We start from the raw sequence: 57,671 nt of genomic DNA on the forward strand, positions 1-57,671 counted from the left end.
TCACCCACACCATCACCGCCTGCCAACAAAAAGGCCACCGCGCCCGACTCATCGACGTGAACTACGCCTCCCACAGCGCCCAAATCGACGAAATCACACAGGAGTTGAACGAACTCCTCGCCGGGGTCAAGCCGGTCCCGGGCAAGGTGGCGTTCTACTCGACCGTCACCGGAACCCGCATGGACACCAGCGCACTCGACACCGCCTACTGGGTCAGGAACCTCCGCGAACAAGTACGCTTCGCCGACGCCGTACGAGCACTCCTCGACGACGGCCACCGCGTATTCATCGAAGCCAGCACACACCCCGTCCTCACCATCGGCATGCAGGAGAGCATCGAGGAGGCGGGGGTCGACGCGGTCACCATCCCGACCCTGCGGCGCGACCACGGTGGCGCGGCCCAGCTGGCGCGGTCGGTGGCACAGGCGTTCACCGCCGGAGTCAGCGTCGACTGGACCCGCTGGTTCCGCACCGACCCCGCACCCCGCACCATCGACCTGCCCACCTACGCCTTCCAGCGTGAGCGGTACTGGCTGGACGGAGAGGGCGGGCCGGGTGGCGACCCGGCCGATCTGGGGCTGACGGCCGCCGGGCATCCGCTGCTCGGCGCCGCCGTGGAACTCGCCGACGGCACCACTCACGTGCTCACCGGCCGGATCTCCACGCGGTCCCATCCATGGCTCGCCGAGCATGTGGTGGCGGGTACGGTGCTGGCGCCGGGCGCGATGCTGGTGGAGTGGGCGCTGCGAGCGGCCGACGAGGCCGGCTGCGGCGGTGTGGAGGAACTGGCGCTCCAAGTGCCGCTGGCGCTGCCCGAGTCCGGTGGGCTGCGGGTGCAGGTGGTGGTGGGTGCCGCGGCGGAGGACGGGCGGCGTGAGGTGCGGATGTACTCGCGTCCCGACCGGCCCGACCGGCCCTACCGACCCGACCGGCCCGACCGTCCCCAACGGCCCGACGCCCCCAACGGCACAGACCACGCCCCGGCCCTCGATTCCGGCCCGGACGCGGGGTGGGTGTGTCATGCGGTGGGCGTGCTCGCGCCCGCCGCCGACGCCCCCGCACCGGTGGAGGGCCTGGGCGGGGCATGGCCGCCGCCGGGCGCGGAGCCGCTGGACGTCGGTGCCTTCTACGAGCAGGTGATGGCGGCGGGGTACGGCTACGGCCCGGCGTACCAGGGCCTGACGGCCGCGTGGCGCCAGGGCGGGGATGTCCTCGCCGAGGTGGCACTGCCCGATGCCGCGGGAGGCCGGGACGGATTCGGCATCCATCCGGTGCTGCTGGACGCGGCGCTGCATCCGTCGCTGCTGATGGACCGGCCCGAGGGCCAGGAGGACGACGGCCAGGTGTGGTTGCCGTTCGCCTGGAACGGCGTGTCACTGTGGGCCACCGAGGCGGCCACGGTACGGGTCCGGCTGTCGCGGGACGAGGAGCGGCAGTCGCTGCGGCTGACGGTGGCGGACACGGTGGGTGCGCCGGTGCTGACGGTCGACTCGCTGGTGACCCGCCCTGCCGCGACGGACCGGTCGCGCACGGCCGCCCGTGCCGTGGACGGGCTGTTCACCCTGGACTGGACGCCGCTGCCCGCTCCGGCCACCGCACCGTCCCCCACCTCGGTGGTCGGCGACGGCGGTTGGGTGGTGCTGGGCGAGGACCGGCTGGGGCTGGCGGAGCCGGTCCGGGCGGGCACGAGCGACGCAGTGGCATGCCATCCGGACCTGGAGGCGCTGATCGCGGCCGTCGACGCGGGCGAGCCCGCCCCTGCCGTCGTCCTGGCCCATCCGTACGCCGCCGAGGGCGGCCACGGGGACGGACTGGAGGCGGACGGACTGGAGGCGACCGAGGAGCTGCTGGGGCTGGTGCAGTCCTGGCTGCGGCGCCCGGCGCTGGCCGACACGCGGCTGGTGGTCGTCACACGGGGCGCGGTGGCGGCGGCCCGTCCCCGCAAGGACACCGATGACACCGATAGCGCCGATCGCGCCGACGACACCGACGCCACCGCACTGGATCCGTCCGGTGCCGGGGCGTGGGGGCTGATCCGCAGCGCCCAGTCGGAGAACCCGGGCCGGTTTGTGCTGCTCGACCTCGCTGAGGGCCGCGAGGGCCGCGAGGACCGCGAAGGACTCGTGGAGGCCGTGGTGCGCGCGATCGAGGCGCATGAGCCCCAGATGGCGCTGCGGGACGGACGGGTGCTGGTGCCCCGGATGGTCCGCGCGACGGTCGCGACCGGCCCGGCCATCGACGGCCAGGACGAGGAGGAGACCGCCGGGCTCGACACCGAGGGCACCGTGCTGATCACGGGTGGCACCGGCACCCTGGGCGCTCTGGTCGCCGAACACCTGGTGCGCGCATGGGGCGTCAGGCATCTGCTGCTGGTGAGCCGGAGCGGCCCGGAGGCCATCGGCGCAGATGAACTCACCGATCGGCTGACCGAGTTGGGGGCGCGGGTACACATCACCGCGGCCGATGTCACCGACCCGGACGCGGTGGCCGATCTGGTGGCCGGGGTCGATCCCGCGCATCCGCTGACCGGTGTGGTCCACGCGGCCGGGGTGCTGGACGACGCCGTCCTCACCACCCAGACCCCGGAGCGGCTGGCCCGGGTGTGGCGTCCGAAGGCCACGGCCGCGGCCCATCTGCACGCCGCGACCGCGGAACTGCCGCTGTCCCTGTTCGTGATGTTCTCCTCCACGGCGGGCACGCTGGGCGCCTCCGGGCAATCCAACTACGCTGCGGCGAACGCCTATTGCGACGCGCTGGCCGCCCGCCGCCGCGCCCTCGGCCTGCCGGGGCTTTCCGTGGCGTGGGGCCTGTGGGCCGACGCCAGCGCGATGACCGGGCATCTGGCGGAGACGGACCGGGCCAGGATGAGCCGGTCGGGTATCGGAGCGATGTCCAGCGAGCGGGCGCTGGGGCTCCTGGACGCCGCCGTGCGCCACGGCCACCACCATCTGATCGCCATCGACCTGGACGTACGGGCGCTGGCGGGCCGGCCGGCGCTCACCCTGCCCGCTCCCCTGCGGGCGCTCACCGGTGGCGGTACGGCCCGGCGCACCGCGGCCACGGCCCGGCCGCACACCGACTGGGCCGGTCATCTGGCCGCGCTGCCGCTGGAGGAGCAGCGCCGTACGCTGCTCAATCTGGTCCTCACCCATGCCGCGGCGGCGCTGGGCCACTCCGACCCGGGGCGGATCCAGACCGAGCGCGGCTTCCTGGAGCTCGGCTTCGACTCGCTCACCGCGATCGAGCTGCGCAACAGGCTGACGGCCGTGACCGGGCTGCGGCTGGCCACCACCCTCATTTTCGACCACCCGAATCCGGCCGCGCTCGCCGTCCATCTGCATGCGGAATTGGCGCCCGAGGACGTGGATCCGCTCGCCCCGATGCTGGGCGAAATCGACAGGCTGGAAAGCGCGCTGCTTTCCGTCGCCCAGGACGGGGCGGCACATGAGGCGCTGTTGAAACGCCTTCAGTCCACGCTGTCGAAACTGGGCGCCTTGCACGGCGGTGGGACGGAGGAAGGCCAGGCGGCCGGCCGTATTCGGGACGCCACGGCCGACGAGATCTTCCAGTTCATCGACCAGGACCTGGGCCGAAGCGAAAGCGACGGAGAGCATGCACATGGGGGCACACGGTGATTGATGAGCGAAGCCGGAAGAAGCTCATTCTCGAGCACAGCCGCCGGATGAACGCCGCGGATATCGACGGGCTTCTCGAACTCTACGCGCACGAGGTCACGTTCGAGGATCCGGTCGGATCGGGGCGCAGGACCGGACGGGACGCCCTCCGTGCGCATTTCGAGGAGCTCGCCGCGGCGGGTATCACCGAGATTCCCGGTGAGCCGGTCGCGGGGCAGGACGGGGTGCATGTCCTGGTGCCGGTGACGGCCACCATGGACTATCTGCCCAAAGGCCCCGGCTTCACCGAGCGCGGCTGGCTGGCGGCTCCGGACGCCCCGGAGAACTCCCGCATCACCTGGGAGTACGTCCTGATGATGCGCGCGGGGGCCGGTGGCCTCATTCAGGAACTGCAGATGTTCTGGGGGAGGTCGGACATTGGTATCGCCGACTGATCCCCCACGACCCCGGCACCGCACAGGAGGCGTTCATGGCCGATGAGGCGACCCTCAAGAGGATGGCTCTGGAATACGCGCGGCGCATGAACGAGGGTGATGTCGCGGCCGTATTGGAGCTGTTCTCGGACGACATCGTCTTCGAGGACCCAGTCGGCGCGCCCCCGCTCATCGGAAAGGACGCCCTTCGCGGACACATCGCCTGGTCCATCGAATGCCAGGTGCACGAGACCCCGGGCCGTCCGGTCACTTCCATGGACGGCCGCAGGGTGGCGGTGCCGACCACGGTCACGGTGTACGCGCCGACCAAACTCACCTTCAGCATCATCGGCGTGATCGAACTCGGTGATGACGGTCTGGTCCATCACGCCCAGGCGTTCTGGGGCATCACGGATACGAAAGTGGGCGACGGCCCCGAACTCACCGGTGTCGCGCATTTCATGGCGGTCACCCAGAACCTCGCCAAGATGGTCCAGGCCAAGGGCAGCCCCAGTCCGACGGGAAAGCCGTAAGCGGTGAAGGGAGGGGAGCGAAAACCATGACCGAACCCACACACGGAATCGTTCTGGGCGGGGGCTGGGCGGGAATGCTGGCCGCCCATGTGCTGGCCCGCCATCTGGAACGTGTCACCGTCGTGGAGCGCGATGTGCTGCCGGACGGCCCCCGGCACCGCAAGGGATCGCCGCAGGGACGCCATGTCCATGTGTTGTGGTCCAGCGGTGCGCGCATCGTGGACACGCTGCTGCCGGGCATGATCGACCAACTGCTCGACGCGGGCGCCCGCCGGATCGGATTCCATCAGGATCTGGTGACCTTGACTTCCCACGGCTGGCAGCACCGCTTTCCGCCGCGGCAGTACGCCCTGATGTGCACCCGTCCGTTCCTGGACTGGAAGGTCCGCGACCGCGTACTCGCCACCGGGCGGATCACCGTGCGCCGGCGCACCGAGATCCTCGATCTGGTCGGCGACGCCAAACGGGTCACCGGGGTCCGGGTGCGCGACGTGGACACCGGGGCGGGCGAAACCCTGGAGGCCGATCTGGTGGTCGACGCCTCCGGGCGAGGTTCCCGGCTCCGGCACTGGCTGTCGGCGCTGGAGGTGCCGCCGCTGGAGGAGGACATCGTCGACGCGGGCATCGCCTACGCCACCCGTGTGTACCAGGGCCCGCCGGGCGCCGCGGCCGGATTCCCCGCCGTCAACGTGGCCGCCGACCACCGGCTGCGCGAGCCGGGCCGGTTCGGGGTGGTGTATCCGCAGGAGGACGGCACCTGGATGGTGACCCTGTCGTGCACCCGGGGCGCCGGACTGCCCACCCGTGACGACGAGTTCCTGCCCTACGCGCGGACACTGCGTCATCCGCTGGTCGCCGATCTCATCGCGCTCGCCAAGCCGCTGACCTCGGTGGCCGTCTCGCGGGTCGGTGCCAACCGGCGGCTGTATCCGGAGCGCCTGGACATCTGGCCGGAGGGGCTGCTGGTGCTCGGGGACGCGCTGGCCGCGTTCAACCCGATCTACGGCCATGGCATGAGCTCGGCGGCTCGCGCGGCCGCCGCACTGGACACCGAGCTCCAGCGGTCCGGGATCGCCGGGGGAACGACGCACCGGGCCCAGCAGGCGATCAGCGCCACCGTGGACGACCCCTGGATCATGGCCGCGTCCAAGGACGTGGAGTACGTCAACTGCCGGATGAACACGACGGATTCACGGCTGACGGGCGGGGCCGTGGCGCGGCAGCGCTTCTCCGATCTGATCGCCGACCGGTCGATTCGGTCCTCGGCGGTGTGTGACGTGGTGACCGACGTCATCAGCCTCACCGCCCCGCAGGCCGAGCTGGCGTCCAGCCGCTTCCTGTCGCTGATGCAGAAGGACCGGGTCCTCCCGGAGCTCACCGAGCCGCCGCTGACCGCCGATGAGCTCGCGCTGGTGGGTCTGAGCCCGCGCAGCGCAGTGGGTGCGGGCGGCTCATGAGCACCGAGGAAAAGCTCGTCGACTATCTCAAGTGGACCACCGCCGAGCTCCATGAGACCCGGCAGCGGCTGCGGGAGGTCCAGGAGGAGCTGGAGGAGCCGATCGCCATCGTGGGCATGGCCTGCCGGTTCCCCGGCGGTGTGCGCACCCCGGCCCAGCTGTGGGACCTGGTGGCCGACGGGCGGGACGCCGTCTCCAGCTTCCCCACCGACCGGGGCTGGGACCTGGAGAACCTCTACCACCCCGATCCGGAAAACCACGGCACCTCGTATGTGCGGGCCGGCGGTTTCATCTATGACGCGGCCGACTTCGACGCCGAGTTCTTCGACATCGGCGCCCGGGAGGCGGCGGCCATCGAACCGCAGCAGCGGATGCTGCTGGAGCTGGCGTGGGAGGCGACGGAGAGCGCGGGCATCGATCCGCACACCCTGCGGGGCAGCCGGACCGGTGTCTACACGGGGGTGATGTACCACGACTACGCCTCGCGTCTGGACGAGATCCCCGAGGGTCTGCTGGGCCATGTGGGCAACGGCAACGCGGGCAGTGTGTCCTCGGGCCGGGTGGCGTTCACCCTCGGTCTGCAGGGCGCGGCGGTCAGCCTGGACACCGCCTGTTCGTCGTCGCTGGTGGCGATGCATCTGGCGGCCGGGGCACTGAGGCGGCGCGAGTGCACGCTGGCGCTGGCCGGTGGCGCCGCCATCATGTACACCGCGAGCGTGTTCCAAGTGGCCTCCAGTCAGCGCCAGTTGTCACCCGACGTCCGGTGCCGGTCGTTCGCGGACGCCGCCGACGGCATGGTGTACGGGGAGGGCGCCGGTCTGCTGCTGCTGGAGCGGCTGTCGGACGCACGGCGCAACGGCCATCCGGTGCTGTCCGTGATCCGCGGCTCGGCCATCAACCAGGACGGTGCCAGTACGGGCATGGCCGCGCCCAACGGCCCGGCCCAGCAGCAGCTGATCCGCGACGCCCTGGCGAACGCCCTGCTGTCCACGGGGGACGTGGACGCGGTGGAGGCGCATGGCACGGGCACCGCGTTCGGCGACTCCATCGAGCTCCAGGCGCTGCTCGCCACGTACGGACAAGACCGTCCGGACGACCGGCCGCTGCTGCTGGGATCCATCAAGTCGAACATCGGTCATACGCAGGCCGCCGCCGGCATGGCCGGTGTGATCAAGATGGTGATGGCGATGCGCCGGGGCGTACTGCCGCGTTCGCTCCACATCGACCGGCCGACCCGGCTGGTGCACTGGCGCAAGGGCGCGGTGCGGCTGCTGACCGAGCGGGTTGACTGGCCGCGGGTGGACCGGCCACGGCGGGCCGGTGTGTCCTCGTTCAGCGCCAGCGGCACCAACGCCCATGTGATTCTCGAGGAGTTCACCGAATCGGTGGAGGGCACCGCCGACGAGGGTGGCGTCCGCGACCCGGGGGTGGTGCCGTGGGTGCTGTCCGCGCGGGGTGCGGCGGCGCTGCGCGGCCAGGCCCGTGCGCTGGCCGCATATGTGGCCGCTCCCAGGCTGTCCCCCACAGACGTCGGTTGGTCGCTGGTGACCACGCGATCGGTGTTCGACCACCGGGCGGTCGTGGTCGGCCGCGGGCCGGACGAGCTGAGGGCGGGACTGGCCGCGCTGGCGGCCGGTGAGCCGCACCCCTCGGTGGTGGGGCCCGATGTGGCCCGTACCAGCGCGGCGGCTTCGGCGGGCGGGACGGTGTTCGCCTTCGGCGGCGAGGGCGGTCATCCGCCGGGGACGGGCCGCGAGCTGTACGACCGGTTCCCCGTCTTCGCCACGGCCTTCGACGAGGTCGGTGGGCTGCTCGGGGCGGAGGGGGAGCACGACGCGTCCTCCCGGGCCGGGCTGTTCGCCCTCTACGTGGCGCTGGCCCGGCTGCTGGCCTCGGTGGGGGTGCGGCCCGCCGCGGTGGTGGGCTGTGGGGTCGGTGAGATCGCCGCGGCCCACATCACCGGTGCTCTGGACCTCGCCGACGCCTGCCGACTGGTGGCCGCCGACGCCGGTCCGGGCCCGGTGGAGTACGAGCGGCCGCCCATGCCCTCGTTCGACGGGGCCGGTGCGGTGTGGGAGCTGGGGCCCGGGGTGATGCTGCCTTCCGCCCCGGCGGCGCTGGTGCTGGCGCCCTTCCGTGGCGAGGCCGAGGTGCGGGCGCTGATGTGCGGCCTGGCCCGTATGCACACCATGGGCGCCACCGTGGACTGGGCCACCCTGTTCGACGGCGATCCGGCTCCCCGCGCCGTCCCACTGCCCACCTACGCCTTTCAGCGACAGCGCTTCTGGCTGGAGAACGAGGCGCCGACGGAGGCCGTGCCCACGGTGGAGACCTGGGCGGAGGCCGAGTTCTGGGACGCCGTGGAACGTACGGACGCGGCGGCCCTGACCCGGGCGCTCGAGGTGCCCGCCGAGCGGCGGGAGGTGCTCGCGGAGATTCTGCCCGCCCTGGCCACCTGGCGGCGGCAGCGGGAGTGGCGCCACCGCATCGTCTGGAAGCCCCTCCCCGACCCGCCGACACCACGGCTGACCGGCACCTGGCTGATCGTGACGTCCGGCGACGGCGGGGACGGCGCCACGGTGGCCGCCGTGACCACCGCGCTGCGCGAACATGGCGCGGAGACCGCCATGTTCGCTCCGAACACCACGCCGCCGGACGACGCGGCGCCGGTCCGGCGGATGGCCGAGGCCACCGCCGGACGGTCGGTCGCGGGGGTGCTCTCCCTGCTGGCGCTGGAAGGCGCCCGGCCACCGGCCGGCGACGGGCGGAGCCCGGCGCTCGCCCCGACCGTGGAGTTGTTCGAGACGCTACGGCGGGCCGGGGTCGAGGCTCCGGTGTGGCTGGCCACCCGTGGTGGCGTCAGCGTCGACGTGGGCGATCCGATGTCCCGTCCGGAGCAGGCCGGGTTCCGGGGCCTGGGCGGCGCACTGGCGATGGAGCGTCCACGCCGGTGGGGCGGGCTGGTCGACCTGCCGGACAGGTTCGACGACCGCGCGCGGCGGCGGCTCGCGGGCGTGCTGGCCGGGGCGTACGGCGAAGTGGAGGTGGCCGTACGAGGCGACAGCTGCTTCACCCGGCGCCTGGTGCGCGATGTCCCCACGGCCCTCGCCACCCCCGCGCGACGGCTCCGGGGAACGGTCCTCATCACGGGTGCCGCCACCGCCCTGGGCGCCCACACCGCCCGCTGGGCGGCCGGGGACGGCGCCGAACACCTGCTGCTCATCGATACCGCGCCACCGTCCGCCGATCTGGTGGCCGAGCTCCGCGCCTCGGGCGTACGGACGTCCGTGGCCACCGTCGACGTGGCGGACCCGGAAGCGGTGGCCACGGCCGTCGCGGGAATTCCCGCGGAGTTCCCGCTGACGGCCGTCCTGCATCTCACGGCGCCCCTGGCCGCGGAGGCGGGGCGGCTGGAGGTGGCGCGGATCGAGCGCGAGTGGGCGGCCACGGTGGCGGGCGCGGTGAACCTCTGCGCCCTCGGCAGCGACCATGAGCTGTCGGCTTTGGTGCTCGGGTGCTCGGTCGTGGGCGTCCTGCCCAGCCCGGGTCTGGGCAACCAGGCGCCGGCGCACGCCTATCTGGGCGCGCTCGCCCAGGAGTGCCGGGCTCGGGGCGTTCGGGCGACCTCGGTGTGCTGGGGCTCGATCGACGACCCCGACACGGGCGTCGGCGCCGCCAAGCAGCTGCGCGCCAACGGGCTGCCCGCGCTGCCCCAGCGCTCGGCCGCCGCTCTGCTCCGGCAGGCGGTCATGGCGGACACGGCTTCCGTGGTCATCGCGGACATCGACTGGGCCTGGATGACCGCACACGCCTCCGAGCTGGGAACACATCGGCTCTTCGATGACGTCTCCGGCCCTTCGAGCACGCCGCATACGCACCGCGGTCGGTGACCGACGCCGACCGGCCCCAACCAGGCGGGAGTACCCATGAACACACACACCAAAGTCAACGACCACACCCCCGGCGACGGCACCGAAGCTCAAGGAGACGGATCAGCGATGCAGACGGAGAAGAGCGAGACCGCACTCGACGGGGCGGCGCTGCACCAGGCGCTCGCCATCGCCACGGCCGAGGAGCGCGAGGACATCATGCGGGAGACCGTACGGACACAGCTGGCCGACATCCTGGCACCCACCGTGGTGGAAGACGACAGCAACTTCCTGGAGAACGGGCTCACTTCGCTGACCGCTCTCGAACTCACCCGCAATCTGATGACGCTCACCGACGTGGAGATCCCCCTCGTCGCCATCCTGGAGTACCCCACCCCCGCCCAGCTCGGCCACTACCTGGCCGAGGCGTACGCCGCGGTGAACTCCGGTGACGGCGCCACGGCCTAGTCCGGCCCGCGGGGCACAACGCCGCGCGGGAGGGGATCAGCCCCCTCCCGCGCGGCGTTTTCGGTGCTGCGGGGCAAGTGCGTCAGAAGGCGCACTCCACATGCTTGATGGCCTCGACAAAGCTGGCCACCAGCCGCCGGGGCTTCCCCACCGTGCGGATCTCCGGCAGCCGGCCGAACAGCTCGCGGAAGAGCACCGTGACCTCCATCCGGGCGAGATGGGCACCCAGGCAGAAATGCGGTCCGACCGACCCGAAGGTCATATGCGGATTGGGGTCCCGGGTGATGTCGAACTCGTAGGGGTCGGGGAAGACGTCCTCGTCCCGGTTGGCCGACCAGTAGAAGAGCAGCAGCTTGTCGCCCTCCTCGAAGCGGTGGCCGTTCACCTCGCAGTCGCGCCGGACGGTGCGCCGCATCCAGTTGATGGGGGTGGCGACCCGCAGGATCTCCTCGACCGCGCCCGGCGCGTAGGCCTCGAAGTCGGAGAGCAGCAGCTTCCGCTGCTCCGGATGCTCGCTGAGCAGCACCAGACCGCGCGAGATGGCGTTGCGGGTCGTCTCCATTCCGGCGACGACGAGCAGGATGAAGAAGGACGAGAGCTCTTCGGGGCTGAGCCGCTCACCGTCGATCTGCGCCTGCACCAGCCGGGTGATCAGATCGCCCGTGGGGTTGCGGATGCGGTCGGCGGCGAGCCGTGCGATGTAGTCGGCGAGTTCATGGGAGGTCTTCAGCAGGGCGGCGGTGGCCTGATCGGCCCGGGGAACATATTCGGGGTCGAAGGTGCCGACGATGATATTGGACCGGTCGTAAATGAACTCGTAGTCGTCGTCGGGAATCCCCATCATGCCGCTGAGCACCGCGATCGGCATGATCGCCGCGACCTTCCGGACGAAGTCTCCCGGCCCTTCCGCGATGAGGTCGTCGACAATCTTCCGGGCCGCCTTGTGGGATGCCACCTCGAACTCGGCGGCCATTCCCCGGCCGAACGCGCGGGAGACCAGCCGGCGCATCCGGGCGTGCTGGGGATTGTCCATGTTGATCATCGATCCGAAGAAGTCGTTGAACTCCTCCGGCAGATCGATGATGCTGATCGCGGTGGGCACGGAGCCGAAGTCCTGCGGACGCCGGCTCACCTCGGCGATATCGGCATGCCGGACCATCGCGTAATAGCCGGACCCCTGCCCGAACCCGGGCATGACCGGCTCGCGGAAGAGAACGGGCTCCGGCCGTCCGCGCAGCGCCGCGAAGGCGGCATCGCGGTCGCCGTAGGGCTGTGCCCAGAAGGACAAGTCGGTGAGGTCGATGTTGTCGATATGGGCGAACCTGGATTCCGGGGGATACACGGCGCCTCACTTCGGCTCGGAGTCTACGGTCGGCAAGGGAGGTGGGTCGGCATGAGAGTATGAATCGCCCGGCCATCCAGCATCTCGCCTCCCGCTAAAGCGCCGCTAATTCGCGCATACCTCACATCCGCAGCGGTCGAATCGGATTGGGCGGTCCGGCTAGAATTCCGCCATGGATCTTTCCGTGCCCGTAACCGACGATGTGAAATTGCATTTCCGGCACCGGCCGGGAACGGCGTCGCCTCCCTTTCTCCTGGTCCATGGCATGGCGTCGAGCGCCCGGCTGTGGGACGAGGTCGCCGACCATCTGGCCGCCGCGGGCCATGCGGTGTACGCGGTGGATCTGCGCGGCCACGGGGACTCCGACACCCCGGAGACCGGATACGACATCCCGACCGCGGTCGCGGATCTGGTGGCGGCGTCCGCCGCCCTCGGGCTGGACCGGGTGGTGGTGGCCGGTCACTCCTGGGGCGGCAATATCTCGGTGCGGCTGACGGCGGAGCACCCCGAGCTGGTCGCCGCGCTGGCCCTGGTGGACGGCGGCTGGCTGGAGCCGGCCAAGGCGTTCTCCTCCTGGGACGCGTTCGTCGGGGCGCTGCGCCCGGCGTCCCTGGAGGGCGCCACCGTGCGGAGTGTGAGCGACTACTTCCGCGCCATCCACCCGGACTGGTCCCCGGCGGCGATCGAGGCCGCGGTGGCCACGATGCGGGAGAACCCGGACGGGTCGCTGTCCCGGCGCATGTCCACCGAGCAGCACATGTCGATCCTGTACAGCATCTGGAACGAGCCGCCGCGGCCGTGGTACGCGGCCGTCGACGTGCCCACCCTGCTCATGCCCGCCATCCCCAAGGGCGCGGACGCGAAGTGGGCAGACCGCATCCGCTCCCGCATCAGGGAGACCACGGCCGATCTGCGCCATGCGACGATGCGCGAATATCTCGACTCCGAGCACGATCTGCACGCCCAGCACCCCCGGCGGGTGGCCGACGATCTGCTCGACCTGGCTCGCGGCCTCCGGCCGACCGGCGACGCTCGCTGACGGCACGGCACCCCCGCCACCGACGGCTGAGCGCTCCGCGGGAAGTGTCGCGAGGTGCGATCGTTCATCCGCGGCCGCGTCGTGGCTGGTCGCGCCCGCGCGGCGGAGCCGCACATCGACACAGCCCCGCGCCCCTTCGGGACGCACCCGCACCGCACCGGACTTCAGCGAGGCCGCTTCGGCCCCCGCAGGGTCTCGGCCCGCTTCTCGATCGCCGAGATCAGCGCCCCGACCGTGGCCTCGAAGATCTGCTCGTCCGTCACCTCGGCGAGTTCGGCGCTCAGACGGGTGATGTTCGGGAGTGCCCGCGGGTCGACCAGCCGGTACTCGCGGGTCCAGGCGGACTCGTCGGCCGCGCGGGCCTCCGCGTCGAACAGGAAATAGGCGGCCTGCTGACCGACATAGGCGAGGAGTGAGTCCGCGACCATACGGTAGTGGAGGGCCGCCTCGGCGCCCTCGAGTCCGGCCTCCATGACGGCGCCGAGGATGAGTTCGACGACCCGGAACTCGTTGGGCCGCCGGGTGGTCCGGCTTGCCATGGCCGAGCCCACCACCGGGTATTTGAGGGCGACCGCCAGCGAGCCGTCGGCGAGCGCCCGGATGCGCCCCTTCCAGTCGAGGCCCTCGGGGATGCTGTCGAGCACCTCGCCGAGCGTGCGGTCCGCGACGGACAGCAGCAGCTCGTCCTTGTCGCGAAAGTGCCGGTAGATCGCGGTCGGGTCGGCACCGAGCTCCTCGCCGAGGCGCCGGACGGTGAAGGCGTCCTCGCTGCCGCGAGCCGCGATGCGCAGGCTCGCGTCGATGATCGCGTCGGGCGTCAGTTGACTGCCTGCGCGCTTGCTCCGGGCCGTGTTGGCGGGTGACTTCGGCATGGTGCGGCCAGTGTATCGATCCAGGAAACGATCAGCGCAATACCGTTGACAACAGCATTGCGCTGCCGTTCACTCCTCCACAACGACAAGCCAGCGGGTCAGCCCGCCGAGCCGGAGGTTGCTTCGATGGCACACCGCAGCCAACAGGCCGACACCGTTTTCATGGGTGGCCGGGTCTTCACCGGAGCCGGAAGAAGGCCCACCCCGGTGGACGCCGCCGTCGCCGTAGGGGGAGGCCGGATCCTGGCCGTCGCCGACGCGAGCGCGGTGTGGTCGCTCGCCGGCGCCGCCACGGAGGTCGTCGACCTGGAGGGCGGACTGCTCGTCCCCGGGTTCCAGGACGCCCATGTCCATCCCGTGGTGGGCGGAGCCCTGATGCTCGGCTGCGACCTGGGTGGGCGGAGCACCGCCGAGGGCTGTCTCGCGGTGGTGGCCCAGTACGCCAGGGACCATCCGGACGCGGCCTGGATCCGCGGCGGCGGCTGGTCCATGGACAGCTTCCCCGGGGGTACGCCGACGCGCGGCATGCTCGACGCGGCGGTGCCGGACCGGCCCGTCCTGCTCACCAACCGCGACGGCCACGGCGCCTGGGCCAACACCCGCGCACTCGACCTCGCGGGGGTCGACCGGCACACCCCCGACCCGGCGGACGGCCGGATCGAGCGGGAGCCGGACGGGACCCCGGCGGGCACCCTGCACGAGAGCGCCGTGGAACTGGTGGCCCGCCATATGCCGATCGCGACCCCGGACGAGGCGTACGCCGGTCTGCTCGCCGCGCAGGAGTACCTCTTCTCGCTGGGAGTGACCGGCTGGCAGGACGCCATGATCGGCGCTTTCCCCGGCAACCCCGACAACTTCGAGGTCTATCTGCGCGCGGCCCGTGAAGGCTTGCTGCTCGCCCGCGTCGTGGGCGCCCTGTGGTGGGACCGCGAACGCGGCCTGGAACAACTTCCCGAGCTGGCGGAGCGCCGCCGCACCGGACGGGTGGGCCGCTTCAACGCCACCAGCGTGAAGATCATGCAGGACGGCGTGGCGGAGAACTTCACCGCGGGAATGCTGGAGCCCTACCTCGACGGCTGTGGCTGCCCCACCGCCAACTCCGGGCTCAGTTTCGTCGACCCCGCCCTGCTCATCGAGGCGGTGTGCGCACTCGACCGCTCCGGCTTCCAAGTGCACTTCCACGCGCTCGGCGACCGCGCGGTCCGTGAGGCCCTCGACGCGCTCGCCGCGGCCCGCGCCGCCAATGGCGTCAATGACAACCGGCACCACATGGCCCACCTCCAGGTCGTCCATCCCGACGACATCGGACGCTTCGCGAGCCTGGACGTGGCCGCGAACATCCAGGCGCTGTGGGCAACGCATGAACCGCAGATGGACGAGTTGACGATCCCGTTCCTGGGCCCCGAACGGGCCGCCCTGCAGTACCCGTTCGAGGATCTGCGGCGCGCCGGGGCCCGCCTGGTCGCGGGCAGCGACTGGTCGGTGAGCAGCCCCAATCCGCTGTGGGGCATCCATGTCGCGGTCAACCGCACCGTACCCCCGGAGGAGACCCCCGGCGCACCGTACCCGCCGTTCCACCCCGAGCAGGCGCTGTCCCTGGCCGAGGCGCTCACCGCGTACACCGCGGGCAGCGCCTGGGTGAACCACCTCGACGACGTGACCGGCACGATCGAGGAGGGCAAGTACGCGGATCTCGTGGTACTCGACCGCGACCCGTTCGCGGGCCCCTCCCAGGAGATCGCCGACGCCCGGGTGCGCCGGACCTATATCGACGGTCGGCCCGTCTTCGCCGCGACCGACTGACGTATCCCCTCCACTTCACCGAGCCCACCCCGGACGGAGCCAGCCGATGCCCATAGGGAGCGCAGGAACGAGACGACGGACACGACCATCGCGGCGCACCGCGGGGACGTTCCTCACCGTGGCCGCGGTGCTCACCGCCGGTGCGTGCAGCGGCACCGCGCACTCGGACAAGGGCGGCAGTACGAGCGCCGCGTACCACCTCACGGACCGAACTCCCGCCGCCACAGGGCAACTTGACTCCTTCACCTGGTCGATCTTCGCCGAGCCCACCTCGATCGACTACGCCTACGCCTTCGACTACCCGCCCAGCCAGATCCTCTCCAACGTCTGCGAGAGCCTGCTGCGCTGGAACCCGGATCTGACGACGTCGCCGAACCTCGCGTCCTCGTACCGCAATCCGACGCCCACCACCTGGGTCTACAAGATCCGCCCCCATGTGCGCTTCCACGACGGGACGGTGCTCACCGCGCACGACGTCGTCGCCTCGCTGCGCCGCCACCTCGACCCCGCCGTGGGCAGCGCCTGGGCCAACTCGTTCCGCAATGTGAAGTCGATCGACCAGTCCGGTGAGCTGGAAGTCACCGTCAGGCTGAAGAAGCCGGACTCGACCTTCAACCAGGAGATGGCGGCCGGCCCCGGCACCGTCGAGTCCGCCGCCACCCTCGCCGAGGAGGGCAAGGACTACGGCAGTCCCAAGGGCGGTGTGAACTGCACCGGGCCGTTCTCGTTCGGGTCCTGGAACCCGGGCCAGTCGCTTGTGCTCAAGAGGTTCGACGGCTACTGGAATCCCAAGCTCAAGGCGAAGGCGGGCCAGGTCAAGTTCGTGTTCCTGAGCGATGCGACGACCCGCGTCAGCGCCTTCCAGAGCGGTGAGGTGGACGGCGGCTGGATGGTCCCCACCGATTCCTACGCCCAACTCCGCTCGTCCCGGGTGGGAAAGCTCTACTTCGGCCGCAACACCACCGTCGCCGACGAGGTGGTCGGCGATCTCAAGGGCCCGCTGGGCGACGCCCGGGTGCGCAGGGCCCTGCTCATGGCCATCGACCGCGAGGGCATCGTCAAGGCGGGCGCCGGCGGAGTCGGCGAGGTCGCCGACTCGCTGGTCACCGACAACGTGTGGAACAGCGCACCCGCCGCGACCCGCAAGGCCCTCCTCGAGAACCTGCCGCGCTACCCGTACGACCCGGCCAAGGCCAAGAAGCTCGCGAAACAGGCCGGAGTGCGGGGCCGCCGGATCACCATCGCGACCAGCCCGCTCGACTCGCAGTCGACGATCACCACACAGGCCGTCGCCCAGGCGGCCAAGGACATCGGGCTCGACCCCGAGATCGACACGCTCCCCCCGGAGAAGTACTCGACGCTCTTCACCGACCCCGCCGCCCGCAAGGGCATCGACCTCTTCCTCACCTTCTGGTACACGTCGATCACCGACCCGCTGGACATGTACACCTCCCTGGAGACCGGCGCGTCCACCAACTACGGGGGCTGGTCGAACAAGGACTTCGACAAGGCCGTCGAGCGGGCCATCGGCACCTACGAACCGGCCGCGCACGCGGAGGCCAACGCGAGGGCGCAGCGGATCGCCCTGCGGGAACTGCCCTGGCTGCCCCTGCACACACAGCCCGTGAGCGTCTTCCTCGGCAACCGGATCACCGGCGTCCGGCCGTCGATCGCCTACCTCTACTACCCGTGGGCGGCCGAGATCGGAGCCAAGGGATGAATCGCACGGCGACACGGGCACTCGACGGTCTGCGCAGACTGGCCGGGATGGCCACGACCCTCCTGGTCACCTCGTTCCTGGTGTTCTCCTCGCTGTACCTGGCGCCCGGCGACCCGGCGAGCTTCCTGGTGCGCGGCCGCAGCGCGAGCCCGCAGGAACTCGCCGAGATCCGGCGCCAGTACGGGTTCGACCAGCCGTTCCTGGTCCGGTACGGGCACTGGCTGGACCAGGTGCTGCACGGCGACTTCGGCCGGTCCTACATCTTCCACCAGGACGTCAGCTCGGTCATCTGGTCGCGCCTGCCGGCCACACTGCTGTTGGTCGGGGTGTCGGCACTGCTGATCGCGGTGGTCGGCATCGCGGCGGGCATGGTCGGCGCGCTGCGCCGCGGCAAGCGGACCGACTCCGTGCTGATGCTTCTGGTGACGGTGGGGGCCGCCGCCCCCGCCTTCGTCGTCGCGGTGCTGTTGAGGTCGCAGTTCGGGGTGCGGCTCGGCTGGTTCCCGACCATCGGCAACGGCACCGGCGTACTCGACCGACTGCATCATGTCGTGCTTCCGGCGGTGGCCCTGTCGGTGACGTTCATGGCGCTGGTGGCCCGGGTGACCCGCTCGGCGATGCTGGAGGAGCTGGGCCGTGAGCACGTCGAGGTCTCGGTGAGCCGTGGTACACCACGGTGGACCGTGATCCGGTGTCATGTGCTGCGCAACGCGCTCGGGCCGATCGTCACCGTCTCCGCGCTCCTGATCTCGGGAATGCTGGTGAGCACCTCGATCGTGGAGACCGCGTTCGGGATGTCGGGCGTGGGATCGCTGCTCGTGCAGTCGGTCAACCAGATGGACTTCCAGGTGGTACAGGCGATCGTGCTGCTCGTGGTGGCCGCGTTCGTCGTGGTCAACGCCCTGGTGGACGTGGCACATCCGCTGATCGATCCACGGGTGGCGGCAGCGGGGAGCGCACGATGAGCGTACGGATCCCAGGCGTGACGCACGGTCCGGTCGCCCGGCTGCGGTCCTTGGGCGGCGGGTGGTCGCAGAACCTGTGCCTGCTGTTTCTGGTCCTGTTCGTCCTGGTCTCGGTGTTCGCACCGTGGCTCGCGCCGCAGGATCCGACCTACGGCGACCTCGGCTCGGGGCTCGTGGGCCCGAGCGCCGAGCACTGGCTGGGCACGGACCAGGGTGGGCACGACACGTTTTCGGCCCTCGTCGAGGGGAGTCGTACGAGCCTGGTCGGGCCGCTCACGGTGGTGCTGTTCTCCACCGTTACGGGCATCGCCGTCGGCCTGTTCACGGCCTGGCGGGGCGGCTGGGCCGACACCGTGATCGGGCGGCTGATCGACGTCCTGTTCGCCTTCCCCGCACTGCTCGTCGCGATCCTCGCGGTGGCGGTCTTCGGCAAGGGGATGACGGCACCGGTGATCGCCATGTCCCTCGCGTACATGCCGTACACCGCCCGGCTGGTGCGCGGCCTCGCCCTGCAGGAGCAGGCCAGGCCCTATATCGCCGCCTACCGTGTGCAAGGGCACTCCGGGATGTTCGTCGCGGTCCGCCGGCTGCTGCCGAACATCGGTCCCACCGTGCTCGCCCAGTCGACCGTCAACTTCGGCTACGCGCTGCTCGACCTCGCCGCCCTGTCCTTCCTGGGCCTTGGCGTTCAGCCGCCGACACCCGACTGGGGCGCGATGATCAACCAGAGTCAGGCCGCGGTGCTGCAGGGGCAGCCGCTGTCGTCGATCGTGCCCGCTGTCGCGGTCGTACTGGTCGTCGTCGCCTTCAACGTGGTCGGAGAGAACGTCGGCGACCGGCTCGCGGGGAGGAATTCCTGATGGCACTGCTCGAGTACGAGGCCCTGGGCATCGCCCTGCCCGGCATGGCCCGCCCGGTCCTCGACGGCATCGATCTGACCGTGGCCGCCGGTGAGGTCGTCGCCCTGGTCGGTGAATCCGGCTCCGGGAAGTCGGTCACCGCCCGCGCCGCCCTCGGCCTGTTCCCCATGGAGGCCGAAGTCGAAGGCCGGGTCCGGGTCGATGGAACGGACCTGGTGAGTGCCGACGCCACCGGCCTGCGGACCATCCGTACGGCCAAGGCGTCGATGATCTTCCAGGACCCGCGGGCGGGCATCAACCCGGTGCGCCGCATCGGGGACTTCCTCACCGAATCGCTGCGCGTCAGCCACGGCTGGACCAAGGACCGAGCCAACGTCCGGGCCGCCGAACTGCTCGCCGCGGTCGGCCTCCCGGACCCCGGTCGGCACCTGAGGCAGTATCCGCACCAGCTCTCCGGCGGCATGCTCCAACGCGTCATGATCGCCGGAGCGCTCACCACCGAACCCCGGCTGCTGCTGTGCGACGAACCGACCACCGCCCTCGACGTCAGCACCCAGGCCGAGATCATGGCCATCCTGGGACGGCTGCAACGCGAACGCGACCTGGGCCTGCTCCTCATCACCCACGACATCGAACTCGCGGCCGCCGCCTGCGACCGCGTCTACGTGATGTACGCCGGGCGGATCGTGGAGACGGCGCCCACCGCCGACCTCTTCGCAGCGCCTCGCCACCCCTACACCGCGGGCCTGCTCGGCTCGTCCCCTCCCCTGTCTGCGCCGAGCGGCCCGCCCGTCCGGCTGACTCCGATCCCCGGGGCCCCGATGGGTCTGCTCGACTCCGTCCCCGGCTGCTCCTTCGCGGCCCGCTGCCGCTTCGCCCGGCCCGGCGTCTGCGACCAGTCACCACCACCCCTGGAGCCGCACGGCACGGCTCTGGTCGCCTGCCACCGCGCCGACGACCTCACCCCCGTGCCCGACGCGCTCGCCGCGACGGCTCCCAACTCAGCGCGGCTGGAGGACGGTTGACCAGCGAGACGGACACGCTGCTCCAAGTGAGCGGTCTGCGCAAGACCTACCGGACGGGAAAGGCGGAGGTCGTCGCGGTCGACGACCTGTCGTTCTCCGTACGGGCCGGCGGCGCGCTCGGCATCGTAGGAGAGTCGGGCTCCGGCAAGACGACCACGGCCCGGATGCTGATCGGCCTCGAACGCCCCGACGCCGGACGGATCCTGGTCCAGGGCGAGCCACTGACCGCGACCGTACGCGGCAAGGCGCCCCGCCTCTCCCGGGCCAAGGCGGTCCAGATCGTCTTCCAGGACCCGTATCTCTCGCTGGACGCGCGCATCAGCATCGGCGCGACCATCGACGGGGTGCTGCGCCTGCACGGCCTGACGGACCGGGCGGGCCGGGCCACCCGCACCAGGGAGCTGCTCGCCCAGGTCGGCCTCGGCGAGCGCGAGGCGGCCGCGCTCCCCCGCAAGCTCTCCGGCGGCCAGCGCCAACGCGCGGCGATCGCGAGGGCGTTGGCCATCGAACCCGCCGTGCTCGTGCTCGACGAGGCGGTGTCGGCGCTCGACGTATCCGTACAGGCACAGGTGCTCAACCTCCTCTGGGACATTCGCCGCGACACCGGCATCGGCCTGGTCTTCGTCAGCCACGATCTGGCCGTCGTGCGATACGTGTGCGACGAGGCGCTCGTTCTGTACCGGGGCCGAACGATGGAACACCGCCCCGTCGCGGACCTCCTCACCGACCCCGGACACCCCTACACACAGCTTCTGCTGGCGTCCGTTCCCCGACCGGGCTGGGACCCCGACTCGATCAGCAGCCGACGCCGGGAGCACACCAGCTGACGCATCGGCGGTCGCGGGCCGGGCCCGCGATCGCCGGTCAGACCCCGAGCTCGCGGTCGATGAGGGCGAACACCTCATCGGCGGTGGCCGCCGCCAGGTCCTGCTCGCCCGCGGGCGCATCGGCCTCCTCGGCGGTGGCGGTGTACTTCCACACCAGGGCCTGCAACCGGTTCACCAGACCGGCCCGGCGCGGGTCGCCGGCCGGCAGCCCGGCCAGTGCGGCCTCGAGTTCGTCGAGGTGTCCGGACACCGGATGTGCCGCGCCGGCCTCCCCCGGGTCCACCTCGGCCAGCAGCTGGCCCGCCAGTGTGCGAGGTGTCGGATAGTCGAAGACCACCGTGGTCGGCAGGCTCAGGCCCGTGGCGGCACGCAGCCGGTTCCTGAGCTCCACGGCCGCGATGGAGTCGAACCCCAGCTCCTTGAACGGGCGGTCCGGCTCGACCGCCTCCGGCGCCGGATAGTGCAGTACGGCCGCCACATGGGCGCGTACCAGCGCCAGCAGACACTCGGCCCGCTCGTCCCCGGGCAGGGCGGCCAGCTCCCGCCGCAGCGCCGACGCCTCGTCGGTGCCGGTGTCCGCCGCGGGTCCCCGCGCGGCCTCGATGGCCTGGCGGGCGGCCGGGACACCGTCGAAGAGCCTGCTGGGACGGGCGAGGGTGAACAGCGGCGCGAAGCGCTCCCATGCCACATCGGCGAGGGTGACGCCCGGATCGTCGTGGTCGAGCACCTGGCGCAGCGCGGTCAGCGCCGGCCGGGAGTCCAGCGGGGACAGGCCCTGCCGCCGGGAGCGCTCGGTGTGCGAGGTCGTCGTCGCGTCCGCTGTCTCACCGCCGTACGGCAGGTCCCACAGCCCCCACGCGATCGAGACGGTGGACCGGCCGTCGGCCCGGTCGTGCCGGGCCAGCGCGTCGAGGCAGGCGGCGGCGGCCGCGTACGAGCCGTGGTCCTTGCTGCCCCAGGACGCGGCGACGGTGGAGAAGTACACCACGGTGTCCCCGGCGCCCATGCCGCAAAGTTCGTCCAAGTGGCGCCCGGTGTCGTCCAGATGGGCGCGGACCTCCTCGGCCAGCCGTCGCGGGGTGAGCTCCATCAGCGGGGCCAGCTCACCGGAGGCCGAGGTGTGGACGATGGTCCCGATCCGTCCGCTCGCCTCCGCCACGCGCCCGACGAGGCGCGCGGTGCCTTCGCGGTCGGCGGGCGCGTGGTCGGCCACGGTGAGTCCGGTGCCGAGCGCGTCCAGTTCGGCCTTCAGCTCCACGGCGCCGGGGGCATCGCCGCCTCCCGGGCACAGCATCACGATGTGTTCCGCCCCGTCTGCGGCCAGGTGGCGGGCGACCTGGGCGGCGGGCCCGTCGGCGGTTCCGGTGATGAGCACGGTGCCCCGGGGCCTCCAGGTGCGCCGCGGGGCACGGCCGCCGATCGGGTCGGGGACCAGCCGACGTACGTACGCACCGGCCTGGCGCAGCGCCACTTCGTCCTCGCCCGAGGCACCGGTGAGCAGGGCGCGCAGCCGCTCCGCGTCGAGGGTGTCCGGGCTCGTGGGCAGGTCCACCAACCCGCCCCACCGGTCGGGGTGTTCGAGGGCGGCCACCCGGCCGAGCCCCCACAGCTGGGCCTGGTGGGGAGCGTCCAGGGGGTCGGAGTCGTCGACGGAGACCGCGCCGCGGGTGGCGCACCACAGGGGCGCGGTGACGGCGGCGTCCACCAGCGCCTGGAGCAGGGTGAGCGTGCCGGTGAGGCCGGGCGCCACGCCGGGGAGTGGCGGCGCGTCGTCGTCCAGGGCCAGCAGCGACAGGACGCCCGTCGGTGGCGGCTCCTCGGCGCACCGGGAGCGCAGCAGCTCGGCCAGCCCCTCGCGGTCGATGTCCTCGGCCAATTCCAGCCGCCGCACCTGGCCGCCGTCCGCGCCCAGCGCCCGTACGCAGGCGTCGGTCCAGGCGTCGGAGGCGCCCTTCGGGTGGACCACGAGCCAGGAGCCCACGGCAGCGGGAGCGGCATCGGTGACGGGCCGCCTGTCGTCGGCGACGGGCCGCCACTCGACGCGGTAGCGCCAGGTGTCCACGGCGGAGCGCTCACGCCGGGCGCGGCGCCATGTCGAGAGCGCGGGGAGCACGGTGCCCAGCGAGGTCCGGTGGCCGGCGTCGTCCGGGAGGCTCAGCGTCTCGGAGAGCGCGTTCAGGTCCTCGCCCTCCACCGCGGCCCAGAACCGGGACTCCTCCTCGTCCGCCGCGGGCCGGGTGTCGAAGGACACCGAGTCGGCCAGCCAGTACCGCTCCCGCTGGAAGGCGTAGGTGGGCAGCTCGACGGTGCGCGGGGCGATGGGGCCGGTGGGGTGGAGGGTGGTCCAGTCGACCGCGACGCCCGCAGTGAAGGCCAGCGCGAGGGACTCGATCAGCCGCGCCGGGCCACCGTGGTCGCGCCGGAGCGTGGGCACGGTGACCGCCTCGACCCCGGCTTCCTCGAAGCTCTCCTGCATGCCGACGGTCAGTACGGGATGGGTGCTGCTCTCGATGAAGACGCGGTGGCCATCGGCAAGCAGCGCCCGGACGGTGTCGGCGAACCGCACCGGTTCGCGGAGGTTGGTCACCCAGTACCCGGTGTCCAGCGCGGTGGTGTCGATCCGGCCGGCGGTGACCGTGGAGTAGAACGCCACCGTGGACGCGACCGGCCGGACACCGGCCAGGGCCTCCGCCAGCTCGTCGGCGATCTCGTCCACCTGGGGGCTGTGCGAGGCGTAGTCCACCTCGATCGGCCGCGCCCGGTCGCCCGCCTCCTGACACGCCGCCACGGCGTGCGCCACCTGCTCGGGCGGCCCGGAAATCACCGTGGACGAGGGGCCGTTGACGGCCGCCACGCCCACGGCCGCCGTCTGGTCGCCCAGCCCGGCCAGCAGCTTCTCGGCCCGCTCACGGCTCACTCCCAGGGAGGCCATCGCCCCGCCACCGGCCAGCCGCCGCAACGCCTTGCTGCGCAGTGCCACGACCTTGGCACCGTCCTCCAGCGACAGGGCCCCAGCCACCACGGCCGCCGCGATCTCGCCCTGGCTGTGCCCGATCACCGCCGCTGGACGTACGCCGTGGCCTGTCCACACCGCGGCGAGCGACACCATCACGGCCCACAGGACGGGCTGCACCACATCGACACGGCCCAGGTGGCCCGCCCCCTCGGCACCGCGCAACACATCGGTGAGGGACCAGTCGACGTACGGCGCCAGGGCACGCTCACACTCCGCCACGCGGGCGGCGAACACATGTGAGGCATCGAGCAGTTCGGCGCCCATGCCCACCCACTGCGAGCCCTGACCGGGGAACACCAGCACCGGGCCCAGGTCCCCGGCCACGGCGGCGCCACCGGGGTGGACCAGGGCCGGGTGCGTCCCGCCGGTGGCCAGTGCCTCCACGGCCGCCATCAGCTCCTCGCGGGTCTCGCCCACGGCCACGGCCCGGTGGTCGAACACCGAGCGGGTGGTGACCAGCGACCAGCTCACCTCGGCGATGGACGGCCCTGGGTCGGCGGCCATTCGCCGGGCGAGGGCGGCGGCCTGCCCCCGCAGGGCCTGGCCGCTACGGGCGGACAGCACCCAGGGCACCACCGCCGTCGCCACCGCCGTCGCCACCGCCGCCCTCGCCATGGAATCGCGGTCGGCGGGCTCTTCCTGCCCGGCAGGGTTACTCGGCTCGGGAGCCTGCTCCAGGATCAGATGGGCATTGGTGCCGCTGATCCCGAACGAGGACACCCCGGCCCTGCGGGGGCGCTCACCCCTCGGCCACGCCACCGGTTCCGTCAGCAGCCGTACCCCGCCGCCTTCCCACTCCACATGCGAGGTCGGCTCATCGATGTGCAGGGTCACCGGCAGCGTCTCGTGGCGGAGCGCCATCACCATCTTGATCACACCGGCCACCCCGGCGGCCGCCTGGGCATGGCCGATGTTCGACTTCAACGACCCCAGCCACAGGGGCCGTTCACCGGGCCGGTCCCGCCCGTAGGCGGCCAGCAGCGCGTGTGCCTCGATCGGGTCGCCGAGGGAGGTCCCCGTGCCATGGGCCTCCACCGCGTCGACCTGATCGGCGGTGAGCCGGGCGTTCTCCAGCGCCTGGCGGATCACCCGCTCCTGCGATACGTCGTTGGGCGCGGTGAGGCCATTGCTGGCACCGTCCTGGTTGACGGCCGAGCCCCGGACCAGGGCCAGCACCCGGTGGCCGTTGCGCCGTGCGTCCGACAGCCGCTCCAGCAGCACCAGGCCGACGCCCTCGGAGAAGCCCGTGCCGTCCGCGGCGGCCGCGAAGGACTTGCAGCGGCCGTCCGGGGCCAGCCCGCGCTGCCGGGAGAACTCGGCGAACGCGGTCGGTGTGGTGAGCGCGGTGACCCCGCCCGCGAGCGCCAGATCGCATTCGCCCTGGCGCAGCGCCTGGCTCGCCAGATGCATGGCCACCAGCGATGACGAACACGCCGTGTCCACCGTCACCGCCGGACCCTCAAGACCGAAGGTGTACGCCACCCGTCCGGAGACCACACTGGTGAGGCTGCCGGTCGTGGCATAGCCCTCGAAGCCCTCCGGCACCTGGGGCATCCGGGACAGATAGTCCTGGCTGGACACGCCCGCATACACACCGGTCCGGCTGCCCTTCATCGTCACCGGGTCGACACCCGCGCGCTCGAACAGCTCCCAGGCCACCTCGAGCAGCAGCCGCTGCTGCGGATCCATCGCCAGGGCCTCGCGCGGGCTGATCCCGAAGAACTCCGCGTCGAAGCGGTCGGCGCCGTCCAGGAACCCGCCGTGCCGGACATAGCTGGTGCCGGGGTGGTCGGGGTCCGGGTGATAGAGGCCCGCCAGATCCCAGCCTCGGTCGGTGGGGAACGCGGTGATGCCGTCGCCACCGGAGGCCACCAGCTCCCACAGCTCCTCGGGGCAGCCGACACCACCCGGATAGCGGCAGGCCATGCTCACGATGGCCACCGGCTCCTGGGACCGCTCCTCCATCTCGCGCAGCCGCTGACGGGCCTGCCCGAGATCCACCGTGACCCGCTTCAGATACTGGCGGAGTTTCTCTTCCGTACCCGACATCAGTCCTCACTCACGATCAAGAGGGCAGTTCCCTGTCGATGAACTCGAACAACTCGTCGTCCGACGCGGAGTCGAGGGTGTCGTCGTCCGCGGGGCGGCGGTGCTCGCCGGTGGCCTCGGCCGCTGTCTCGTCGTTGAGCCGCCACAGCAGCGCCTCCAGACGCTTCGCCAGCCGACCGCGGGCCTCGTCGTGGGCACCGAGCCCCGCCATCGCCGCCTCCAGCCGCTCCAGCTCGCCGAAGACGGGCGCCGAAGTGTCCGCCTGTGCGGGGCACAGCCGCTCGCGCAGTTCGGCGGCGATGGCCGAGGGCGTGGGATGCCTGAAGACGACGGTGGCGGGCAGCCGCAGTCCGGTGGCGGCGGCGAGCCGGTTGCGCAGTTCGACGCCGGTCAGCGAGTCGAAGCCCAGATCCTTGAACGGGGTGTCACCGGACACCGCCCCGGCGTCGACGTGGCCCAGGACCGCCGCGGCCTGGGTGCGCACCAGCGTGAGCAGGATCCGGTGCTGCTCCTCGGCGGGCACCCCCGCGAGCTGGGCGACCAGACCGGCGGCGGGCGCCCCGGTGGCGGCGGTACGACGGGTGGTCGTGCCGCTGTCGAGGAGCGTGCGCAGCAGGGCGGGCAGGGTGCCCGCGGGCTGGGCGGCCAGGGTCCGGAGGTCGAGCTGTACGGCCGCGGGCTGCGGGGCGCCGTGCCAGCATGCGGCGTCCATCAGCCCCAGTGCCTGCGCACCGGACATGGCGGCGATGCCGGAGCGGGACATCCTGGCCAGATCCGCCTCGTCCAGATGCCCGGTCATACCGCTGGCATCGGCCCACAGCCCCCAGGCCACCGAGACGGCCGGGAGGCCCATGGCCTGGCGGTGGACGGCCAGGGCGTCGCAATAGGCGTTGGCCGCCGCGTAGTTGGCCTGGGCCGGGCTGCCGAGCACGCCCGCGGCCGAGGAGAACATCACGAACATGCCGAGCCGCAGATGCGCGGTGGCGGCGTGGAGATGGGCCGCGGCCGTGGCCTTGGGCCCCCACACCCGCGCCAGACGCTCCGGGGTCTGGGAGGTGACCACCGCGTCGTCCAGCACACCCGCCGCGTGGACGACACCGGTCAGGGGGTGTGCCGGGTCGATGCCCGCGACGAGGTCGTGCACCGCGGCGCCGTCGGTGACGTCCACCGCCTCGATCCGGGCCTCTGCCCCCAGGTCGGCGAGCTGGGCCGCCAGCTCCTTGGCCCCGGGTGCGTCGGGGCCACCGCGGCTCACCAGCAGCAGATGGCGGATGTTCCAGGCGCGGACGAGATGTTCGGCCACCAGTGCGCCGAGGGTGCCGGTGCCGCCGGTGATGAGCACGGTGCCGTCCGGGTCCACCGGGGCGGGGACGTCCAGGACCAGCTTGCCGGTGTGCTTGGCCTGGCTGAGATACCGCAATGCCTCACGCGCCCGGCTCAGCGGCCACGCGTGTACGGGGGGCGGTTCGAGCGCACCGGATGCGAACAACTCGCCCAGCTCGCCCAGCATTTCGCCGATACGGTCCGGACCGGCGTGGGTGATCAGGTCGTAGGCCCGATAGGTCACCCCGGGATGCCCGGCCGCGATCAGCTCCGGGTCGCGGATGTCGGTCTTGCCCATCTCCAGCAACCGGCCGCCCTCGCGGAGGAGGCGGAGCGAGGCATCCACGAAGGGCCCGGCGAGGCTGTTGAGCACCACGTCCACGCCCCGGCCACCGGTGGCCTCCCGGAGTGCCTCTTCGAAGGCCAGGTCGCGCGACGAGGCCCGGTGGGCCGCATCGATGCCCATCTCCTCCAGGGTCCCGTGCTTCGCCGGGCTCGCCGTCGCGTAGACCTCCGCGCCCAAGTGCCGCGCCATCCGCACCGCGGCCGTTCCCACACCGCCGGTCGCGGCATGGATCAGCACCGACTCTCCGGGACGCAGCCCGGCGAGGTCCGTCAGTCCGTACCAGGCGGTCAGATAGGCCACCGGTACGGCCGCCGCCTGCCGGAAGCTCCAGCCATCCGGGATCGGCGCCAGCAACCGCGTGTCGGTGACCGCGAGCGGTCCGAACGACTGGTCGAGGACGCCCATGACGCGATCGCCCACGGACAGATGGGTCACCGCGGGGCCGATGTCCACCACGACTCCGGCGCCCTCGCCGCCGAGTCCGGTCTGGCCGGGCACCATGCCCAAACCGACCACGACATCACGGAAGTTGACACCGGCGGCGCGTACGGCGATCCGCACCTGGCCCGCGCCCAGGGGCTCCAGCACCTCGGGGCAGGGCACCGGTACGACGTTCTCCAGGGTCGCCGTGCCCGCCGTGTCCAGCCGCCATGCCTCGGGCTGCGCCACGGGGCCCACCAGCCCCGCGCCGCCGGTACCGGCGTGGACCAGACGGGGCACGAGGGCCCGACCGGCGCGAAGGGCCAGCTGGGGCTCGTCCATCTCCACGGCGCGCGCCACGGCGATGCGTACGGCGTCGGTGTGCGGATCGGCTTGGGAGTTGGGCTCATCGTCGCGGTCGAGGAGGACGAAGCGGCCGGGGTTCTCCGACTGTGCGCTGCGTACGAGGCCCCATACGGCGGCCGCGGCCAGGTCCACCCGGGCGGTGCTCTCGGGGCCGTCGGCGGCGACCGCGCCTCGCGTGACCACCACCAACCGGGCATCCGCCAACCGTGGTTCGGCCAGCCAGTCCCGTACCAGCTCCAGCGCCCGTCCGGTCGCCGACAGCGCCACGGCCGACGCCTCCTCGGCGCCCGCACCGTCGGGCCCGGTCAGGTCGGTCATATCGGCGAGAACGACGGACGGGACGGACGGTACGGGCTCGTCGTCATCGAGTGCCGCGTCGAGCGCGGCCGGATCCGGGTGGCCGCCGGCCCCCAGGACCGCCCAGCCATCGTCCCCGGCCACCGCCTCTCCGGCCCCGGCGGCGAGCGGCAGTGGAGTCCACTCGACGGTGAACAGACCGTCCGTGGCATGGCTGCCGGGGGCCACCGCCGCCCGCAGCTGATCGACGCTCGCCGGCCGCATCGCCACGGAGTCGACGGTCAGCACCGGAGCGCCGACGGCATCGGCCACGGTCAGCCGCAGTGCGCGCTCGCCCTCGGCGGTCTTCTGGTGGGGAGAGAGACGTACCCGGACCGTGGTCGCCCCGCCCGCCCACAACGTCACACCGTTCCAGGCGAATGGCAGCCAGACCCGGCCATCGTTGGGTTCGGCACCGGTCGTCTGGGTGTCATCATGCGCGTCGAACCGGTCGAACCGGTCAAGCTGGTCGATCAGCAGTGCGGGATGCAGCGCGGCGTCCAGCAGCGCCGGGTGGATGCCGAATCCGGCCTGCTCCCCGGCGGCCTCGGGCAGGACCACCTCCGCGCACACGTCGGCCCCGTCCCGCCACACGGCCCGCAGCCCCTGGAAGGACGGCCCGTAGGCATAGCCCGAGGCCGCGACCCGGTCGTAGAACCCCTCGACGCCGAGCGGTGCCGCACCGGCCGGAGGCCACGCCCCGCCCAGTCCCGGCGCCTCGTCGGAACGGTCCGAGGGCGGGCTCAGCACACCCTCCGCATGACACACCCACCCCGTGCCGGAGTCTCCCTCACCGGGGGCGGGCCGGGAGTACACCCGCACCTCGCGGCGCCCGTCCTCGGCGGCCTCGCCCACGACGATCTGCACCCGCAGCCCACCCGACGGCGGCAAGACGAGTGGCACCCGCAGCGCCAGCTCGTCCACGCCGCCACAGCCGACCTCATCGGCCGCCCGCAGCACCCACTCGGCCAGCGCCGCCCCCGGGACCAGCACCGCGTCCGCCACCACATGCTCGCCGAGCCATGTGTGCGTACGCGCCGAAATCCGGCCCGTCAGCACATGGCCACGGCCATCGGCGAGTTCCACAGCTGCACCCAGCAGCGGATGTCCGGCGGAGACCAGCCCGAGGTCGGCCGGGTCGCCGGCGCGTCCGCCATGGCCGTCGAGCCAGTAGCGCTCGCGCTGGAACGCGTAGGTGGGCAGAGGTACCACGCGGGGCGTCGGAGCGCTCGGGTACAGGGCGGTCCAGTCGACGTCGACCCCGGCGGTGAACGCCTGGGCGAGCGAGTGGAGGAGCTGCGCCCGGCCACCGTGATCGCGGCGCAGGGTGGGCACGGTGACAGCCGGGATCTCGGCTTCCTCGAAGGTCTCCTGCAAGCCGAGGGTGAGCACCGGGTGAGTGCTGGCCTCGATGAACACCCGATGCCCATCGGACAGCAGCGCCTGAACGGCATCGGTGAACCGCACCCGCTCACGGAGGTTCCGCACCCAGTAGTCCGTGTCCAGGACGGAGCCGTCGGCACGGCCACCGGTCACGGTCGAGTAGAACGCCGTGCCCGAACCGGACGTATCAAGCGGGCGGACGCCAGCCAGGAGCTCGTCCAACTCCTCGCGGATCTCATCCACTTGAGGGCCGTGGGAGGCATAGTCCACCTCGATCAGCCGTGCACGCTCCCCGGCCTCCTGGCACGCGGCCACGACAGCGGCCACCTGCTCCGGCGGACCCGAAACCACCGTGGACGAGGGGCCGTTGACGGCGGCCACACCCACTCCGGCGGCCTGATCGCCCAGCTGGGACAGCAGCTGCCCCGCCCGCTCATGACCCATCCCGAGCGACGCCATCGCCCCGCCACCGGCCAACCTCCGCAACGCCTTGCTCCGCAACGCCACGACCCTGGCGCCATCCTCCAGGGACAGCACCCCCGCGACGACAGCCGCCGCGATCTCACCCTGGCTATGACCCACCACCGCCGCAGGACGTACGCCATGTCCAGCCCACACCGCCGCCAACGACACCATCACCGCCCACAGGACAGGCTGGACCACATCCACCCGGCCCAGATCCGCCGCGTCCTCCACCCCACGCAACACATCCGCGAGCGACCAATCCACATACGGCACCAGCGCCCCCTCACACTCCGCCACCCGAGCCGCGAACACCGGCGACGCTTCCAACAGCTCCGCACCCATCCCCACCCACTGCGAACCCTGACCCGGAAAGACCAGCACCGGACCTACGTCTCCCGCCAGCGCCGCCGCACCCGACCACACCACCCCCGGATGCGACACACCCCCCGCCAACGCCCCCACGGCGGCCAACAACTCCGCACGGTCATCACCCACCACCACCGCTCGATGCTCGAACACCGATCGCGTGGTGACCAACGACCACCCCACATCGACGGGCGAGAGCTCGGACGCACCCCCCACGCGGTCAGCCAGGGCGGCGGCCTGGCCGCGCAGCGCCTCCGCGCTCCGCGCCGAGAGCACCCACGAGACCGTACCCATGTCGGAGGGGACCAGCTCCGTCTCCGGTCCGTCCTCCACAGGCACCTGCTCCAGGATCACATGGGCGTTGGTGCCGGAGGCGCCGAACGAGGACACACCGGCCCGGCGCGGCCGCTCACCGTTCGGCCACTCCGCCGCCTCGGTCAGCAGCCGCACCGCACCGCTCTCCCAGTCCACATGCGGGCTCGGCTCATCGATATGCAGCGAGGCAGGCAGCATTCCATGGCGCATGGCCTGCACCATCTTGATGACACCCGCGACACCCGCCGCCGCCTGCGTATGCCCGATGTTGGACTTGATCGAGCCCAGCAGCAGCGGCCGCTCGGCGGGGCGCTCCTGACCGTAGGTGGCCAGGAGCGCCTGCGCCTCAATGGGGTCGCCGAGTGTGGTACCCGTACCGTGCGCCTCCACCGCATCGACATCCGATGCCGACAGCCCGGCGCTCGCCAGCGCCTGCCGGATCACCCGCTGCTGCGACGGACCGTTCGGCGCCGTCAATCCATTGGACGCGCCGTCCTGGTTGACGGCGGAGCCACGGATCACCGCCAGGACGTCGTGGCCGTTACGCCGGGCGTCCGACAGCCGTTCCAGCAGCAGAACGCCCACACCCTCGCCCCAGCCGGTGCCATCGGCGGCCGCCGCGAAGGGCTTGCAGCGGCCATCAGGGGCCAGGCCGCGCTGACGGGAGAAACCGGTGAACACATCCGGAGTAGCCATCACCGTCACCCCACCGGCCAACGCCAGCGTGCACTCCCCCTGACGCAACGCCTGCGCCGCCAAATGCATCGCCACCAGCGACGACGAACACGCGGTGTCCACCGTCACCGCCGGACCCTCGAAGCCCAGCGTGTACGCCACCCGGCCCGAGACCACACTGCCCGAGCCCGCGAGCATCGCATAGCCCTCGAGCTTCACATCCACGCCGCCGCCGCTGAGCCCGGCGGCGTAGTCGTGGTACATCACGCCCGCGTAGACACCGGTCGGGCTCCCCTTCAACGACACCGGGTCGATCCCCGCCCGCTCCAGCACCTCCCACGACGCCTCCAACAGCAACCGCTGCTGTGGATCCGTCGCCAGCGCCTCCCGCGGATTGATCCCGAAGAACGCCGCATCGAACGCATCGGCGTCATGGAGGAAGGCACCCTCGTTCGCATAGCTGGTGCCCGGGTGATCGGGGTCCGGATGGAACAGTCCATCCAGGTCCCAGCCCCGGCCGGTCGGAAACTCCCCGATCACGTCCTTCCCCGAGGCGACCAGGTCCCACAGTGTTTCGGGGGAGTTCGCACCTCCCGGGAAACGGCAGGTCATGCCGATGATCGCCACGGGCTCGTCCGCGTCGGCCCTCGCGGCGAGGGGAGCACGGGTCCCGGCGGTCTCGCCGGTCAGCCGAGCGCACAGATACTCCGCAAGCACCCTAGGCGTCGGATAGTCGAACACCAACGTCGCAGGCAACCGCAACCCCGTCACCACCGACAACCGATTACGCAACTCCACCGCCGTCAACGAATCAAAACCCAACTCCTTGAACGCCGCATCAACCCGCACCTCACCCAACGAACCAAACCCCAACACCACCGCCACACCACCCCGCACCACATCCACCACCACACCCAACCGACCAGCCGCATCCAACCCCACCAACTGAGCCGCCAACCCCGAGGCCGACGGATCACCCTCGGCGGCCCGCCGCCGGGTACGGCCGGACACCAACCCCCGCAGCACCGCCGGAAGCTCCTCACCGGCCACGTCGGCCGGGTCGAAGTCCACGGCCACCATCAGCGGTTTCGCGAACCGGCATGCGGCGTCCAGCAGGGCCAGCCCGCGCTCGGACGCCAACGGCCTCATTCCGCGCAGTCGCGTCAGATCCGCCCGGCCCACATGCCCGGTCATCTCGCTGGCCCGCGCCCACAGCCCCCAGGCCAGGGAAAGCCCGGGAAGCCCGAGCGCCCGCCGATGGACCACCAGCGCGTCGACAAACGCGTTCGCCGCCGCGTATCCGGCCTGCCCCGCGTTGCCCACGACTCCGGCAGCCGAGGAGAACATCACAAACATGCGGAGCGGAAGATCCGCCGTGACGGTGTGCAGATGGGCGGCCGCCGTGGCCTTCGCCGCCCACACCCGCGCCACCTGTTCCCGCGTCTGCGAGGTGACCACCGCGTCATCCAGCAGCCCTGCCGCATGAATGACACCGGTCAGCGGATGCGCCGGGTCGATACCGGCCACCGCCTCGGCCACCGCGTCCGCGTCCGTGACATCCACAGCGTCGATCCGCACCCGCGCGCCGAGATCGCTCAGCCGCTCGGCCAACTCCGGTGCGCCGGGCGCGTCCGGACCACGTCGGCTGACCAGAACCAGATGCCTGACCTGCCACGTGCGTACGAGATGCTCGGCCACCAGACCGCCCAGCAGACCCGTACCACCGGTGATCAGCACCGTGCCGTCCGGGTCGAGCCCACCAGGGGTCAGCCCGCCGGATTCCGCCTCGTCGACGCCATCGGTGTCACGGCCGGTGTCATATGCGCGCATCAGCCGGGGCACCATCGGCCCCTCGGTGCGCAGCGCCGCCTGTGGCTCATCCGCCCGTACGACACGGACCACGGCATCCGCCACCTCACCCGCGGCCGGATCGATGGCCTGGTGGAGGTCGAGGAGGACGAATCGGTCCGGGTGCTCCGCCTGCGCACTCCGCAGCAGACCCCACAGTCCCGCGGCGGCCACATTCAGCTCTCCGCCGCCGACTCCGCCTTCAGGGTTCCCGATCGACACCGCGCCGCGTGTCACCACCACCAACCGGGTATCGGCCAGCAGTGGTTCGGCCAGCCACCTCTGCACCAACTCCAGGGCATGGCCGACGGCAGCCAAGCCATCAGCCGCCCTGGCTGCGGCTCCGGCCTCCGCCGGACCACCGTCGGTGGGCAGGAAGGTCACGGCGAACGCGGGAGGTGGCGTAGCTTCGTCGAGCGCGGCGACCAGCCCTTCGAGACCCGGATGGCACACCACTCCCCCGCCACCGAGTCCGGGCTCCTCTGCCAGGTGTAGCGCGTCCTCGCCCAGTACGACCCAGTCCATGGCGTCGGAGGCATCCGCGTCCAGCACGTCGGGCATCGGGATCCAGTCCAGCGTGAACAGCCCATCGACGCCGGGTCCGCCCACGGACCGCAGCTGACGGGGGTCGGCGGGGCGCATCGTCAGGGAGTCGACCGTGAGCACCGGGCCGCCCATGCCATCGGCCACGACCACCCGCAACGCGCGCTCACCCGCCGCACCGTCCTGATGGGGCGAGAGCCGGACCCGGACCGTGGTCGCCTCCGTGGCCCACAGGGATACGCCGTTCCAGGCGAACGGCAGCCGCATCCCCCCATCGTCGATCGCCTCGGTGTCGGCGGCGAGCAGCATGGGGTGCAGGGCGGCGTCGAGCAGTGCCGGATGGATGCCGAATCCATCCGCGTCCCCGGCCGCCTCGGGCAATGCCACCTCGGCCAGCAGGTCCGCACCGTCCCGCCACACCGCGCGTACCCCTTGGAACGACGGCCCGTACGCATAACCCGCCGCCGCGGCATGCTCGTAGAAGTCCTCGACGTCCATCGGCTTCGCGCCCTCGGGAGGCCAGACTCCCGCCAGTTCTTCGGCCGTGCTCGGCGCGGTCGGCGCGGCCGACGCGGGCGGCGCGGGCGACGGACTCAGGACGCCCTCCGCATGGGACACCCAGTCCGGATCGGCACCGGGCTCGGCATCGCGGTCGGGCCGGGAGTACACCCGCACATCGCGCCGCCCGTCCTCGGCGGCCTCGCCCACCACGATCTGCACCCGCAGCCCGCCGGAGTCCGGCAGCACCAACGGAACCTGCAGCGCGAGTTCCTCGATGCCGCCACAGCCCGCCTCATCGGCCGCCCGCAACGCCCACTCCACCAGCGCCGCACCCGGCACCAGCGACGCTCCCGCGACCACATGGTCACCGAGCCAGCCGTCGCCGCCGGTGGCCGACACTCGCCCGGTCAGCACCAGCCCGCCCTCGGCAAGGCCCACCGCCGCCCGCAACAGCGGGTGTTCCACCCGCTGCAGCCCCGCGGCACCCACATCACCGGCTCCGCCGGTGGCAGTGGCCCAATAGCGCCGGCGCTGGAAGGCATACGTGGGCAGTTCGACCGTACGAGGGGCGGGGTCACCCTGGAACGCGGCCCTCCAGTCGACATCGACCCCGGCGGTGAACGCCTGGGCGAGCGAGTGGAGGAGCTGGGCCCGGCCACCGTGATCGCGGCGCAGGGTGGGCACCGTGACGGCCGGGATCTCGGCTTCCTCGAAGGTCTCCTGCAAGCCGAGGGTGAGCACGGGGTGAGTGCTGGCCTCGATGAACACCCGATGCCCATCGGACAGCAGGGCCTGAACGGCATCGGTGAACCGCACCCGCTCACGGAGGTTGGTCACCCAGTAGGCGGCGTCCAAGTCGGTGGTGACGGCACGGCCGCCAGCCACGGTCGAGTAGAACGCCGTATCCGAACCGGACGTATCGAGCGGACGGACACCCTCCAGCGCTCGCATCAACTCATCGCGAATCTCCTCCACTTGTGGACCATGCGAGGCATAGTCCACCTCGATCAGTCGTGCACGCTCCCCCGCCTCCTGGCACGCGGCCACGACAGCCGCCACCTGCTCCGGCGGACCCGAAACCACCGTGGACGTGGGGCCGTTGACGGCGGCCACACCCACTCCGGCAGCCTGGTCTCCGAGGCCGGACAACAGCTGCCCCGCCCGCTCCTGACCCATCCCGAGCGACGCCATCGCCCCGCCACCGGCCAACCGCCGCAACGCCTTGCTCCGCAACGCCACGACCCTGGCGCCATCCTCCAGGGACAGCACCCCCGCGACGACAGCCGCCGCGATCTCACCCTGGCTATGACCCACCACCGCCGCAGGACGTACGCCATGTCCAGCCCACACCGCCGCCAACGACACCATCACCGCCCACAACACCGGCTGCACCACATCCACCCGCCCCAGATCGGCTGCGCCCTCCACCCCACGCAACACATCCGCGAGCGACCAATCCACATACGGCGCCAACGCCCCCTCACACTCCGCCACCCGCGCCGCGAACACCGGCGACACCCCAAGCAACTCCGCGCCCATCCCCACCCACTGCGAACCCTGACCCGGAAAGACCAGCACCGGGCCTACGTCTCCCGTCAACGCCGCCGCACCCGACCACACCACCCCCGGATGCGACACACCCCCCGCCAACGCCCCCACGGCGGCCAACAACTCCGCGCGGTCATCACCCACCACCACCGCCCGATGCTCAAACACCGATCGCGTGGTGGCCAACGACCACCCCACATCGACCGACGAAAGCTCGGACGCACCCCCCACCCACCCAGCCAACGCCCCAGCCTGCCCCCGCAACGCCTCCACACTCCGCCCCGACACCACCCACGGCACCACCCCACCCACCTCAGAGGACGCCGCCGACGCATCCTCCTCAGGAGCCTGCTCCACGATCACATGCGCATTGGTGCCGCTGATGCCGAAGGACGACACACCGGCCCGGCGCGGGCGCTCACCGTTCGGCCACTCCACCGGCTCGGTCAGCAGCCGTACGCCGCCGCCGTCCCACTCCACATGGGGCGTCAGCTCCTCGGCATGGAGAGTGGCCGGGAGTACGTCGTGCCGCAGCGCCATCACCATTTTGATGACACCGGCCACACCCGCCGCACCCTGCGTATGGCCGATGTTGGACTTCAACGAGCCGAGCCACAGCGGCCGGTCCTCCGGCCGGTCCCGGCCGTACGTGGCGATCAGCGCGTCGGCCTCGATCGGGTCGCCCAGCTTGGTGCCCGTGCCATGCGCCTCCACCGCGTCCACCTCGGACGGGGCCAGCCGGGCGCTGGCGAGGGCCTGGCGGATCACCCGCTGCTGGGAGGGGCCGTTCGGCGCGGTGAAGCCATTGCTGGCACCGTCCTGGTTGATGGCCGAACCACGGATGACCGCCAGTACCCGATGACCGTTTCGCCGGGCGTCGGACAGCCGTTCCAGCAGCACCAGGCCGACGCCTTCGCCCCATCCCGTTCCGTCGGCGTTCACCGAGAACGCCTTGCACCGTCCGTCCGGGGAGAGCCCGCGCTGCCTGGAGAAGCCGGTGAACACCTCGGGGGTGGTCATCACCGTCACCCCGCCCGCCAGGGCCAGGGCGCACTCCTCCTGCCGCAGCGCCTGGCAGGCGAGATGGATCGCGACCAGCGACGACGAACACGCCGTCTCCACCGTGACGGCCGGTCCCTCCAGGCCGAGGGTGTAGGACACCCGGCCCGAGAGCAGGCTCGGTGCGTTGCCCGCGTATCCCTCCGATCCCTTCTGCGGAAGGTCACCCGATGTGGTGCCGCCGGTGGTGGCCGTACCGGCGTAGACGCCCGTCCGGGACCCCTTGAGGGACACCGGGTCGATTCCGGCCCGTTCGCATGCCTCCCAGGCGGTTTCCAGCAACAGTCGCTGCTGGGGGCTGGTGGCGAGCGCCTCGCGCGGGCTGATGCCGAAGAACTGCGGGTCGAATCGGTCGGCGTCGTAGAGGAATCCGCCCCGGCGGACATATGTGGTGCCGGGGTGGTCCGGGTCCGGGTGATAGAGGCTGTCGAGGTCCCAGCCGCGGTCGGTCGGGAAATCCCCGATGGCGTCCACGCCGTCCGCGACCAGCCGCCACAGGTCCTCGGGTGTGTTCACCCCGCCCGGGAACCGGCAGGCGACGCTCACGACCGCGATCGGCTCCTGGTGTCGCTCCTCCACCTCACGCAAACGCAGGCGCGTATCGTGCAGATCCGCGGAAACGCGCTTGAGATACTCGACCAGCTTCTCTTCATTCACGTTCACCATGAGGTTTCACCCGGCCCTCGGCGGTCGTCGCGCCCGGCACATTCAGGACACGCCCAGTTCGTTGTCGATGAAGTCGAGAACCTGGGCCGCGGACGCGGACTCCAGCCTCTCCGCGGCGGTCATCTCTTCCTCCGCCGACTTTCGTGTCGCCTTCCACTTCGCCAGCAGGCTTTCGAGCCGTGCCGTGACCGCCCCCGAGTCGTCGTCTTCCATCTCGAGGCCGATCAGGGTGGCTTCGAGCCTGGCCAGTTCGTTGAGGACCGGATCGGCGCCTCCCCGGCCCGGTGTGGCGCCGACCGCCGGGGCGATGCGCTCCAGCAGGTAGCCGGCCAGTACGGCGGCGTCCGGATAGTCGAAGACGAGGGCGGCGGGCAGGCGCAGACCGGTGGCGGCGGCGAGCCGGTTGCGCAGTTCTACGGCGGTCAGCGAGTCGAAGCCCAGCTCCTTGAAGTTGGTGTCCGCCTGCACCGCTTCGGCGTCCGCGTGTCCGAGCACGGTGGCCACATGGCCACGGACCAACTGGAGGACGGCGCGGTGCTGTTCCGCGGCGGACAGGCCCACCAGCCGGTCGGCCCAGTCGTCCGGCCGTGCGTCGGCCGCCGCCGTACGTCGTGCCGCCGCGCCACCGGCACCCGCACCGGCACCGGAGGCGGCGAGGGCGCGGAGCGTGGCCGGGAGGCTGTCGGCGGGCTGGGCGGCGAGGACACGGGTGTTCATATCCGCCGCGATCAGCTGGTGGCCGCCGTGCTCGGACGCCGCGTCGAGCAGCCGGAGGGCGTGGTCCGCGGCCATCGCGGTGACACCCGAGCGGGACATCCGGGCCAGGTCCGCGTCGGCGAGGCCGCCGGTCATCTCGCTGGCTTCGGCCCACAGGCCCCACGCCACCGAGACCGTTGGCAGGCCCAGCGCCCGGCGGTGGGCCGCCAGCGCGTCGCAAAACGCGTTGGCCGCCGCATAGTTGGCCTGTCCCGGGCTGCCCATGACCCCGGCCGCCGACGAGAACAGCAAGAACGCGCCCAGGCGCAGATGTGCCGTCGCGGTGTGCAGATGCGCCGCGGCGGTGGCCTTCGCCGCCCAGACCCGCGCCAGCCGCTCGGGAGTCTGCGCGGTGACGACGGCGTCGTCCAGCACACCCGCGGCATGGATGACCGCGGTCAGCGGATGCCCGGGATCGACCCCCGCCACCAGATCGGCCACGGCTGTCGCGTCGGTGACGTCGGCCGCGACGATGTGTACTCGCGCGCCCAGGGCGGTCAGCCGGGCGGCGAGATCCTGGGTGCCCGGCGCGTCCTGGCCCCGGCGGCTCACCAGCAGCAGATGCCCGATCCGCCAGACCCGTACGAGGTGTTCGGCGACCAGCGCGCCCAGCGTGCCGGTGCCACCGGTGATGAGGACGGTGCCATCCGGGTCGACCGGGGCGGGGACGTCCAGGACCAGCTTGCCGGTGTGCTTGGCCTGGCTGAGATGGCGCAACGCCTCACGTGTCCGGCTCAGCGGCCAGGTCCGCACCGGCAGCGGCGGCAGGGCTGCGGTGTATCCGCGCGCTCCGGCGACTTCGGCGGCACCGGTAGGTCCGGTGGCCCCGGCAGCTCCGGCGGCACCGGTGGCCCCGGCAGCCCCGGCGGCCCTGGTAACTCCGGTAACTCCGGCAGCCCCGGTAACTCTGGTGACCTCGGCAGCTCCGGTGGCCCCGGTAGCTCCGATGGCCCCGGTAGCTCCGGTGGCCCCGGCGGCACCGGTGACCTCGGTGGCTCCGGCAGCCCCGGCAGCCCGGGTAACTCCGGCGGCACCGGTGACCTCGGTGGCTCCGGCAGCCCCGGCAGCCCGGGTAACTCCGGCGGCTCCGGTGACCTCGGTGGCACCGGTGGCCCCGGCAGCACCGGCGGCTCCGGCAGTTCCGGCGACACCGGCAGCACCGGCAGCCCCGGCAGCTCCGGTGGCACCGGTGGCACCGGTGGCACCGGTGGCACCCGCAGCACCGGCGGCACTGGCAGCACCGGTGGCCCCGGCCGCTCCGGTAAGTCCGGCGGCACCGGCAGCTCCGGCAGCCCCGGTAACTCCGGCGGCACCGGCAACTCCGGCAGCACCGGCAGCTCCCGCAGCTCCGGCGGCACCGGCGGCTCCGGCAGCTCCCGCAGCACCGGCGGCACCGGCGGCCTCGGCAGCTCCCGCGGCTCCCGCGGCTCCCGCGACTCCGGTGGCCCCAGGGGCTCCGGCGGCCCCGGCAGCTCCGGCGGCCCCGGTAGCTCCGGTAGCTCCGGCGGCTCCGGTAGCTCCGGCGGCTCCGGTGGCCCCGGTAACTCCGGTGGCCCCGGCGGCACCGGCGACCTCGGTGGTTCCGGCAGCCCCGGCGGCACCGGCAGCTCCCGCAGCTCCGGTGACCCCGGTAGCTCCGGTGACCCCGGCGGTGAACAGCTCAGCCAGTTCGCCCAGCATCCGGCCGATGCGTTCCGGTCCGGCGTCGGTGATCAGGTCGTAGATCTGGTACGCCACTCCCGGGTGCTCCTCCGCGACGCGCTCTGGATCACGGAGGTCGGTCTTGCCCATCTCCATCAGCCGACCGCCCTCGTCCAGCAGCCGCAGGGAGGCGTCCACGAACGGCCCGGCGAGGCTGTTGAGCACCACATCGACGCCACGTCCGCCGGTGGCCTCGCGGAACACCTCCTCGAAATCCAGATCGCGCGACGAGGCCCGATGCGCCGCATCGATGCCCATCTCCTCCAGCACACCGTGCTTGCCGGGGCTCGCCGTCGCGTAGACCTCCGCCCCCAGGTGGCGGGCGATCCGTACGGCCGCCATGCCCACACCGCCGGTCGCGGCATGGATCAGGACCGACTCCCCGGCCCGGAGCCCGGCCAGCTCCACGAGCCCGTACCAGGCGGTGAGATACGCCACCGGCACCGAGGCCGCCTGCGGATAGGTCCACCCGGCGGGAATGGGCGCCACCATGCGGGCGTCGGTCACCGCCGTCGGGCCGAACGCGCGGTCGAAGACCCCCATGACCCGGTCGCCCACGGCGAGCCCGGTCACCTCGGAGCCGTGGCCCAGTACCACCCCGGCGCCCTCGCCACCGAGCCCCGTCTGGCCCGGGACCATGCCCAAACTGATGAGTGCGTCGCGGAAGTTGATACCGGCCGCGTGCACCGCCACCCGCACCTGGCGTGGTCCGAGGGGCTCGAGCACCTCCGGGCACGGCACCGGCTTCACGTTCTCCACCGTGGCCGCGCCGGTCAGTTCCAGCCGCCATGCGGGCTGCCCCACCAGTGCGGCCACGCCGCCGCTGCTCACGCCACCGGCACGCATCAGCCGGGGCACCCGAAGCCGCCCCGCCCGCGGTGCGACCTGCGGCTCGTCCAGGTGCGCCGCCCACGCCACCGCGCTGCGCACGTCCTCCGCGAGCGGCTCGGCGTCCGGGTCGAGATCGATCAGAAGGAACCGCCCCGGGTTCTCCGCCTGCGCACTGCGCACCAGCCCGCATACGGCGGCCCCGGCCATGTCCACGCCGCCGTCTCCGGGGGCCTCCGCCTCGGGTGCGTCGATCACGACGGCCCCCCGCGTGACCACCACCAGCCGGGCGTCGGCCAGCCGAGGTTCGGCCAGCCAGCCCCGCACCAGCTCCAGCGCCCACTTAGAGGCCGCCAAACCATCGGCCGCCAAGCCCGCATCCAAGTGCCTCTCGGACGTGTCACCGAGGGCGGGCAGATACGCGATGACCACCGAGGGAACGGGGCCGTCACCGTCGAGCGCGGACACCAACGCCTCCAGATGCCGATGGCGTACCGCGCCCGGCACGGTCGGCCCGCACTCGTCCGGCCCCAGAACCACCCAACCGCCGCCGTCCGCCGGATCCGGCTCCCGGCCTTCCGTATCGGTGTCCTGCGCGGGAACGGGCAGGGGCGTCCACTCCAAGGTGAACAGCCCGTCCATCTGCGGCCCACCGGAGGCCTGCAGCTGGTCGACGGCGGCCGGTCGCATCACCAGCGAGTCGACGGTCAGCACCGGCCCGCCCACGGCGTCGGCCACCTCGACCCGCAGCCCGCGCTCGCCCTCGGCGCCACCCGCCTCCTGCCGCTGGGGCGAGAGCCGCACCCGTACGGTCGTGGCACCGCCCGCCCACAGCGATACGCCGTTCCAGACGAACGGCAGCCACACCCGGCCGTCGTCGTGGTCCTCCTCGGGCCGGTCCAGGAGGAACGCCGGATGCAGCGCGGCATCCAGCAGCGCCGGGTGGATCCCGAACCCCTCCGGGTCCCCAGCGGCCTCGGGCAGCGCCACTTCGGCGAGCAGATCGGCACCGTCCCGCCATACCGCCCGCAGTCCACGGAACGACGGCCCGTACGCGTACCCGGACGCCTCGGCGCGCTCGTAGAACCCGTCCAGCCGTACGGGCTCCGCGCCCACCGGAGGCCACGCCGGACCCGGCTCGTCCACCGGGCCCCGCGCGGGGCTCTGCGGGGACGGCGGGCCCAGGATGCCCTCGGCGTGGCATACCCAGCCCGGGTCGGCGCCGGGCTCCACATCGCGGTCGGGCCGGGAGTACACCCGCACATCGCGCCGCCCGTCCTCGGTGGCCACGCCGACCACCACCTGAACGCGCAGCCCACCGGACGCGGGCAGGACGAGCGGGACCTGGAGCGCCAGCTCCTCCACCCCGCCGCAGCCCGCCTCGTCGGCGGCCCGTAGTGCCCACTCCACCAGCGCCGCGCCCGGCGCCAGCACGGTACCCGCCATCACATGCTCGGCCAGCCAGCCCCCGCCGCCCCCGGCCATGACCCGGCCGGTCAGCACCAGCCCGCCACCGGCGAGCCCGACGGCCGCCGGCAGGTGCGCGTGCTCGACGCGCTGTAGCCCGGCGGCCCCCACGTCCCCGACGCCACCGACGCCACCGCCCGCCGCCAGCCAGTAGCGTTCGCGCTGGAAGGCGTACGTCGGCAGATCGACCGTCCGGAGCGCCGGATCGGCCGGGAACCAGTGGGCCCAGTCGACGTCCGTACCATGGGTGTGCAGTTGGGCGAGGGCGTGACCGAGCGCGTGGGCATCGGGGCGCTTACGGCTCAGGGTGGCCGCCACCAGCGGGCTCGGCCGCCCGGCCACGCCTTCGCCTTCGCCCTCATCAGGGTCGGCCGTCGCCTCGTCGGCGGCGAGGTGCTGAAGGGTGTGCTGGGTCGCGGTGGCCAGGACGGGGTCGGGGCCGAGCTCGAGGAAGACGCCGGTTTCGGGCGCGATATGGGTGACGGCGGAATGGAATCGCACGGGTTGGCGGATGTGCCGCACCCAGTAGCCGGGCGTGGCCATCTCCTCGTCGGCCGGCTCACCGGTGAGGTTGCTGAGCACCGGAAGGGTGGGCCGATGGAAGGTCAGGCCGTCGATGGCCTGCGCGAACGGCTCCAGGATGGGGTCCATCAGCGGGGAGTGGAAGGCGTGGCTGACCGTCAGCGCCCTGGTCTTGCGGCCCCTTGCCGCCCAGATGGCGCGGATGTCGGCGACCAGCTCGATCGGACCGGAGACCACGGTGTTGCCGGGAGTGTTCAGGGCGGCGATGCCCATCTGGCCGTCGTATGCCGCCAGATCCTCGGCGAGTTCCTCGGCGGTGGCGGCGATGGTGGCCATGCCTCCGCCGCTGGGGAGTTGGCCCATGAGGGTGGCGCGGGCGGCCACGAGTCGGCAGGCGTCGGGGAGGTCGAAGACCCCGGCGACATGGGCGGCGGTGATCTCTCCGATGGAGTGACCGATGACAGCGTCGGGTCGTACGCCGACCGAGTCGAGCAGCCGCGCCAGGGCGATGTGCAACGCGAACAGCCCCGCCTGAGCGTAGGTGGTGTGGTCCAGCAGCCCAGGCCGCTCGGCCACACCGTGGAAGACCACATCGCGGAGGGGATGTTCCAGGTGGGGATCGAGCAGCCCGCAGACTTCGTCGAACGCGTCGGCGAACACCGGGAACCGGTCGTACAGCCCGGCCCCCATCCCCTGGCGCTGGCTGCCCTGCCCGCTGAAGAGCCACACCGTCTTGCCCGCCGCCGCCGCTCCACTGCCGGGGAGCACCACACCCGGATGGGGCTCACCGGTGGCCAGCGCCTCCACGGCGACCAGCAGCTCGGCGCGGTCATCGGCCAACGCCACCGCTCGGTGCTCGAAGAGCGACCGGGTGGTCGCGAGCGACCAGCCCACCTCGACCGCCGACATCTCCGGGTGCCCGGCCACCCGTTCGGCCAGCGCGGCGGCCTGGCCACGCAGCGCCTCCGTGCTCCGCGCGGACAGCAGCCATGGAACGGTCCGCAGGCGGTCGGGGGAGGCCACGGGCTCGGTCATGACGCGCTCGACCGGCTCGGGGGCCTGCTCAAGAAGGAGATGGGCGTTGGTGCCGGAGGCGCCGAACGAGGACACACCGGCCCGGCGCGGCCGCTCACCGTTCGGCCACTCCACCGGCTCGGACAGCAGCCGCACCGCACCGCTCTCCCAGTCCACATGGGGAGTGGGTTCGTCAATGTGCAGGGAGGCGGGCATCATTCCGTGCCGGATCGCCTGCACCATCTTGATGACACCCGCGACACCGGCCGCCGCCTGCGTATGCCCGATGTTGGACTTGATCGAGCCCAGCAGCAGCGGCCGCTCGGCGGGCCGCTCCTGACCGTAGGTGGCCAGGAGTGCCTGCGCCTCGATCGGATCGCCCAGCGTCGTACCCGTACCGTGCGCCTCCACCGCATCGACGTCGGACGGCGACAGCCCGGCGCTCGCCAGCGCCTGCCGGATCACCCGCTGCTGTGAGGGGCCGTTCGGCGCCGTCAATCCATTGGACGCGCCGTCCTGGTTGACGGCGGAGCCACGGATCACGGCCAGGACGTCGTGGCCGTTGCGGCGGGCGTCCGACAGCCGTTCCAGCAGCAGAACGCCCACGCCTTCGCTCCAGCCGGTGCCATCGGCCGCAGCGGCGAAGGGCTTGCAGCGGCCATCGGGGGCCAGGCCGCGCTGACGGGAGAAACCGGTGAACACATCCGGAGTGGCCATCACCGTGACGCCACCGGCCAGGGCCAGGGTGCACTCCCCCTGACGCAGGGCCTGCGCCGCCAAATGCATCGCCACCAGCGACGACGAACACGCGGTGTCCACCGTCATCGCCGGACCCTCAAAGCCCAGCGTGTACGCCACCCGGCCCGAGACCACACTGCCCGAACTGGCCAGCATGGCGTAGCCCTCCAGCCGCGCGTCGCCGCCGCTGAGCCCGGCGGCGTAGTCGTGGTACATCACGCCCGCGTAGACACCGGTCGGGCTCCCCTTCAACGACACCGGGTCGATCCCCGCCCGCTCCAGCACCTCCCACGACGCCTCCAACAGCAACCGCTGCTGCGGATCCGTCGCCAGCGCCTCCCGCGGATTGATCCCGAAGAACGCCGCATCGAACGCATCGGCGTCATACAGGAACCCGCCTTTGCGCGCGTACGAGGTGCCGGGGTGGTCGGGGTCGGGGTGGAAGAGCCCGTCCAGGTCCCAGCCCCGGCCGGTCGGAAACTCGCCGATGGCGTCACGGCCCGAGGCGACCAGATCCCAGAGCTCCTCCGGGGAACCGACCCCGCCCGGGAAGCGGCAGGTCATCGCGACGATGGCGATCGGCTCGTCCGTATCGGCCCTCGCGGCGAGGGGAGCACGGCTCCCGGCGGTCTCGCCGGCCAGCCGAGCGCACAGATACTCCGCAAGCACCCTCGGCGTCGGATAGTCGAACACCAACGTCGCAGGCAACCGCAACCCCGTCACCACCGACAACCGATTACGCAACTCCACCGCCGTCAACGAATCAAAACCCAACTCCTTGAACGCCGCATCAACCCGCACCTCACCCAACGAACCAAACCCCAACACCACCGCCACACCACCCCGCACCACATCCACCACCACACCCAACCGACCAGCCGCATCCAACCCCACCAACTGAGCCGCCAACCCCGAAGTCCCCATCTCACCGGCCGCCATCCGGCGCGCGGTCCGGCCGGACACCAACCCCCGCAGCACCGCCGGAAGGTCCTGACGAGCCACCCCGGCCGTGTCGACGGCGGCGGCGACAAAGAGGGGGCTGCCCTGCGCACAGGCGGCATCGAGCAGGCTCAGCGCCTTCTCGCTGGACATCGCGGTGATGCCCGAGCGGGACATCCGGGCCCGGTCCGTCGCGGCGAGCTTTCCGGTCAGCTCGCTTGACCGGGCCCATAGGCCCCAGGCCACCGACAACCCTGGGAGGCCATGGGCCTGTCGGTGGGCGGCGAGGGCGTCACAAAAGGCGTTCGCCGCCGCGTAGTTGGCCTGACCCGGGCTGCCCAGGACACCGGCGGCCGACGAGAACATCGCGAACAGGGACAGCGGAAGATCGGCAGTGGCGGTATGCAGATGTGCCGCACCCATTGCCTTCGCCGCCCACACCCTGGCAAGCCGTTCGGGCGTCTGGGAGGTCACCACCGCGTCGTCGAGCAGCCCCGTGGCATGGATGACACCGGTCAGCGGATGGTCGGCGTCGATCCCCGCCACGAGCTCGGCCACCGCCGACGCGTCCGTGACGTCCACGGCGGCGATCCGCACCCGCGCGCCCAACTCCTCCAGACGCGCTCCCAGTTCGCCGGCTCCCGGGGCGTCCGGCCCGCGGCGGCTCACCAGGAGCAGATGGCCGACCTGCCAGGAGCGCACCAGATGTTCGGCCACCAGACCGCCGAGGGTGCCGGTGCCGCCCGTCACCAGCACGGTGCCGTCGGGATCGAGCGCCACGGGGGCGTCCCGCCCCTCCGGACCGCTGTCGGCGGAGGCACGAATCAGCCGTGGCACCCACGCCTGCCCATCCCGCAAGGCCAACTGCCATTCGTCCAGGTCCACCGCTCGCGCGACGGTGTCCCGTACGTTGTCCGCGCTCGCATCGGCCGCCGGGCCGAGGCCAAGGTCGAGGTCGAGGTCGAGGTCGAGGTCGAGCAGCAGGAATCGCCCCGGGTTCTCCGCCTGAGCGCTCCGCAGAAGCCCCCAGAGCGCGGCGGCGGCCACATCCATACCACCCTCGGCGTCGGTGACGGTGACCGCGCCACGCGTCACCACGACCAACCGGGAATCGGCAAGCCGTGGCTCGGCAAGCCACTTCTGCACCAGCGCCAGAGCCCGTTGCGCCATCGCCAGACCAGCAGTCGCCAGATCAGCAGTCGCCAGGTCGGCCACGACATCGGCATCGGCGTCCGGGCGCGGGATCTCGGCGAGCACCACGGCCGGGACCGGCTCCCCGTCATCGAGCCTCGCGAGCAACGCCTCCAGAGCCGGGTCAGCACCTCCGGCCGCCAGCACCACCCAGCTGTCGCGATCGGCCACCGGCCCGCCGGTCCCCGTCGGCTGCGGCAGTGGGGTCCAGTCCAGGACGAACAGACCGTCCACACCACGCGTTGCCCCAGCCCTCAACCGCTCTACGGCAGCCTGTCGCGTCACCAGGGAGTCGACCGTCAGAACGGGGTCGCCCACGGCATCGGCCACCACCAGCCGCAGCCCGCGCTCGCCCTCGGCACCGTCCCGATGCGGGGACAGCCGAACGCGTACGGTGCTGGCTCCGGCGGCCCACAGCGACACCCCGTTCCAGGCGAACGGCAACCACACCTGGCCGCCGTCCTGCTCCTGGTCAGGCCCGGTGTCGAGCAGGAGGGCCGGGTGCAGGGCCGCGTCGAGCAGCGCCGGGTGGATACCGAACCCGTCCGCGTCGCCCGCCACCTCGGGCAGCGCCACCTCGGCCAGCAGGTCCGCACCGTCCCGCCACACCGCGCGCAACCCCTGGAACGACGGCCCGTACGCATAACCCGTCGCCGCGGAGCGCTCGTAGAACCCCTCCAGATCAACCGGTTGCGCACCCGCCGGAGGCCATGTGCCGCCCAGCCCCTCGGCCGACGGGCCCCCGCCTTCCGGCGCCGGGCTCAGCACCCCCTCGGCATGGCACACCCAGCCCACGTCGGCACCCGGGTCGGCCTCGCCATCCGGACGGGAGTAGATCCGCACATCGCGCCGCCCGTCCTCCGCCCCGGCGCCCACCACCACCTGGACACGCAGCCCGCCCGACTCGGGCAGCACCAACGGGACCTGCAGCGCCAGTTCCTCGACCCCACCACAGCCGACCTCGTCGGCCGCTCGCAACGCCCACTCCACCATGGCCGCGCCCGGGGCCAGGACAGCGTCCGCCACGATGTGCTCGCCGAGCCAGCCATCACCGCCACCGGCCGCAATGCGCCCGGTGAGCAGATGAGTGCTTCCATCGGCCAGCTCCACGGCGGCGCCCAGCAACGGATGGCCCGCGGCGACCAGACCGAGACCGCTGGGGTCACCGGTCGCACCCGAGGCGTTCATCCAGTAACGCTGGTGCTGGAAGGCGTACGTGGGCAGATCGACCGTACGAGGGGTGGGTTCGGCCGGGAACGCCGCCCTCCAATCCACCTCGACCCCGGCGATGAACGCCTGACCGAGGGAGTCAAGGAGCTGAGCCTGACCACCGTGATCGCGACGCAGGGTCGGTACGGCGACCGCGTCCACACCCGCCTGCTCGAACGTCTCCTGCATCCCGATGGTCAGCACAGGGTGGGTACTGGCCTCGATAAACACCCGATGCCCATCCGCCAACAACGCCTCGACGGCATCGGCGAACCGCACCCGCTCCCGCAGATTCCGCACCCAATAGTCCGCATCCAGAACGGACGCATCGACCCGGCCGCCCGTCACCGTCGAATAGAACGCCACCTCACCCACGCCACCGGCGGCGGGGTGGACACCGGCCAGGATTTCGTTCAACTCCTCGCGGATCTTATCCACCTGAGGGCCGTGCGAGGCATAGTCCACCTCGATCAGCCGCGCCCGCTCCCCGGCCTCCTGGCACGCGGCCACGACAGCGGCCACCTGCCCCGGCGGACCCGAAACCACCATCGAGGACGGTCCGTTGGATGCCGCCACACCTACACCAGCAGCCTGATCGCCCAGCTCGGACAGCAGATGCCCCGCCCGCTCCTGACCCACCCCGAGCGAAGCCATCGCCCCACCACCGGCCAACCGCCGCAACGCCTTGCTCCGCAACGCCACGACCCTGGCACCATCCTCCAGAGACAGCACCCCCGCGACAACAGCCGCCGCGATCTCACCCTGACTATGACCCACCACCGCCACAGGACGTACGCCATGTCCAGCCCACACCGCCGCCAACGACACCATCACCGCCCACAGGACAGGCTGAACCACATCCACCCGGCCCAGATCCGCCGCGTCCTCCACCCCACGCAACACGTCCGCGAGCGACCAGTCCACATACGGCGCCAGCGCCCCCTCACACTCCGCCACCCGAGCCGCGAACACCGGCGACGCTTCCAACAGCTCCGCGCCCATCCCCACCCACTGCGAACCCTGACCCGGAAACACCAACACCGGGCCTACGTCTCCCGTCAACGCCGCCGCACCCGACCACACCACCCCCGGATGCGACACACCCCCCGCCAACGCCCCCACGGCGGCCAACAACTCCGCGCGGTCATCACCCACCACCACCGCCCGATGCTCAAACACCGACCGCGCCGCAACCAACGACCACCCCACATCAACCGACGAAAGCTCGGACGCACCCCCCACCCACCCAGCCAACGCCCCAGCCTGCCCCCGCAACGCCTCCACACTCCGCCCCGACACCACCCACGGCACCACCCCACCCACCTCAGAGGACGCCGCCGACGCATCCTCCTCAGGAGCCTGCTCCACGATCACATGCGCATTGGTACCGCTGATCCCGAACGCCGACACACCGGCCCGGCGTGGCCGCTCGTTCCTCGGCCACTCCACCGGGTCCGTGAGCAGCCGCACCGTCCCGCCGGACCAGTCCGCATGCGGGGTCGGCTCGTCGACGTGCAGTGTGGCGGGCAGCAGTTGATGGCGGAGGGCCATCACCATCTTGATCACACCGGCCACACCCGCCGCGCCCTGCGTATGGCCGATGTTGGACTTCAGCGAGCCGAGCCACAGCGGCCGGTCCTCCGGCCGGTCCCGGCCGTACGCGGCGAGCAGCGCCTCAGCCTCGATCGGGTCGCCGAGCGTGGTGCCCGTGCCATGGGCCTCCACCGCGTCCACCTCGGCGGACGACAACTGTGCGTTGATCAGCGCCTGGCGGATCACCCGCTGCTGCGAGGGGCCGTTCGGCGCGGTGAGCCCGTTCGACGCGCCGTCCTGGTTGATGGCCGAGCCCCGGAGCACCGCCAGCACTTGGTGGCCGTTGCGCCGCGCGTCTGACAGCCGCTCCAGCAGCAGGAGCCCCACGCCCTCCGAGAAGCCCGTGCCGTCCGCGGCGGCCGCGAAGGGCTTGCAGCGGCCGTCGGGGGCGAGACCGCGCTGGCGGGAGAACTCCACGAAGGTGTTCGGGGTGGTCATGACGGTTACGCCACCGGCCAGGGCCAGGGTGCACTCGCCCTGCCGCAGCGCCTGGCAGGCCAGATGCATCGCCACCAGCGACGACGAACACGCCGTATCCACCGTCACCGCGGGCCCCTCCAGGCCGAGGGTGAAGGCCACCCGACCCGAGACGACGCTCAGGGTGTTTCCGGTGAGCAGATATCCCTCCGCGCTCTTTTCGATCTGCGGGGTGCCGAAGCCGAGGATTCCGGCGCCCGCGTAGACCCCGGTGGGGGTGCCCTTCAGCGAGGTGGGGTCGATTCCGGCGCGTTCGAACAATTCCCAGGAGACTTCGAGCAGTTGGCGCTGCTGGGGTTCGGCCGCCAGGGCCTCGCGGGGGCTGATGCCGAAGAAGGTGGCGTCGAAGCCGTCGGCCCGGTCGAGGAATCCGCCGTGGCGGACATAGCTGGTGCCGGAGTGGTCGGGGTCCGGGTGGAACAGCCCGTTCAGGTCCCAGCCGCGGTCGGTCGGAAACTCGCCGATCGCGTCGCCGCGCGAGGCGACCAGCCGCCACAGGTCTTCGGGCGAGGTGATTCCGCCGGGAAACCGGCAGGCCATGCTGACGATGGCCACCGGCTCCTGGGAACGCTCCTCCAGCTCACGAAGCCGCCGACGCGTCTGCCCCAGATCGGACGTGACCTTCTTGAGGTACTGGCGGAGCTTCTCTTCGGTACCCGACATCAGTTCCGAGCCTCCATCAGGGCAGTTCACGGTCAATGAGCTCGAACATCTCGTCGTCCGAGGCGCCTTCGAGGGCGTCGAAGCCGGTCGCGGCGGCCGGGTCGACGGACCCGCCGCCGTTCCACTTCGCCAGCAGGGCACCCAGCCGTTGGGCGATCCGCTGCCGGCCTTCGTCGTCCGTGTCGAGGGTGGCCAGGGTGGTGTCCAGCCTGGCCAGCTCGCCCAGGACCGGGTCGACGGCGTCCCGCCCCGGCGTGGCCCCGTCGCCGGGGGCCAGCCGTTCCAGCAGGTAGTCGGCGAGTACGGCCGCTTCCGGGTAGTCGAAGACCATTCCGGCGGGCAGGCGCAGTCCGGTGGCGGCGGCCAGCCGGTTGCGCAGTTCGACGGCGGTCAGGGAGTCGAAGCCCAGCTCCTTGAAGCTGGCCTCTGCCTGCACGGCGTCCACGTCGGCGTGTCCGAGGACCGTGGCCGCGTGGCCACGGACCAGGTTGAGGACGAGTCGGTGTCGTTCGGCCGTGGACAGGTCCGCGAGCCGGGCGCCCCAGTCGACCTGTCGGCCCTCCCCGGCCGCCGCCGCGGTGCGCCGCCCGGCGCCGCCACCGCCGCCGGTGGTGGCCAGGGCGCGCAGCGTGGCGGGCAGGCTGTCGGCGGGCAGTCCGGCGAGGGTGCGGGGGTATACCTGGGCGGCGACCAGATGGCTACCGCCGTGCTGGACGGCGGCGTCGAGCAGGGCCAGACCGTGCCGAGTGCTCAGGGCGGCCACGCCGGTACGGGACATCCTGGCCAGATCCGCCTCGGCGAGGTGTCCGGTCATGCCGCTTGCGTCGGCCCACAGGCCCCAGGCGATCGAGACTCCCGGCAGCCCGACGGCCCGGCGGTGGGCGGCGAGCGCGTCGCAAAAGGCGTTGGCGGCGGCGTAGTTGGCCTGTCCCGGGCTGCCGAGTGTGCCCGCGGCGGAGGAGAAGAGGACGAACATGCCGAGCCGCAGACGCGCCGTCGCCGTGTGCAGATGGGCCGCGGCCGTGGCCTTGGCCGTCCAGACCCGCGCCAGCCGTTCGGGGGTCTGTGAGGTCACCACCGCGTCGTCCAGCGCACCGGTGGCGTGGATGACTCCGGTCAGCGGATGCTCGGGGTCGACCCCCGCCACCAGCTCCGCCACCGCCGAGGCGTCGGTGACATCCGCCGCCGCGACGCGCACCCGCGCGCCCAGCCCCTCCAGCCGGGCGGCCAGGTCGCGGGCGCCCGGAGCGTCCGGCCCCCGCCTGCTCACCAGCAGCAGATGCCCGATCCCCCAGGCGCGGACGAGGTGTTCGGCGACATAGGCGCCCAGGGTGCCGGTGCCACCGGTGATGAGGACCGTGCCGTCCGGGTCGACCGCGGCGGGTACGTCGAGCACCAGCTTGCCGGTGTGCTTGGCCTGGCTCAGCTGCCGTAGCGCGTCCCGTGCCCGGCTGAGCGGCCAGGGCCGTACGGGTGCGGGCCGCAGCACTCCGGCGGCGAACAGCTCGCTCAAGTCGCGCAACATCTCCCCGATGCGGTCCGGCCCGGCGTCGGGGACCAGGTCGAAGGCGCGATAGCGGATGCCCGTACGCGCGGCAGCGAGGTGTTCGGGGTCGCGGATGTCGGTCTTGCCCATCTCGGAGAGCCGTCCACCGTCGGCCAGCAGCCGCAGGGAGGCGTCCACGAACGGCCCGGCGAGGCTGTTGAGCACCACATCGACGCCACGTCCGCCGGTGGCCTCGCGGAACGTCTCCTCGAAGTCCAGATCGCGCGACGAGGCCCGATGCGCCGCATCGATGCCCATCTCCTCCAGCACACCGTGCTTGCCGGGGCTCGCCGTGGCATAGACCTCGGCGCCCAGGTGGCGGGCGATCTGCACCGCCGCCATGCCGACGCCGCCGGTGGCGGCGTGGATCAGCGCCGTTTCGCCGTTCCGCAATCCGGCCAGGTCCACCAGCCCGTACCAGGCGGTGAGGAACACCACCGGTACGGCGGCCGCCTGCCGGAAGCTCCAGCCGTCGGGGATCGGCACGACCATGCGCGCGTCCGCCACCGCCCACGGGCCGAACGCGCCCTCGAACAGGCCCATGACCCGGTCGCCCACCGCGAGTCCGGTCACCTCCGGGCCGATGTCCACGACCACTCCGGCGCCCTCGCTGCCGCGGAACACCCCGCCCCCGGGGTACATCCCGACGACGATGAGCGCATCGCGGAAGTTCATGCCCGCCGCGTGCACCTCGATCCGGACCTCTCCCGGCCCCAGTGGCTCCAGCACCTCGGGGCATGGCACGGGCGTCACATGGTCCACGGTGGACGCGCCCGTCACGGCGAGCCGCCACGCGGACTGTGCCACCGGGCCCACCAGACCACCGCTGCCGGGGCCGCCCGCCCGCATCAGACGGGGTGCCCGCACCCGGCCGGAGCCCACCACCACCTGCGGTTCGTCCAGGGCGACGGCCTTCAGCACACCGTCCAGCACCGCCGCGCCGATCTCGTCGGAGTCGGGGACGCCGCGCGGATCGCGGTCGAGCAGGATGAACCGGTCCGGGTTCTCGGCCTGTGCGCTGCGCAGCAGCCCCCACACGGCGGCACCGGCCGTGTCCACGGCCCGGGAGCCGGGGTCGTCCGCCACCGGGCCACCGGCCGCGACCGCGCCGTGTGTCACCACCACCAGGCGGCTGTCGGTCAGCCGGGGTTCGGCCAGCCAGCCCCGCAACAGGTCCAGGGTCCGCCGTACGACCGCCAGGGCATCGGCCTCGGCGGCCCCGATGTCCACGGCCGTCGTCGAGGCCGGTACGGCGGTCAGCGCCACCGAGGGCACGGGGGCCCCGGCGTCGATCGCCGCGACCAGCGACTCCAGGTCCGGGTGGCGGACCATGCCCGAGGGGGCCCAGTCCAGGATCTCGGAGCCCAGCGCCACCCAGCCGCCGTCCCCTGCCACCGGTTGGGGCAGGCCCGTGTCCGCACCGGGCGCCGCCTCGGGGAGCGGGATCCAGTCCAGGGTGAACAGCCCGTCCACGGCGGCCCGTCCGGGGGTCCGCAGCTGATCCGTACGGGCCGGGCGCAGCACCAGCGAGTCGACCGTCAGGACCGGGTCGCCCACGGCGTCGGCCACGGCGATCCGCAGCGCCCGCTCGCCGTCCGCGCCCTGCTCACTCGGGGACAGCCGGACGCGTACGGTGGTCGCTCCGGCGGCCCACAGGGAGACGCCGTGCCAGGCGAACGGCAGCCACACCTGGCCGCCGTCGTGCTGCACCTCGGGCCGGTCGGTCCGGTCGGGCCGGTCGGTCCGGTCGGTCCGGTCGGTCCGGTCGGGCCGGTCGGTCCGGTCGGTCCGTTCGAGGAGGGACGCCGGGTGCAGTGCGGCATCGAGCAGCGCCGGGTGGATGCCGAATCCGGCCTGGTCGCCCGCGGCTTCGGGCAGCGCCACCTCGGCCAGCACATCCGCGCCGTCGCGCCACAGCTTCCGGACGCCCCGGAACGCGGGGCCGTATCCGTATTCGGCGGCCTCGGCACGCTCGTAGAAGCCGTCCGTGTCCACCGCTTCCGCGCTCGCCGGGGGCCAGGCCCCGGCGAGCTGGGGCGCCGATTCGCACTGGGGGCCGAGTACGCCGACCGCATGGCACACCCAGACCGGGTCCGCGGTGGCTTCGGCGTCGCGGTCGGGCCGGGAGTACACCCGTACGTCACGGCGTCCGTCGTCGGCGGCCTCGCCCACCACCACCTGGACGCGCAGCCCACCGGTGTCGGGGAGGACGAGCGGGACCCGCAGGGCGAGTTCCTCCACCGTGCCGCAGCCCGCCTCGTCGGCGGCCCGCAGCGCCCATTCGACCTGGGCCGCGCCCGGGATCAGCCGGGCGCCCGCCACCACGTGTTCGCCGAGCCAGCCCTCGCCGCCACCGGCCGTCAGCCGTCCGGTGAGCAGATGGGTGCTGCCGTCGGCGAGTTCCACGGCCGCGCCGAGCAGCGGGTGGTCCGCGGAGACCAGGCCGAGGTCGGTGGGATCGCCGCCCCGGCCCGCGGTGCCCTCGAGCCAGTAGCGCTCCCGCTGGAAGGCGTAGGTGGGCAGCGGCACGGTGCGGGGCGCGGGATCGGTGGGGAACAGGGTGGTCCAGTCGACGTCGACCCCCGCGGTGAACGCCTGGGCCAGCGATCGCACCAACTGGGCGGGATCGCCGTGGTCCCGGCGCAGGGTGGGGACGGTGGCGGCGGGGAGGCCCGCCTCCTCGAAGCTCTCCTGCATGCCCACCGTGAGGACGGGGTGGGTGCTGGCCTCGATAAACACCCGGTGGCCATCGGCCAGCAGCGCCCGGATCGCCTCGGCGAACCGTACCGGCTCCCGCAGGTTCCGTACCCAGTAGCCCGTGTCCAGGACGGAGCCGTCGGCACGGGCGCCCGTCACGGTGGAGTAGAACGCCACCCCGGCGGATCCGGGCGTCCCGACCGGCTCAACCCCCGCGAGCAGCTCGGTGAGTTCGTCGGCGATCGCATCGACCTGGGGACTGTGCGAGGCGTAGTCCACCTCGATCATCCGGGCGCGTTCCCGGGTGTCACGACAGGCGGCCACGGCCGCGGCCACCTGCTCCGGCGGGCCGGACACCACCGTGGAGGCGGGGCCGTTCACGGCGGCCACGACCACGGCGGTGGCGCGGTCGCCGAGACCGGACAGCAGATCCGTGGCCTGTTCCTGACCCACGCCGAGGGAGGCCATGGCCCCGCCACCGGCCAGTTGGCGCAGCGCCCGGCTGCGCAGGGCCACGATCCGGGCCCCGTCCTCCAGGGTGAGCGCCCCGGCCACGCAGGCGGCGGCGATCTCGCCCTGGCTGTGGCCCACGACGGCGGCGGGCCGCACCCCGTGGCCCGCCCATACGGCGGCCAGGGACACCATCACCGCCCAGAGGACCGGCTGCACCACGTCCACCCGGCTCAGATCGCCCGCGCCGTCCACGCCGCGCAGCACATCGGTGAGCGACCAGTCGACGTGGGGCGCGAGCGCTCGTTCACACTCGGCCACCCGGGCGGCGAACACCGGTGAGGCGTCCAGCAGTCCGGCGCCCATCCCGATCCACTGCGAACCCTGCCCGGGGAACACCAGCACCGGACCCGCGCCGCCCGTGGTGGCGGCCGTGCCCGTGTGCACAACGCCCGGGTGTGTCTCGTCGGCCGCCAGGGCCTCGATGGCCGCCATCAGTTCGGCGTGGCTCTCGCCGACCACCACGGCGCGGTGGTCGAACAGGGTACGGGAGCGGATGAGGGACCAGCCCACCTCGGCGGGCGAGGCGGTGGGGCCGGTGGCCAGCCGCGCGGCCAGCGCCCGCGCCTGGTCCCGCAGCGCGCCCGCGCCCCGCGCGGACAGCACCCAGGGCACCGCCCGGGGGCCATCGGACTCGGGCTCCGGCTCGGTGCGTTCGGCCTGGTCGGGTGCCTGTTCCAGGATCACGTGGGCGTTGGTGCCGCTGATGCCGAAGGACGACACACCGGCCCGGCGCGGACGCTCGTCCGCCGGCCATTCGACCGCCTCGGTCAGCAGCCGCACTCCATCGTCGTCCCACTCCACATGCGGGCTCGGCTCATCGATGTGCAGCGAGGCGGGCAGCAGGCCATGGCGCATCGCCATGACCATCTTGATCACACCCGCCGCGCCCGCGGCGGCCTGCGTATGACCGATGTTGGATTTGATGGAGCCGAGCCACAGCGGACGGCCCTCCGGCCGCTCCTGCCCGTACGTGGCCAGCAGCGCCTGCGCCTCGATGGGGTCGCCGAGTGTGGTGCCCGTGCCGTGGGCCTCGACCACGTCGACGTCCGCCGGGGAGAGCCGTGCGGTGGCCAGGGCCTGGCGGATCACCCGCTGCTGGGAGGGCCCGTTCGGCGCGGTCAGACCGTTGGAAGCGCCGTCCTGGTTGACCGCCGACCCACGGATCACCGCCAGCGCCTCACGGCCGTTGCGGCGCGCGTCCGACAGCCGCTCCAGGACGAGCAGCCCGATGCCCTCGCCCCAGCCGGTGCCGTCGGCCGCCGCGGCGAACGGCTTGCAGCGGCCGTCCGGGGCCAGTCCGCGCTGCCGCGAGAACTCCACGAAGGTGTTCGGTGTGGCCATCACCGTGACGCCACCGGCCAGGGCCAGGGTGCACTCGCCCTGCCGCAGGGCCTGCGCCGCGAGATGCATGGCCACCAGCGACGACGAACACGCCGTGTCCACCGTCACCGCGGGCCCCTCCAGGCCGAAGGTGAACGCCACCCGGCCGGAGGCGATGCTCGGTGTGCTGCCGGTCATCAGCCGGCCCTCGACGCCCTCCGGGGTGCGGCCCAGGAAGCGGCTTCCGTAGTCGTCGTACATCACGCCGGTGATCACCGCGCCGCGGCTGCCGCGCAGGCTCACCGGGTCGATGCCCGCGCTCTCGAACGCCTGCCACGCGGTTTCCAGCAGCAGCCGCTGCTGGGGGTCGGTGGCCAGCGCCTCGCGGGGTGGGATCCCGAAGAACTCCGCGTCGAACCGCGGCGCCTCGTAGAGGAACCCGCC

Annotated in this window: 18 protein-coding genes and 1 pseudogene (1 of these 19 running past the window's edge); 13 read left to right on the plus strand and 6 right to left on the minus strand. The window is 72.3% G+C overall.

What is annotated here, in order from left to right; genetic code table 11:
* Positions 1 to 17: 17 nt before the first annotated feature.
* The 6 genes and pseudogenes from J2Z30_RS13920 to J2Z30_RS13945 all read left to right on the plus strand — a co-directional run.
* Positions 18 to 3,635 (plus strand): annotated as a pseudogene (locus J2Z30_RS13920) (type I polyketide synthase); the annotation flags it as partial.
* A gap of 47 nt (positions 3,636 to 3,682) precedes the next feature.
* Positions 3,683 to 4,069: a nuclear transport factor 2 family protein gene (locus tag J2Z30_RS13925; RefSeq protein WP_245387985.1), complete on the plus strand. Its 387-nt coding sequence runs from the start codon at positions 3,683 to 3,685 to the stop codon at positions 4,067 to 4,069.
* 35 nt (positions 4,070 to 4,104) lie between these two features.
* The gene (locus J2Z30_RS13930; protein WP_044567778.1) at positions 4,105 to 4,581 is read left to right on the plus strand and encodes a nuclear transport factor 2 family protein; all 477 of its coding nucleotides are present in this window, start codon (positions 4,105 to 4,107) and stop codon (positions 4,579 to 4,581) included.
* 26 nt (positions 4,582 to 4,607) lie between these two features.
* On the plus strand, positions 4,608 to 6,038 hold the full coding sequence (locus J2Z30_RS13935) for an NAD(P)/FAD-dependent oxidoreductase (RefSeq protein WP_078956471.1): 1,431 nt from the start codon (positions 4,608 to 4,610) through the stop codon (positions 6,036 to 6,038).
* Positions 6,035 to 9,928 (plus strand): type I polyketide synthase, encoded by a 3,894-nt coding sequence (locus J2Z30_RS13940; protein ID WP_052701189.1) that lies wholly within the window; start codon positions 6,035 to 6,037, stop codon positions 9,926 to 9,928. Before J2Z30_RS13935 ends, J2Z30_RS13940 begins: the two co-directional genes overlap by 4 nt.
* Positions 9,929 to 9,964: 36 nt before the next feature.
* Positions 9,965 to 10,375, plus strand: coding sequence for an acyl carrier protein (locus J2Z30_RS13945; protein ID WP_044567780.1), 411 nt, complete (start codon positions 9,965 to 9,967; stop codon positions 10,373 to 10,375).
* A gap of 82 nt (positions 10,376 to 10,457) precedes the next feature.
* On the opposite strand, the gene J2Z30_RS13950 is transcribed toward J2Z30_RS13945, so the two are convergent.
* Entirely contained in the window at positions 10,458 to 11,717 is a 1,260-nt protein-coding gene (locus J2Z30_RS13950) for a cytochrome P450 (protein WP_044567781.1), read from the minus strand.
* Positions 11,718 to 11,889: 172 nt separating this feature from the next.
* On the opposite strand from J2Z30_RS13950, the gene J2Z30_RS13955 reads away from it, so the two are divergent.
* The gene (locus J2Z30_RS13955; RefSeq protein WP_044567782.1) at positions 11,890 to 12,756 is read left to right on the plus strand and encodes an alpha/beta fold hydrolase; all 867 of its coding nucleotides are present in this window, start codon (positions 11,890 to 11,892) and stop codon (positions 12,754 to 12,756) included.
* A 164-nt stretch (positions 12,757 to 12,920) separates the two neighbouring features.
* On the opposite strand, the gene J2Z30_RS13960 is transcribed toward J2Z30_RS13955, so the two are convergent.
* Positions 12,921 to 13,628, minus strand: coding sequence for a TetR/AcrR family transcriptional regulator (locus J2Z30_RS13960; protein WP_052701190.1), 708 nt, complete (start codon positions 13,626 to 13,628; stop codon positions 12,921 to 12,923).
* Between the two features lie 126 nt (positions 13,629 to 13,754).
* Between J2Z30_RS13960 and J2Z30_RS13965 the strand changes: the two genes are divergently transcribed.
* From J2Z30_RS13965 to J2Z30_RS13990, 6 genes are all read left to right on the plus strand, one after another.
* A complete protein-coding gene (locus tag J2Z30_RS13965; protein WP_052701191.1) occupies positions 13,755 to 15,431 on the plus strand; it encodes an amidohydrolase in 1,677 nt (558 codons plus the stop codon).
* A gap of 118 nt (positions 15,432 to 15,549) precedes the next feature.
* Positions 15,550 to 17,151, plus strand: a complete 1,602-nt coding sequence (locus tag J2Z30_RS13970; RefSeq protein WP_308279929.1) for an ABC transporter substrate-binding protein — start codon at positions 15,550 to 15,552, stop codon at positions 17,149 to 17,151.
* A complete protein-coding gene (locus J2Z30_RS13975; RefSeq protein WP_044567785.1) occupies positions 17,148 to 18,116 on the plus strand; it encodes an ABC transporter permease in 969 nt (322 codons plus the stop codon). Before J2Z30_RS13970 ends, J2Z30_RS13975 begins: the two co-directional genes overlap by 4 nt.
* A complete protein-coding gene (locus tag J2Z30_RS13980) occupies positions 18,113 to 18,976 on the plus strand; it encodes an ABC transporter permease (RefSeq protein WP_044567787.1) in 864 nt (287 codons plus the stop codon). Before J2Z30_RS13975 ends, J2Z30_RS13980 begins: the two co-directional genes overlap by 4 nt.
* A complete protein-coding gene (locus J2Z30_RS13985) occupies positions 18,976 to 20,001 on the plus strand; it encodes an ABC transporter ATP-binding protein (protein ID WP_044567788.1) in 1,026 nt (341 codons plus the stop codon). The genes J2Z30_RS13980 and J2Z30_RS13985 overlap by 1 nt, the downstream gene beginning before the upstream one ends.
* Positions 19,998 to 20,828 carry an ATP-binding cassette domain-containing protein gene (locus J2Z30_RS13990; RefSeq protein WP_044567789.1) on the plus strand — a complete coding sequence of 277 codons (831 nt, stop codon included), beginning with the start codon at positions 19,998 to 20,000 and terminating at the stop codon, positions 20,826 to 20,828. The genes J2Z30_RS13985 and J2Z30_RS13990 overlap by 4 nt, the downstream gene beginning before the upstream one ends.
* Before the next feature lie 37 nt (positions 20,829 to 20,865).
* Here the strand turns inward: J2Z30_RS13990 and J2Z30_RS13995 are convergent, their stop codons facing one another.
* The 4 genes in view from J2Z30_RS13995 to J2Z30_RS14010 are tightly spaced (at most 42 nt apart) and all read right to left on the minus strand, a layout consistent with a single transcriptional unit that may run on beyond the window.
* Complete coding sequence (locus tag J2Z30_RS13995) at positions 20,866 to 25,893, minus strand: type I polyketide synthase (RefSeq protein WP_044567791.1); 5,028 nt, start codon at positions 25,891 to 25,893, stop codon at positions 20,866 to 20,868.
* A 16-nt stretch (positions 25,894 to 25,909) separates the two neighbouring features.
* Complete coding sequence (locus J2Z30_RS14000; protein WP_209468671.1) at positions 25,910 to 38,053, minus strand: type I polyketide synthase; 12,144 nt, start codon at positions 38,051 to 38,053, stop codon at positions 25,910 to 25,912.
* 42 nt (positions 38,054 to 38,095) lie between these two features.
* Positions 38,096 to 51,151 carry a type I polyketide synthase gene (locus J2Z30_RS14005; RefSeq protein WP_209468672.1) on the minus strand — a complete coding sequence of 4,352 codons (13,056 nt, stop codon included), beginning with the start codon at positions 51,149 to 51,151 and terminating at the stop codon, positions 38,096 to 38,098.
* Between the two features lie 16 nt (positions 51,152 to 51,167).
* Positions 51,168 to 57,671: the 3' portion of a type I polyketide synthase gene (locus tag J2Z30_RS14010; RefSeq protein ID WP_044567792.1), read on the minus strand. 5,703 nt of this gene lie beyond the right edge of the window; the window shows 6,504 of its 12,207 coding nt (coding positions 5,704-12,207); its start codon lies off the right edge, out of view; it ends in the stop codon at positions 51,168 to 51,170.

This window comes from Streptomyces iranensis (assembly GCF_017874715.1).
GTDB classification, from domain to species: Bacteria; Actinomycetota; Actinomycetes; order Streptomycetales; family Streptomycetaceae; genus Streptomyces; species Streptomyces iranensis.

Coding starts and splice junctions, on each gene's coding strand:
- J2Z30_RS13925 (WP_245387985.1), top strand. CDS start 3,683: ATGAACGCCGCGGATATCGACGGGCTTCTCGAACTCTACGCGCACGAG.
- J2Z30_RS13930 (WP_044567778.1), top strand. CDS start 4,105: ATGGCCGATGAGGCGACCCTCAAGAGGATGGCTCTGGAATACGCGCGG.
- J2Z30_RS13935 (WP_078956471.1), top strand. CDS start 4,608: ATGACCGAACCCACACACGGAATCGTTCTGGGCGGGGGCTGGGCGGGA.
- J2Z30_RS13940 (WP_052701189.1), top strand. CDS start 6,035: ATGAGCACCGAGGAAAAGCTCGTCGACTATCTCAAGTGGACCACCGCC.
- J2Z30_RS13945 (WP_044567780.1), top strand. CDS start 9,965: ATGAACACACACACCAAAGTCAACGACCACACCCCCGGCGACGGCACC.
- J2Z30_RS13955 (WP_044567782.1), top strand. CDS start 11,890: ATGGATCTTTCCGTGCCCGTAACCGACGATGTGAAATTGCATTTCCGG.
- J2Z30_RS13960 (WP_052701190.1), bottom strand. CDS start 13,628: ATGCCGAAGTCACCCGCCAACACGGCCCGGAGCAAGCGCGCAGGCAGT.
- J2Z30_RS13965 (WP_052701191.1), top strand. CDS start 13,755: ATGGCACACCGCAGCCAACAGGCCGACACCGTTTTCATGGGTGGCCGG.
- J2Z30_RS13975 (WP_044567785.1), top strand. CDS start 17,148: ATGAATCGCACGGCGACACGGGCACTCGACGGTCTGCGCAGACTGGCC.
- J2Z30_RS13980 (WP_044567787.1), top strand. CDS start 18,113: ATGAGCGTACGGATCCCAGGCGTGACGCACGGTCCGGTCGCCCGGCTG.
- J2Z30_RS13985 (WP_044567788.1), top strand. CDS start 18,976: ATGGCACTGCTCGAGTACGAGGCCCTGGGCATCGCCCTGCCCGGCATG.
- J2Z30_RS13995 (WP_044567791.1), bottom strand. CDS start 25,893: ATGTCGGGTACGGAAGAGAAACTCCGCCAGTATCTGAAGCGGGTCACG.
- J2Z30_RS14000 (WP_209468671.1), bottom strand. CDS start 38,053: ATGGTGAACGTGAATGAAGAGAAGCTGGTCGAGTATCTCAAGCGCGTT.
- J2Z30_RS14005 (WP_209468672.1), bottom strand. CDS start 51,151: ATGTCGGGTACCGAAGAGAAGCTCCGCCAGTACCTCAAGAAGGTCACG.